The 57,671-nt window shown below is 42.0% G+C and carries 60 protein-coding genes, 1 pseudogene and 1 riboswitch (2 of these 62 cut by a window edge); of the genes and pseudogenes, 21 read left to right on the forward strand and 40 right to left on the reverse strand.

What is annotated here, in order from left to right:
• From ACTHRG_RS11235 to ACTHRG_RS11315, 17 genes are all read right to left on the reverse strand, one after another.
• Positions 1-499: the start of a 5'-deoxyadenosine deaminase gene (locus ACTHRG_RS11235; protein WP_076256408.1), read on the reverse strand. The gene continues 839 nt to the left of window position 1, outside the view; only the first 499 of its 1,338 coding nucleotides appear in the window; the start codon lies at positions 497-499; its stop codon lies off the left edge, out of view.
• Positions 496-1,668, reverse strand: a complete 1,173-nt coding sequence (locus ACTHRG_RS11240; RefSeq protein WP_076256406.1) for a M20 family metallopeptidase — start codon at positions 1,666-1,668, stop codon at positions 496-498. Before ACTHRG_RS11240 ends, ACTHRG_RS11235 begins: the two co-directional genes overlap by 4 nt.
• Positions 1,668-2,291: a DUF1989 domain-containing protein gene (locus tag ACTHRG_RS11245; RefSeq protein WP_076256404.1), complete on the reverse strand. Its 624-nt coding sequence runs from the start codon at positions 2,289-2,291 to the stop codon at positions 1,668-1,670. The genes ACTHRG_RS11240 and ACTHRG_RS11245 overlap by 1 nt, the downstream gene beginning before the upstream one ends.
• 20 nt (positions 2,292-2,311) lie before the next feature.
• Positions 2,312-2,995 carry a cyclase family protein gene (locus ACTHRG_RS11250; RefSeq protein ID WP_076256402.1) on the reverse strand — a complete coding sequence of 228 codons (684 nt, stop codon included), beginning with the start codon at positions 2,993-2,995 and terminating at the stop codon, positions 2,312-2,314.
• A 59-nt stretch (positions 2,996-3,054) separates the two neighbouring features.
• Positions 3,055-4,866 carry an adenine deaminase gene (locus ACTHRG_RS11255; protein ID WP_440231200.1) on the reverse strand — a complete coding sequence of 604 codons (1,812 nt, stop codon included), beginning with the start codon at positions 4,864-4,866 and terminating at the stop codon, positions 3,055-3,057.
• Positions 4,867-4,869: 3 nt separating this feature from the next.
• The gene (locus tag ACTHRG_RS11260) at positions 4,870-5,148 is read right to left on the reverse strand and encodes a EutN/CcmL family microcompartment protein (protein ID WP_048010084.1); all 279 of its coding nucleotides are present in this window, start codon (positions 5,146-5,148) and stop codon (positions 4,870-4,872) included.
• A 13-nt stretch (positions 5,149-5,161) separates the two neighbouring features.
• Complete coding sequence (locus tag ACTHRG_RS11265; RefSeq protein ID WP_286147727.1) at positions 5,162-5,869, reverse strand: hypothetical protein; 708 nt, start codon at positions 5,867-5,869, stop codon at positions 5,162-5,164.
• Between the two features lie 26 nt (positions 5,870-5,895).
• Positions 5,896-6,180 (reverse strand): BMC domain-containing protein, encoded by a 285-nt coding sequence (locus ACTHRG_RS11270; RefSeq protein ID WP_009334686.1) that lies wholly within the window; start codon positions 6,178-6,180, stop codon positions 5,896-5,898.
• Between the two features lie 23 nt (positions 6,181-6,203).
• Complete coding sequence (locus tag ACTHRG_RS11275; protein WP_076256396.1) at positions 6,204-6,617, reverse strand: BMC domain-containing protein; 414 nt, start codon at positions 6,615-6,617, stop codon at positions 6,204-6,206.
• Between the two features lie 89 nt (positions 6,618-6,706).
• The gene (locus tag ACTHRG_RS11280) at positions 6,707-7,666 is read right to left on the reverse strand and encodes a hypothetical protein (RefSeq protein ID WP_076256394.1); all 960 of its coding nucleotides are present in this window, start codon (positions 7,664-7,666) and stop codon (positions 6,707-6,709) included.
• A gap of 32 nt (positions 7,667-7,698) precedes the next feature.
• Entirely contained in the window at positions 7,699-7,962 is a 264-nt protein-coding gene (locus ACTHRG_RS11285; protein WP_076256391.1) for a BMC domain-containing protein, read from the reverse strand.
• Positions 7,963-7,987: 25 nt separating this feature from the next.
• On the reverse strand, positions 7,988-9,325 hold the full coding sequence (locus ACTHRG_RS11290) for a UbiD family decarboxylase (protein WP_076256389.1): 1,338 nt from the start codon (positions 9,323-9,325) through the stop codon (positions 7,988-7,990).
• Positions 9,322-9,909, reverse strand: coding sequence for a UbiX family flavin prenyltransferase (locus tag ACTHRG_RS11295; protein WP_420485106.1), 588 nt, complete (start codon positions 9,907-9,909; stop codon positions 9,322-9,324). Before ACTHRG_RS11295 ends, ACTHRG_RS11290 begins: the two co-directional genes overlap by 4 nt.
• Positions 9,902-10,492: a cysteine hydrolase family protein gene (locus ACTHRG_RS11300; RefSeq protein ID WP_076256384.1), complete on the reverse strand. Its 591-nt coding sequence runs from the start codon at positions 10,490-10,492 to the stop codon at positions 9,902-9,904. Before ACTHRG_RS11300 ends, ACTHRG_RS11295 begins: the two co-directional genes overlap by 8 nt.
• Before the next feature lie 28 nt (positions 10,493-10,520).
• Positions 10,521-11,981, reverse strand: a complete 1,461-nt coding sequence (gene allB / locus ACTHRG_RS11305) for an allantoinase AllB (RefSeq protein ID WP_076256382.1) — start codon at positions 11,979-11,981, stop codon at positions 10,521-10,523.
• 70 nt (positions 11,982-12,051) lie between these two features.
• Positions 12,052-13,380, reverse strand: coding sequence for a nucleobase:cation symporter-2 family protein (locus tag ACTHRG_RS11310; RefSeq protein WP_076256379.1), 1,329 nt, complete (start codon positions 13,378-13,380; stop codon positions 12,052-12,054).
• 252 nt (positions 13,381-13,632) lie between these two features.
• Entirely contained in the window at positions 13,633-13,983 is a 351-nt protein-coding gene (locus ACTHRG_RS11315) for a Na-translocating system protein MpsC family protein (protein WP_076256378.1), read from the reverse strand.
• Between the two features lie 162 nt (positions 13,984-14,145).
• A riboswitch (purine riboswitch) is annotated at positions 14,146-14,243 on the forward strand.
• A gap of 181 nt (positions 14,244-14,424) precedes the next feature.
• On the opposite strand from ACTHRG_RS11315, the gene ACTHRG_RS11320 reads away from it, so the two are divergent.
• The 8 genes from ACTHRG_RS11320 (at position 14,425) to ade (ending at position 23,050) form a co-directional block, all read left to right on the forward strand.
• A complete protein-coding gene (locus ACTHRG_RS11320) occupies positions 14,425-14,913 on the forward strand; it encodes a (2Fe-2S)-binding protein (RefSeq protein WP_076256376.1) in 489 nt (162 codons plus the stop codon).
• A 3-nt stretch (positions 14,914-14,916) separates the two neighbouring features.
• Positions 14,917-15,513, forward strand: coding sequence for a nucleotidyltransferase family protein (locus tag ACTHRG_RS11325; protein ID WP_076256372.1), 597 nt, complete (start codon positions 14,917-14,919; stop codon positions 15,511-15,513).
• A 4-nt stretch (positions 15,514-15,517) separates the two neighbouring features.
• Positions 15,518-16,393 (forward strand): FAD binding domain-containing protein, encoded by an 876-nt coding sequence (locus tag ACTHRG_RS11330; RefSeq protein ID WP_440231201.1) that lies wholly within the window; start codon positions 15,518-15,520, stop codon positions 16,391-16,393.
• A complete protein-coding gene (locus ACTHRG_RS11335; RefSeq protein ID WP_076256368.1) occupies positions 16,390-18,678 on the forward strand; it encodes a xanthine dehydrogenase family protein molybdopterin-binding subunit in 2,289 nt (762 codons plus the stop codon). The genes ACTHRG_RS11330 and ACTHRG_RS11335 overlap by 4 nt, the downstream gene beginning before the upstream one ends.
• 8 nt (positions 18,679-18,686) lie before the next feature.
• Positions 18,687-19,520, forward strand: coding sequence for an XdhC family protein (locus ACTHRG_RS11340; RefSeq protein ID WP_076256366.1), 834 nt, complete (start codon positions 18,687-18,689; stop codon positions 19,518-19,520).
• Positions 19,499-19,813, forward strand: coding sequence for an XdhC family protein (locus ACTHRG_RS11345; protein WP_076256364.1), 315 nt, complete (start codon positions 19,499-19,501; stop codon positions 19,811-19,813). Before ACTHRG_RS11340 ends, ACTHRG_RS11345 begins: the two co-directional genes overlap by 22 nt.
• Before the next feature lie 88 nt (positions 19,814-19,901).
• Positions 19,902-21,269, forward strand: coding sequence for an NCS2 family permease (locus ACTHRG_RS11350; protein ID WP_076256363.1), 1,368 nt, complete (start codon positions 19,902-19,904; stop codon positions 21,267-21,269).
• Between the two features lie 38 nt (positions 21,270-21,307).
• Positions 21,308-23,050 (forward strand): adenine deaminase, encoded by a 1,743-nt coding sequence (ade, locus tag ACTHRG_RS11355; RefSeq protein ID WP_440231202.1) that lies wholly within the window; start codon positions 21,308-21,310, stop codon positions 23,048-23,050.
• Positions 23,051-23,076: 26 nt separating this feature from the next.
• Here ade and ACTHRG_RS11360 read toward each other — a convergent pair whose 3' ends face one another.
• The 3 genes from ACTHRG_RS11360 to ACTHRG_RS11370 all read right to left on the reverse strand — a co-directional run bounded on the left by ACTHRG_RS11360 (position 23,077) and on the right by ACTHRG_RS11370 (position 26,824).
• Positions 23,077-24,798, reverse strand: coding sequence for a glycosyl hydrolase family 18 protein (locus ACTHRG_RS11360; protein WP_076256359.1), 1,722 nt, complete (start codon positions 24,796-24,798; stop codon positions 23,077-23,079).
• A gap of 129 nt (positions 24,799-24,927) precedes the next feature.
• Complete coding sequence (locus ACTHRG_RS11365; protein WP_076256357.1) at positions 24,928-26,370, reverse strand: phospholipase D family protein; 1,443 nt, start codon at positions 26,368-26,370, stop codon at positions 24,928-24,930.
• Between the two features lie 130 nt (positions 26,371-26,500).
• Positions 26,501-26,824 (reverse strand): DUF3243 domain-containing protein, encoded by a 324-nt coding sequence (locus tag ACTHRG_RS11370; protein ID WP_076256355.1) that lies wholly within the window; start codon positions 26,822-26,824, stop codon positions 26,501-26,503.
• Between the two features lie 194 nt (positions 26,825-27,018).
• Here ACTHRG_RS11370 and plsY point away from each other — a divergent pair, with 194 nt between their 5' ends.
• The 5 genes from plsY (at position 27,019) to ACTHRG_RS11395 (ending at position 31,033) form a co-directional block, all read left to right on the forward strand.
• Positions 27,019-27,603, forward strand: coding sequence for a glycerol-3-phosphate 1-O-acyltransferase PlsY (plsY, locus tag ACTHRG_RS11375; RefSeq protein ID WP_076256353.1), 585 nt, complete (start codon positions 27,019-27,021; stop codon positions 27,601-27,603).
• A gap of 159 nt (positions 27,604-27,762) precedes the next feature.
• The gene (locus ACTHRG_RS11380; protein ID WP_076256351.1) at positions 27,763-28,479 is read left to right on the forward strand and encodes a sensor histidine kinase; all 717 of its coding nucleotides are present in this window, start codon (positions 27,763-27,765) and stop codon (positions 28,477-28,479) included.
• 114 nt (positions 28,480-28,593) lie between these two features.
• Positions 28,594-29,754: a CapA family protein gene (locus ACTHRG_RS11385; RefSeq protein ID WP_440231203.1), complete on the forward strand. Its 1,161-nt coding sequence runs from the start codon at positions 28,594-28,596 to the stop codon at positions 29,752-29,754.
• 66 nt (positions 29,755-29,820) lie between these two features.
• The gene (locus ACTHRG_RS11390; protein WP_076256350.1) at positions 29,821-30,633 is read left to right on the forward strand and encodes a CPBP family intramembrane glutamic endopeptidase; all 813 of its coding nucleotides are present in this window, start codon (positions 29,821-29,823) and stop codon (positions 30,631-30,633) included.
• A 106-nt stretch (positions 30,634-30,739) separates the two neighbouring features.
• Positions 30,740-31,033, forward strand: a complete 294-nt coding sequence (locus tag ACTHRG_RS11395) for a HesB/YadR/YfhF family protein (RefSeq protein WP_076256348.1) — start codon at positions 30,740-30,742, stop codon at positions 31,031-31,033.
• 94 nt (positions 31,034-31,127) lie between these two features.
• On the opposite strand, the gene ACTHRG_RS11400 is transcribed toward ACTHRG_RS11395, so the two are convergent.
• The 9 genes from ACTHRG_RS11400 to acnA form a co-directional block, all read right to left on the reverse strand.
• Entirely contained in the window at positions 31,128-31,427 is a 300-nt protein-coding gene (locus ACTHRG_RS11400; protein ID WP_076256346.1) for a hypothetical protein, read from the reverse strand.
• A gap of 67 nt (positions 31,428-31,494) precedes the next feature.
• Entirely contained in the window at positions 31,495-31,932 is a 438-nt protein-coding gene (locus ACTHRG_RS11405) for an acyl-CoA thioesterase (protein ID WP_076256344.1), read from the reverse strand.
• 2 nt (positions 31,933-31,934) lie between these two features.
• On the reverse strand, positions 31,935-34,247 hold the full coding sequence (locus ACTHRG_RS11410) for an AAA family ATPase (protein WP_076256341.1): 2,313 nt from the start codon (positions 34,245-34,247) through the stop codon (positions 31,935-31,937).
• A gap of 126 nt (positions 34,248-34,373) precedes the next feature.
• Positions 34,374-34,625 (reverse strand): small acid-soluble spore protein Tlp, encoded by a 252-nt coding sequence (tlp, locus tag ACTHRG_RS11415; RefSeq protein WP_076256340.1) that lies wholly within the window; start codon positions 34,623-34,625, stop codon positions 34,374-34,376.
• A 156-nt stretch (positions 34,626-34,781) separates the two neighbouring features.
• Positions 34,782-34,925, reverse strand: coding sequence for an acid-soluble spore protein N (locus ACTHRG_RS11420; protein ID WP_035332449.1), 144 nt, complete (start codon positions 34,923-34,925; stop codon positions 34,782-34,784).
• A gap of 61 nt (positions 34,926-34,986) precedes the next feature.
• Positions 34,987-35,118 carry an FbpB family small basic protein gene (locus ACTHRG_RS11425; protein WP_175609044.1) on the reverse strand — a complete coding sequence of 44 codons (132 nt, stop codon included), beginning with the start codon at positions 35,116-35,118 and terminating at the stop codon, positions 34,987-34,989.
• Between the two features lie 212 nt (positions 35,119-35,330).
• Positions 35,331-35,852, reverse strand: a complete 522-nt coding sequence (locus tag ACTHRG_RS11430; protein ID WP_076256338.1) for a peroxiredoxin family protein — start codon at positions 35,850-35,852, stop codon at positions 35,331-35,333.
• A gap of 55 nt (positions 35,853-35,907) precedes the next feature.
• Entirely contained in the window at positions 35,908-36,324 is a 417-nt protein-coding gene (locus ACTHRG_RS11435) for a hypothetical protein (RefSeq protein WP_076256336.1), read from the reverse strand.
• A 99-nt stretch (positions 36,325-36,423) separates the two neighbouring features.
• Positions 36,424-39,132, reverse strand: coding sequence for an aconitate hydratase AcnA (gene acnA, locus ACTHRG_RS11440; RefSeq protein WP_076256334.1), 2,709 nt, complete (start codon positions 39,130-39,132; stop codon positions 36,424-36,426).
• A gap of 353 nt (positions 39,133-39,485) precedes the next feature.
• On the opposite strand from acnA, the gene sspO reads away from it, so the two are divergent.
• Positions 39,486-39,635 (forward strand): small acid-soluble spore protein O, encoded by a 150-nt coding sequence (gene sspO / locus ACTHRG_RS11445; protein WP_061790826.1) that lies wholly within the window; start codon positions 39,486-39,488, stop codon positions 39,633-39,635.
• A gap of 358 nt (positions 39,636-39,993) precedes the next feature.
• Here the strand turns inward: sspO and ACTHRG_RS11450 are convergent, their stop codons facing one another.
• Positions 39,994-40,251: a hypothetical protein gene (locus ACTHRG_RS11450; RefSeq protein WP_076256332.1), complete on the reverse strand. Its 258-nt coding sequence runs from the start codon at positions 40,249-40,251 to the stop codon at positions 39,994-39,996.
• Between the two features lie 262 nt (positions 40,252-40,513).
• On the opposite strand from ACTHRG_RS11450, the gene ACTHRG_RS11455 reads away from it, so the two are divergent.
• Entirely contained in the window at positions 40,514-40,660 is a 147-nt protein-coding gene (locus ACTHRG_RS11455) for a small acid-soluble spore protein P (RefSeq protein WP_076256329.1), read from the forward strand.
• Positions 40,661-40,704: 44 nt separating this feature from the next.
• Here ACTHRG_RS11455 and selA read toward each other — a convergent pair whose 3' ends face one another.
• Positions 40,705-42,102 (reverse strand): L-seryl-tRNA(Sec) selenium transferase, encoded by a 1,398-nt coding sequence (gene selA, locus ACTHRG_RS11460; RefSeq protein ID WP_076256328.1) that lies wholly within the window; start codon positions 42,100-42,102, stop codon positions 40,705-40,707.
• Between the two features lie 92 nt (positions 42,103-42,194).
• Here selA and ACTHRG_RS11465 point away from each other — a divergent pair, with 92 nt between their 5' ends.
• The gene (locus ACTHRG_RS11465) at positions 42,195-42,596 is read left to right on the forward strand and encodes an Hsp20/alpha crystallin family protein (protein ID WP_440231204.1); all 402 of its coding nucleotides are present in this window, start codon (positions 42,195-42,197) and stop codon (positions 42,594-42,596) included.
• 86 nt (positions 42,597-42,682) lie between these two features.
• Here ACTHRG_RS11465 and ACTHRG_RS11470 read toward each other — a convergent pair.
• Positions 42,683-42,865, reverse strand: a pseudogene (locus ACTHRG_RS11470) (Rdx family protein); the annotation flags it as partial.
• A gap of 330 nt (positions 42,866-43,195) precedes the next feature.
• On the opposite strand from ACTHRG_RS11470, the gene ACTHRG_RS11475 reads away from it, so the two are divergent.
• Positions 43,196-43,939 carry an arylamine N-acetyltransferase family protein gene (locus ACTHRG_RS11475; RefSeq protein WP_440231205.1) on the forward strand — a complete coding sequence of 248 codons (744 nt, stop codon included), beginning with the start codon at positions 43,196-43,198 and terminating at the stop codon, positions 43,937-43,939.
• A gap of 34 nt (positions 43,940-43,973) precedes the next feature.
• Here the strand turns inward: ACTHRG_RS11475 and ACTHRG_RS11480 are convergent, their stop codons facing one another.
• Both ACTHRG_RS11480 and ACTHRG_RS11485 read right to left on the reverse strand, forming a co-directional pair.
• A complete protein-coding gene (locus tag ACTHRG_RS11480; protein ID WP_440231206.1) occupies positions 43,974-44,918 on the reverse strand; it encodes an L-threonine 3-dehydrogenase in 945 nt (314 codons plus the stop codon).
• A gap of 56 nt (positions 44,919-44,974) precedes the next feature.
• Positions 44,975-46,165, reverse strand: coding sequence for a glycine C-acetyltransferase (locus ACTHRG_RS11485; protein WP_440231207.1), 1,191 nt, complete (start codon positions 46,163-46,165; stop codon positions 44,975-44,977).
• A 353-nt stretch (positions 46,166-46,518) separates the two neighbouring features.
• On the opposite strand from ACTHRG_RS11485, the gene arcA reads away from it, so the two are divergent.
• The 4 genes from arcA (at position 46,519) to ACTHRG_RS11505 (ending at position 52,391) form a co-directional block, all read left to right on the forward strand.
• The gene (arcA, locus tag ACTHRG_RS11490) at positions 46,519-47,754 is read left to right on the forward strand and encodes an arginine deiminase (RefSeq protein ID WP_440231208.1); all 1,236 of its coding nucleotides are present in this window, start codon (positions 46,519-46,521) and stop codon (positions 47,752-47,754) included.
• Between the two features lie 292 nt (positions 47,755-48,046).
• Positions 48,047-49,504 (forward strand): catalase KatA, encoded by a 1,458-nt coding sequence (gene katA, locus ACTHRG_RS11495; RefSeq protein ID WP_440231209.1) that lies wholly within the window; start codon positions 48,047-48,049, stop codon positions 49,502-49,504.
• 208 nt (positions 49,505-49,712) lie between these two features.
• The gene (locus ACTHRG_RS11500; protein WP_440231210.1) at positions 49,713-51,266 is read left to right on the forward strand and encodes an ABC-F family ATP-binding cassette domain-containing protein; all 1,554 of its coding nucleotides are present in this window, start codon (positions 49,713-49,715) and stop codon (positions 51,264-51,266) included.
• 270 nt (positions 51,267-51,536) lie between these two features.
• Complete coding sequence (locus ACTHRG_RS11505; protein WP_440231211.1) at positions 51,537-52,391, forward strand: DegV family protein; 855 nt, start codon at positions 51,537-51,539, stop codon at positions 52,389-52,391.
• Positions 52,392-52,423: 32 nt separating this feature from the next.
• On the opposite strand, the gene ACTHRG_RS11510 is transcribed toward ACTHRG_RS11505, so the two are convergent.
• The 6 genes from ACTHRG_RS11510 to lpdA form a co-directional block, all read right to left on the reverse strand.
• Positions 52,424-53,578, reverse strand: coding sequence for a homogentisate 1,2-dioxygenase (locus tag ACTHRG_RS11510; protein WP_440231212.1), 1,155 nt, complete (start codon positions 53,576-53,578; stop codon positions 52,424-52,426).
• Between the two features lie 9 nt (positions 53,579-53,587).
• Entirely contained in the window at positions 53,588-54,511 is a 924-nt protein-coding gene (locus ACTHRG_RS11515) for a fumarylacetoacetate hydrolase family protein (RefSeq protein ID WP_440231213.1), read from the reverse strand.
• 4 nt (positions 54,512-54,515) lie between these two features.
• The gene (locus ACTHRG_RS11520) at positions 54,516-55,136 is read right to left on the reverse strand and encodes a flavin reductase family protein (RefSeq protein ID WP_076256311.1); all 621 of its coding nucleotides are present in this window, start codon (positions 55,134-55,136) and stop codon (positions 54,516-54,518) included.
• Between the two features lie 5 nt (positions 55,137-55,141).
• On the reverse strand, positions 55,142-56,236 hold the full coding sequence (hisC, locus tag ACTHRG_RS11525) for a histidinol-phosphate transaminase (RefSeq protein ID WP_440231214.1): 1,095 nt from the start codon (positions 56,234-56,236) through the stop codon (positions 55,142-55,144).
• A gap of 67 nt (positions 56,237-56,303) precedes the next feature.
• Positions 56,304-57,419, reverse strand: a complete 1,116-nt coding sequence (gene hppD, locus ACTHRG_RS11530) for a 4-hydroxyphenylpyruvate dioxygenase (protein WP_440231215.1) — start codon at positions 57,417-57,419, stop codon at positions 56,304-56,306.
• A gap of 113 nt (positions 57,420-57,532) precedes the next feature.
• Positions 57,533-57,671, reverse strand: the 3' portion of a protein-coding gene (gene lpdA / locus ACTHRG_RS11535) for a dihydrolipoyl dehydrogenase (protein WP_440231216.1). The gene runs 1,304 nt beyond the window's last position; 139 of the gene's 1,443 nt are visible here — the last part of the coding sequence; its start codon lies off the right edge, out of view; the stop codon is at positions 57,533-57,535.

Consider the following 57,671-nt stretch of genomic DNA (forward strand, 5'->3'; position numbering starts at 1 on the left):
GGATGGATTTGGAAGTATTTTCTCTTAACGGAACAGGGACCTCATCCCCTTTATCCATCATGACCTTTCCGGCAAGTGCCCGTATGCCGCTTTCGGCAATGGCCTGAAAGGCATATTCAGTATGATTAACGGTTTCCATGTCCACTACAGTTGTTGTTCCGCTCTGGAGCAATTCGCCAATTCCGAGCATAGCAGAATAATAGATGGACTCTTCATCATGCGAAGCCTCAAGCGGCCAGATCTTCTGCTTCAGCCAATCAAGAAGCTCCAAATCATCAGCCTGCCCGCGGAATAATGTCTGGCACAGATGGATATGTGTCTGAATAAATCCCGGAATGACCGTCTTTCCGCTGGCATCGATTACTTTATCCGCTTTATGTGTTAAATTCTGTCCAATTTCGGCAATGCGGTCATCTACAATATATAAGTCTCCGAAAATGATTTCTTCAGCTGCATTCATTGTAATAATTTCAGCGTTTTTTATCAGAATACTGCTCATTTTCTTTCTCCCCCTTGCATCGGACTGACTTCTGACGGCTCCAGGTTTCCATATGACATAATAAGCTGTCTGTAAAATTGAATGGAGCGCTGATATGCCGCCAGACTAACCCACTCATTTGGCTGATGCGCCAGCTTTTCATCACCTGGGCCGTAAATCAAGGTAGGAATTTCACTCCTTGGATTAAGTACGGCACCATCTGTATAGTAGGACACCCCGTAATGGTCCGCTTCCGATTCGCCCTTTACCATCTGCGCAATTTGAATAATGTCCCGAGCTGGATCAGTTAAAATAGATGGACGGTCAAGAAGAGTTTCAACATTGTATTTATAAATATCGCCCTGATCCAATAGAACATCCAGTTTGGATTTTAGCTTTTTTATAAAATGGGAATGAGATTGAGGGGGAACTGTTCTAATATCTGCTCTGATGCTGCATTTATCCGGAATGACATTGGTCTGCACTCCGCCTTCAATCATGGTAACAGCCAGGCTGCTTTGTCCGAGGGGCTTCTTTTCTGTCTTCCATTCAATTTTCATTTCATCCAATACCCGGATAATTTTCAGCATATGATCGACTGCATTGATTCCCTGTTCCGGCATGGAACCGTGAGAGGTTTTTCCATAAGCTGTAATCTCAAGCCAAAGGGCTCCCTTATGTCCAATCACAATTTTTTCATTTGTCGGTTCGGCAATGACAAGTGCATCAATTTTTCGGCCATCATTTTCTTTTAAAAAAGTCCTGGCACCGCAGCTGTCGACTTCTTCCCCCGCTGTTGCCAAAAAGGTAACATCTGCTGGAGGAACAGTATTTGAAAGATACAGCTCCTCCAAAGCCAGGAACATTGCTGCAAGGCCGCTTTTCATATCAGAAGCTCCTCTGCCATAAATCCGGCCATTTGCGATTTCCCCTGAAAAAGGGGAGTAAACCCATTCTCCTGTTCCAGGTGAAACTGTATCCATATGACCGCATAAGAATAGCTGTTTACCGCTTTTTCCTGGAAGCGTAACTTCAAAATTGCTTCGAGTTTCATCAAGTATGGTCACTTTAAACGGCAGACCATTTTGCTTGCATCTGTTAATAAAAGCTTCAGTCACTAAATGTTCGTTTCCGGGCGGATTGGAGCTGTCAATTTGGAGCAGATGCTGAAGGAACTGAATATCATCCATTAATCTGCCTCCATAATTTGCATTTTAATAGGGGTCACTTTAAACCCATTAACAGGCGCCATGTCCTGGGAACACGTTGTACAGGCAATGACAACATCGCACAGTGCTTTCAGCCTTATGTAATCGCCAGGCTTGGAAAGGGGTTCTGCAATGACATAATCCCCGGCATCATCAAGGACATTATTCATAAAGATATTAATGGGATCCGGAATAACCGGGGGATGAATATTATACTTTTTCAATGCATTCGCAATATTATCATGGCAATTAGGGTGGTCCTCTTTATCGAAATCAACTTTGTAGCGGTAATAATCACATGCCGGAAAGAAGAAATCATGTTTTCCAACAGTATCTTCCATCAGCTGCATTAGAGGACGGCGGCGGTTGCTGTAAAGCCAGTCTCCCGTTTTAAGCCGTATACTGCTTAGTGAAGCCCGCATATGAACAGGTGAAACATGTTCTTCGGGATCTTCATAGTTAAAGCAGACAAAGTCCCCGACCTGTTTTCCTTCCATATCAATAATAATCAGATCTTCCCCTTTGTGAATCAGTGCGCTTCTTCCTTCATACGGCGGGATAATAATTTCGTCCCGGATCTTGCCTCTGTTAAAAACCTCTTTCATTTGATCACCATCCTTTGTTGTTATTCAATGAAAACTGCCACCGCACGAATCGGAGATCCCGTTCCTTTCCGAATTCTGAGAGGGAGTCCGAAATATAGAAATCGCATGCCTGCGATCTGGTCGAGATTGCAGAGATTTTCCGTATTGGTTATTCCGTATTCACGGCAAATAAGATGTCCGGAGTACTTTGGATCATCCGGATGGTCAATGGCCGGGGCATCAATGCCTATATTGACTGCACCTTTATCAGCCAGCCATTTTGCTGCCTGATAATCCAGGCCAGTATACGTGGTGAGCCATTTATCAGTACCATAAGACCGATTGTAATGGCCTGTATAGAGGAGGACAATATCTCCTTTTTCAATAAACTGCTGTGATTTCCTCAGCGCATCCTCGAGATCACGGTCTGTTATATATTGATGAGGCTGGATGTGGGATACATCAAGGCAAACTGCGGGCCCGTAAAAATACTCAAGCGGCATTTCATCGATGTATTGGCCGTCAGGATCATACTCATAAGTTGCATCACTATGAGTTGGACCATGTTCATTGATTAATAGATTATTAGTTGCAAACGTAAATCCAATTTGCTTTTCACTTTCTTCGTGGGAGATATTCGGGAAGATCATTGTTTTCTGATGAAGGGGAAAAACAGGCATCCCCTGATAAATTTCCTGCGTTAAATCGACAAGCTTAACTCCCATGCTATTCCTCCTTTACCTGCTGTATATATGAAAAGCGGCAGAGAACGCCGCTTTAATGATCAATTAATAATGGTCGGGATAACCTCAAACTTATCTACATCAATAAGCCCCATATCTGTAATTTTCCATTTCGGGCTTGTTACCAATGACCAGAATGATAAATGCATAAAGGGAACTTCCATACCGCAGCCCAGAACTTCTTTGGCAAGATGCGATAATTCGTCGACCTTTTCACTCATTTCTTTTCCAGTTAATTCATCTGTCATTAAACCGCCAATCCGGAGAGGAAGATCACCTACTACTTTGCTATCCTTTATCATGGCTATTCCGCCATCCATGGCAATGACACGGTTAACCGCCATGGCCATATCTACGTAGTTAGTTCCTGTTACAATAATATTATGTGTATCATGAGCAACGCTTTCTGCTATGGCTCCGCTTTTCAGATCAAAACCATGAAGAAACGTCTTGCCGATTTTTCCGGTTCTGCCGTGGCGTTCAACTACCAGCAGCGGCAGCACATCCTGCTTTAAGCACGGCTGCACAATACCGTCTTTGACATTCAACATATATTCGCTTCCGCCAGTTAAGTTCTGGAAAGGTATTGCTTCAATTGCCCTAACTTTTGCACGGCTGCCTGGAGCTTCAATGGTGAGTTCCTTCACTGTTACAGGCTTCCGCTTCACTGACTTTTTCACACTTTCCGGATATATGTAGGGAGCAATATCTATAGTTAATTCGCCTTTTTCAGCTGCTTTTTTCCCTGCCAGGTATACCTGATCAATTGTCATATTGTTCAGATCGCTGATCACGACGACATCTGCTCTTTTGCCTGGTGCAATTACCCCCACATCCTTAAAGCCAAAGTGGGTGGCAGGATTAATGGTCGCCATTTGGATGGCTTCCACTGGATCAATGCCAACTGCAATGGTTCTGCGGACGATATCATTCATATGTCCGTAATTTAACAGATCAGCAGGCACCATATCGTCCGATACAAGGATTGCACGGCGGGAATCCAGCCCATCCTCGGTTATGGCGCGAATACAGTCTGCCATATTTCTTTGGGAAGAGCCTTCACGCATGAACACACTTACGCCATTGCGCAGCTTTTCGACTGTTTCTTCTTTCGTTGTAGTTTCATGGCAGGACACATGGTTCCCTCCGCTGATAATATGGGCGGCAAGCTCTTTGCCAAACAATCCCGGTGCGTTCCCTTCAACGGTTTTCCCTATGCTGTTTGCATATGAAACTGCGGCAACAAGGTCGTCTATTAATTCCGGTGCATGCTCATACACGGGACCGATATTGCTGAAGCTTTGAATCTCCCCAATTCCCTGCACATATGGGTCTGCCAGGAGCTCTTTCATATCCTTTGATGTCACATCAAAGCCGGATGTTTCAAGACCGGGAGCATCAGGCACAGCACAAGGCACCGTGAATAATACCCGGTTTGGAAGTGTCTTAGCTTCTTCAATCATTGCCTGCATCCCGTGAACACCCAGGACGTTCCCTATTTCATGCGGATCACCAATCAGCGTGGTGGTACCTGTCGGAATGGAAAGCTTGGAGAATTCCGTACACGTCAGCATCGCACTCTCAAAATGCATATGAGAATCAATGAACCCTGGACAAACGAATTTCCCCTGAATGTTTTCCACTATCGTTTTTGGTCCAATTAAGTCTTTTGCGTCCCCTGCCATTAATATATATTCGCCTTTCATCGCAACGTCTGCTTCATAGATCTCACGGGTGATCACATTAATAAAGTATCCCCCTTTCAGAACTACATCGGCATATTGGCTCGAATCAAGCAACACATCAATAAGCTTGCGGTACTGCACTGCCTTTTTGATATTTTTTGCATCCATTTATTAACCCCCTGTTTCCATTCCTTCTACACTGTCAATAATTCCGATAATGGCAGCATCGATAGGTGCATCTTTATTCTGAACCGCTCTTGATGCCATGCTTCCAGTCACATAGATGACTTTCTCGCCAATGCCGGCACCAACAGTATCAACGGTTATAATGGGGTTCGGTAACATTGAGCCGTCCAATCCTATAGGCTGGGTAATTAATAGTTTTGTGCCCACCAGATTATCATCTTTTCTTGTGGCAGTTACACGGCCAACCACTATTCCCATTTGCATAAAGACCTACCCCTTAATGTAAAATAATTTCGATCTTAAGTTCCTTTGCTGTATCTTTTGCCAGGGGGGTTATGATAGCCCCTTTTGGAACAGTCAGCTGATCAAGATTGTTCAAATAGGCAAACCGGACTGTCTCCTCGGATATAACCGTTTTCTTCATTTGATGAACAGCAAAGTCTGTCCTATCATTGAAATCTATTAATCTGATGCCAAGCACCTTCAGCTCTGTCATCTGCCCATTAAGCTTTCTTTTTAAAAAGTCCGGACCTTTATCCATTCCTTTCAGTTTCCAATACTGGCTGAAAGGATCACCTCCAGCCTTCAAAGCCGTGACCCGTTTCCCTTTTAATAAACCCATTAGGATGATCTGCACCAATGGCCTTTGTTCGTTAAGATTCAATAGATCTGCTATTAAAGAAAAAGATAGAATTGGCAAAAGAATTTCATCAAAATGATCAAGAAGCTGATCATTAATCATTGAAGCAGAGATCCAATCGTCATTTCCGGTCAGAGAAACTAACTCCTCAAGCGGAAATTGGGCCAGCATTTCTTCTTCAGCAGCCATTCTAAGTGTAATATCTTCCTCTGTTAGCTTTTTCAAGTAAGAAAATCCCGGTTCCATTCCTATCAAATGAGAGGTTAATAGAGCCAGGACATGAGGTTTTCTGTCTCTGCAGTTTTCATTTCGCATATAAAGCGCCTGCAGAGTGTTTTTCGCCATAACACTCTGCTTTCTGCTCCTCATGCTTATTCACCGATATTTTTTGATAAAAGAGCTCTTTCAACTTCGCTGTGCGGTCTCGGAATGACATGTACCGAGATCAGTTCTCCAACTCTGCTGGCAGCTTCGGCTCCTGCATCGGTCGCAGCTTTAACCGCTCCAACATCTCCTCTGACCATAACTGTTACAAGACCAAATCCCACTTTTTCATATCCGCAGATCTCCACATTTGCTGCTTTAACCATTGCATCCGCTGCCTCTACTGCGCCGACTAGGCCTTTCGTCTCGATTAATCCCAATGCTTCACCCATTGTGTGTTTCCTCCTTAAGTTTATTAAACTGATGGTTTGTCATTATCATTTTCGTCAGGCTCATTTTGTATTTTAGCTTTCTTTTTTTCATGCGGCTTTTCTACGGATTTAACCTCTTTTTCAGCACCTGCTTCCGGTTGCATGTCTTTCAGTTTGAAATTCGGAAGCAGCTTCCCTGCCACTTCACTGTGTGCACGCGGGATGACATGAGCAGAAATTACTTTTCCTATTCTCTCTGCTGAACTCACACCGGCATCGACTGCAGACTTTACAGCCGCAACATCACCGTTAAAATGGATTGTGACGCCAAGGTAGCCATCCACTCCTATTACTTTTTCAATTCCTACAATTTCTACATCTGCTGCTTTTACAGCTGCATCTGCTGCAGAAACTGCTGTTGAATAACCAACGGTTTCAATCAAACCCAATGCTTGCAACTGAAGAATCCTCCTCCTATGAAATTGTCAGACCGGCTAAATTTTCAGGAATTATTGAGCTGATCTGTGACTGTGCTGCTGGCCAAGCCTTATTTAATCCTGTCGTATTCCTTACAAAGCAGATCCGTGATCCGGGATACCTCATCAAACTGACCGTGAAGAAGCACATAGTTCTTCTCTATCAAAAATTTGATGTGTTCGGCCGTATTTTTTTTCATGTGCCGGTCAAGGAGCAAAATGCTGGAATAATAGTCGATTCCTTCAATGACACCGACACCGCCAATTGACGAGTTTAGCCCCAATTGTTTTGTAAGCCAAGGACTGGGGGACTTTTCTATATGTGCTGTAATCGTTTTAAATTTTTTTTGGGAAAGTTTTTTAAAGAAGCTCTTTAAAGCGTTTAACAGTATTCCATCATCCTCTTCATAAAGCTCCAGCGAAAAGGATTGCCCGCTGTTTTTGTCCCAAGACAGGCAATATCTTAAAGAAGGAAACTCTCTTAAAAGGTCATTCAGTAAAAATAGCTGTCCCGGCGTACATTTCTCTGAAGTAACAACCCCGATTAAGGCTGTTTTTAATTCCCGCTGAAAGGAGCCTTCCAATGCGGGGTGAAGATCTGAGAACAGCCAGACTTTAACACCCTCCGGAGTTTGTCCGATAAGCTGGCTTTCTCTAGCATTTCGGCCGGGTTTTGTTTCAGCGGATTCAGCCCTGGCAGAAACCCGCTGCTTCCCTTGTACCAGGGACAGGGTCTGAAGCTGTGCAATTTTTTCTTTAGCGGAAGGCGTGGGTGAAGAAAGTGAAACTGTCTGCCTTCTAAAGTTTGGTTGTGGATTAGCAGCCTGGGGCGGGTCTGCATGCTTAACAGCTATTCTTTTATTCATTTTTTCTTTCTGATAATTTGGCCGGCTGATGCCCGGTATACCCGACTCCAATCCCGGCTGGCTTTGGTGCGGGGAAAAATTGGCAGCTCCCTTAATAGGATTTACTTTTTGCTTGCTGTAGGGCTTCATCACTTCTTCTACAACACTTTTAATAAAGTCAGACACACATTATGCACCTCCACTTATGGAACATCTTCTTATAGAATTTTGCGAAGTTCTGAATGAGGGCGGGGTATCACATTAGCCGAAACCAGTTCTCCTCCAGCCACTGTATGAGCAGTCTTCCCAACCTCGACAGCAGCTGTAACTGCCGCCACATCCCCTTCAATAATGACGGTGACAAGTCCGGATCCGACTCTCTTTAAATCAACTAAGCTGACATTTGCTGCTTTTGCCATTGAGTCCAGCGCTGCAATAGCTGCTGTCAAGCCTCTTGTTTCTATTAAGCCAATTGCCTTCATTTTTGACCTCCTCTACTGCAAAAGCTTAAAGATAGTCTTCGAGATTCACTTCAATGGGGATTGAAGTTCTTTTAAATAACTCTTCTTTTCCAAGCGGATAGGTTGCATCGATGCCCATCTTATCACTGACTCCTTTTAAATGATGAGAAGACTCGAGCGGTGAACCCTTCGCACCCTGTACGATAAAAATATCATCCCCCGCCTGCACTCTTGTCGCTATAGCCCACTCAACATCATCCGAATCAAAGATATCGACGTCATCATTCACAACAACCACATGCTTTAAATCCTTATCGCTTGCAAAAGCTGCAAGTGCCGCCTGTTTGCCGTCACCATCATGCTTCTTGTCAATTTGTATGACTGCATGATAGCGGGCGACACCGCCCATCGGGATATGTACAGCTTTGATATTTGGAACAACCTGCCTGACGGTGCTTAAAAGTGTAGCTTCCCTGACAAGCGCCATTGGCAGCCTTTCTTCATAACTTGATGGAAAAATAGTCTGTGAGATAGCGTTATTCCGGTAAGTAACGGCTGAAAATTCTACTATCGGCTGTGGCGTTCTGGTGCCATAATAACCGGCCAGTTCGCCGAACGGACCTTCCAGTTCTCTTTCAAATGGAAGCATCTTGCCTTCCAGAACAATTTCCGCTTCAGCCAGTACTTCCAAATCGACCGTTTTGCACTGAACCACATCCAGAGACTGGCCAAGCAGTGCACCTGCTACATCCAATTTGTCGGTATGATACAAATGCGTACTGATCTGAGAACTTAAGACAACAGCCGGAACCACCCCAAACATAACAGCCACTTCCATCGGTTCGCCGATGCTTTCATAATGGGCATATTGCTCCATCAGCTCCGGGGATGTTATGAGAATGTTCGTTCGATTGCCGCCAAGGTATTGCATCCTGCGAATCGAGGTATACCTTTTTCTGCCCGATAAGTCTTTAACCACCAATATTCCTGCTACATAATAAGCACCTGAGTCATCTGCATGATAGGTTGGGATAGGAAACAAATCTGCCAGATCGAATTCCCCGGTCACAAGATTCTCCTGAACAGGACCAGTTTGCCTTAAAGTTGTCGGAATAGGATTAACTATTGATTCGATGATTTTAGGTATAAGTTCAGATGGGGTGATCCCCATGCTGTCCGCCAAAAGTTCTCTGTCTCCTCCCAAACCGGCAGCCATGGAAGATTGATAGCCTTTGATTTTCTGAAATAAAAAAGGCTGTCTGCCATTTTTCGTATTTATCACTGCTCCCAGTTCATAGAGAGGGTCCACCTCTTTTTTCACCCGATGAAGAAGTCCCATGCTATCCCATCTATCCAGCAAAGCCCTCATTGTTACAGGGTTCATGCCTTTTCCCCCCATCTCTCCAAGAGCTCATGGTCGATATCCAGCATGTCCAATATCCTCGCCACCATAAAGTTGGCCAGCTCCCAAATTTCCGTCGGCTTATGATAAAAACCTGGAGATGCGGGCATTATGCAAGCCCCGCTCTCAGCAAGGAGAGTCATATTGCGCAGGTGAATCAAATTAAAAGGAGCTTCTCTCGGAACAATAATAAACTTTCGATTCTCCTTCAAAACAACACTGGCAGCCCTGCTTAGAAGTGTATCCCCGACTCCGTTCGCAATCGCACCCAATGTATTCATCGAACATGGCACAATCACCATTCCGTCTGTTTTAAAGGATCCGCTGGCAACCGCAGCGAAAAGATTCCGGTTGCTGTGGATAGCGGCATATTCCTTCAGCTCGTCCATCTTGACCCCGCATTCAAATTGCATTACTTTTTCTCCCATCTCCGTAGCAATTAAATGCGTTTCGATCTCTAATTGATGAAGAGCGCGGATCAGTGTATATGCATACAATGATCCGCTTGCTCCGGTTATGCCCACTAAAATTCGTTTTTTCCTTGGAACTGGAGAAGAGTTAGACAACGGATTCGTCTTGGGAGAATTTCTTTTTAGCCAGTTCTTTGTATTCTTCTGTTGATAATATATCTCCGAAAATGTCAATGTCTCTTAGACCAGATACGTGCATATCATCATCCTGTGAAGCGGTGGCATCTGAAACGCAAATCACATTATAGCCATGATACAAGGCATCAGAGGCGGTACTGCGTACACATACATTGGTCCAGACTCCAGTAAGGACGACCGTATCAATTTCTTCTTCTCTCAGGAAGAGATCAAAATCGGTATAGCTGAATGCACTATGCCGCCTCTTTTGGACCACATAGTCTCCTTTGCTCTCATCCGGCTGAAGCTCTGGAATGAATTCAGAACCCCAGGTTCCCTTTATGGCATGGACAGGTCTTACACGGAAATCACGGTCATTCTTTCTGTGAGCCTCCTGAACATGCACAACCTGGATATTGTGATCATGTGCGAATTCAATAAGCTCTTGAATTTTAGGAACAATTTTTTCGCCATTTTCACACCTTAATGCTGCTTTTTCGCCTATAAAGTCGTTTAACATATCAATAATGACTACACAGTGTTTTTTTCCCCTAAGTTCCAATCCGTTCTGCCTCCCTCGATATAAATAGTTATTGCTGTGCTACAGGATCTTTAGTTTTCACATTTACCGCTTCATATTTTTCAAACTTAAATGTTCTCTCAAGCCTCTGGATGCTTTGGCGTGGAACATACTCACCATATCCCGCTTCTCCGACAATCCCTTTGTCTTCTTCAAAGACTACGTTTCCGCGGATAATGGTCTGGACTGGCTTACCTTTTAGTTTCATGCCATGCAGCGGGTTGTATTTAGCCATTGATTCTGTTTTCTGCTCATCAATTACATATTCTTTTTCAAGATCAATAACCGTGAAATCTGCATCACTGCCAATTTCCATTGAGCCTTTCTTAGGATAAATGCCATAATGAATGGCGGCATTTCGGCTCGTTACTTCGACAAATCTTGATAGGGATAGACGGCCTTTATTTAACCCTTCACTGACAAGGATTGGCACCATCGTTTCTACCCCAGGAATGCCAGGGAAGGTGTTCCAGATCGTTGCACCAGGATAATCCTTTTCGGTGGCAATTTCATATGGAGCATGGTCAGTTCCGACAAAGTCGATTGTTCCATCAGCCAAAGCCTGCCAGTGGGATTCGTTATCCTCTTTTCCACGCAGTGGAGGAGCAATCTTTGCATAAGAGCCCCGCTCTGACATTGAATCCTTAGCATTAAGAACAAGGTAGTGAGGGCAGGTTTCAGCTGTAACCTTGACACCACGCTTCTTAGCAGCTTTAACCAGCTCGACGCCTTCCTTTGTGCTCATATGTACTACATGTACACGTGCGTCTGTAGCTTCCGCGAAGCTGAGAATCAGTTCAATGGCCACTTTCTCAGCGAGGCTCGAACGAGCTTCAGCCCATGCAGGTCCGTCAAGGCGGCCTTCTTTTTCAAGTTTCTTCGAATTGAATGTGCAGATATCGTAGTTTTCGGCATGAACACCAATCGGAAGACCGGTTTTTGCCACGTTTTTGAAAATCTCCAGCATTTCTGCGTCAGATACTTTAGGGAAGGTAGGCACAGAAGGAGTCATGTAAACTTTAAACGCAACAACTCCCTGATCGATCTGAGGGTAAATATTATCAATCCAGCCTTCACGTGCATCTTCACCTGTCATGCCGCCCCAGAAGCAGTAATCAATATAAGCCTGATCTCTGATTGGTCCGATTTTTTTATTGAAGCTATCCCCATCCCGAACAGACGGCTTGCTGCAGCACGGCATATCGATAATGGTTGTTAAGCCTCCGGCTGCTGCAGAACGGCTGCCGGTTGCAAAAGTCTCTCTGTGAGTAAAACCGGGATCCATAAAATGAGTATGCGGATCAATACAGCCTGGAACGACTAATTTCCCTTGAATATCAATGACCTTAGATGCATTGAGAAACGAAATGTCATTTGTGTAGCCGACAATCTTTCCCTCGTTTACTAGAATATTCGTTAAAACCTGACGATCTCCCTGCGGAATATTTGCATTTTTCAGAATTAAGTCCATTTACCCTGCTCCTATCTATTAATTTGATTTCTGCCTCAAAAAAAGAGGCAGATGGTTACAGTTGCTGCTATTAAATCATTTCAGCTGAGTGATCTCCTTTCAGCTGTTCGATTCTTTCACTTTCACTTATATTTAACTCTTTATAATTAAATACCAAATTTAATAAAATTGCTGTGATGCTTCCCAGTACAATTCCATTTTCAACCAGAAGCCGTGCACTTGTCGGCAAACTCTCAAAAATCTGCGGTACAACTGCCGAACCAAGTCCGATTCCTATTGAACAGGCAACAATCAGCAGGTTTTCATTTTTGCTGAAATCCACTGCAGAAAGCATTCTGATTCCTGATGAGATAACCATCCCAAACATTGGAATCATGGCTCCACCAAGAACAGCCATAGGAATAATCGTAGTCAGAGCAGCCACTTTAGGTAAAAGGCCTAAAGTCATTAATATGACACCAGCTGCGATAACAACATTTCTCGTTTTTACTTTAGTCAATGCTACCAGTCCCACATTCTGTGAAAAGGACGTATAAGGAAACGCGTTAAAAATGCCCCCTATAACAACAGCCAGTCCTTCTGCACGCAGCCCCTTTTTTATGTCTTTAGAGTCCAGCTTTCTCTCACAGACATCTCCGAGAGCGAGAAATACCCCAGTAGATTCAATCATGCTCACAATCGCTACTAAAGTCATCGTAAGGATGGCTGAGGCATTGAATGTGGGAAATCCGAAATAAAACGGCTGAACAACATGAAACCAGGAAGCCTGGCTGACTTCGGCAAAGCTGACGAGCCCCATAAAATAAGCTGTTATCGTCCCGGCCACCAATGACAGCAGGACAGAAATCGCTTTCATATAGCCTTTAAAAAACCTGTTCATTAAAATAATCAGCACCAGTGTAAATGCAGCCAGGAATAGATTTTCCGCACTTCCATAATCAGGTGAACCAAGCCCGCCTGCAGCATTATTCATGGCAACAGGAATCAGTGATACCCCGATAATAGCGACGACTGAACCGGTAACGACCGGCGGGAAAAACCTCATAATTTTACTCATAAATTGTGATAGGATCATGACGATAATGCCTGAAGCAATAATAGCCCCGTAAATGGCAGTAATGCCCTGCAAATTCCCGATGGCAATCATCGGGCCGACTGCTGTAAAAGTACATCCCAGAATGACAGGCAGCCTAATGCCAAAATGCTTCCCCCCTATAACTTGAAGCAATGTAGCAATCCCGCAGGTAAACAAATCAATCGATATTAAGTAAGCAAGCTGCTGGGCATTAAGCCCAATTGCCGGTCCCACAATCAGCGGTACAATGACAGCACCTGCATACATGGCTAGCACATGCTGAAATCCCAAAGTCCCTACCTTCCAAGGATTTAGCTTTTCCAAAGATTTTCCCCCCAGGTTTAATTCTTTGTTATGCCATAGCCTACTCCAGCATTTTAAAAAACGGCATCACCTCCCAAAAGAAATATTTGTATAAAAAAAACCGCAGCAATAGATAACATCAAAGTAAACCAGATGTTCTATTACTGCGGTCTCATTCAGCTTCCGTTAAACAAAAGACAAAGGAACCGCTCTTATATTCAGGTTTAAGAAAACTGCGTCATGCACAGCTCCCCCAAACATAATGTAAAACTGCTATTCTTCAAAATAAATAATGGTGCATGCTTCTTCAGTAACAGGATCATAATCTTTTAAAATCGTTTTGACTTTTAAATGAAGAGCATCTTCAATCAATCCTTTTAAATGCGATTTGAATTCAACAATCAATGCTGAATCAACCGAAATGGTCAGATGATGGAAGTTCCGGCTCAGCATCTGCAGTGCCTGAACACGCTTATGCTGGGCAAAGATGATGACTCTATCATCAAAAGTTTCAATACGCTGTTTTTTTACGCCTGTTCCATAGATCTCCTGGTTGACTCGATTATAGAGAAAAGCGAGATCTTTTTTGATTGTCTGAGATAATTTTGAGGTTAGTACAGTCATGTAATCCTCCTGTAATCACTATATTAAACAAGGCAATTTTATAAGTCAACATCTTTTTCAGAAAATTCTTACTTGACAAAATATTGACTTAACTATTACACTACAAATCAACTCCCCCTCTATTTCTATAATTGTCCCAATAAAACCTCCCTTCAGCACCATGAAAAATTAAATAGAATTTTTCGTATAACCTCAATAATCGGTTTGAGGGTTTCTACTGGGAACCGGAATTCCTATCTACGAAAGGTATATTTTCTGTGTACTTCATACAGGAACCTTTTGTGCAGGAATTTTTTTGTGCTTATTAGTCTATTTAGAAGAAGATGCATAATATCATAATTTAAATACCTCTGCTTGCTCGCCAGGCTTATATCCCTACAAACTGCTAACACTATCTTTTCATTGTCATTATAGTTTCAAAATCTATGAGGAGGCGAAGATTTGAAAAGTATTCAATTTATTGTTAATGGAAAGGAATGTACGGTCCTTTGCCCGCCTGCGAAACCGCTCCTTGATGTTTTGAGGGAAGATCTGGGTCTGACTGCCAGCAAGGAATGCTGCGGAAAGGGAGAATGCGGATCATGCTCTGTTTTAATCAATAATGAGGTTGTTTGTTCCTGTCTTATTCTCACTGGCCAGGCGGAAAACCAGGTGATCACTACTTGTGAAGGAGTCGGATTATCGCCAAATCTGGATGTGATTCAAGAATCATTTATTGCCGAAGGAGCAACACAATGCGGGTACTGTACTCCGGGAATCATCGTATCTGCAAAAGCATTCCTGGATGGAATTGACCATGTTCCATCCGTTGGGGAAATTAAAACCGCATTAGGAGGCAACCTCTGCCGCTGTACAGGCTATACCAAAATAATTAAGGCCGTTCAGACAGCTGCCAGCCAAAAAATATCCGAGCCGGAAACAATCCGATAATCCATGACACATACCGCCATTTTGCTTGCCGCGGGCCAGTCCAGCAGAATGGGTACTCTAAAAGGACTGCTGCCATGGAATGGAACGACATTATTCGAGCATCAGCTAAACACCCTCAGTAAATCGGTGTTCACTGATCTTGTAGTCGTATTGGGATGTAAAGCTGAAAAATTCCTTCCACTCGGAAAAAATCATTCTGCAAAAATGATAATAAATGAACATTTTCAAGATGGTAAATGCTCGTCCATCATTGCAGGGGTGAAAGCTGCAGACACGTTATCAGAAACGATTCTGATTACATCCGTGGACCAGCCGCTTCATTCTGACATCGTTGATAATCTCGCCGGGAATCTTACAAAAAGCGGCTGCCTGATTGCAGTCCCCAGCCACCAAGGCAAAAGAGGACACCCCATCCTCTTTTCCTCCCGATTAAGGAACGAGCTTTTATCGATAAAGGAAGAGAAAATGGGCTTGAGACATGTAATTCAGCAGCATGAGAAATTTCTCCTTGAGGTGCCAGTTGAAAATGAGCAAATTCATCTTAACCTGAATCATCAGGAAGATTATAAAAATGCTCTTAAAAAATATACCAGGAGGTAAGTCGATGCTTGTTTCAGAGATTGACATGATTACCCCTTCCTCTCTATCCGAATGTCTGCTGCTGCTATCAAAGGAGGGCAGAATCCATAGATTGATAGCCGGCGGTACAGATGCTGCAGTCCGGATGAAGGAAGGCAAATGGCGGCCGGAGGTTTGGATCAATATAAAAAACTTAAATGAACTGCGGTATATCGAGGAAAGTGATGATTATATCCATATTGGCCCATTGACCACACATACAGATATTATTCATTCTCCGCTTCTGCAAAGAAAAGCGGATGTACTTGTGGACGCAGCGCGTGAAGTCGGCGCCACTCAAATGCAGAATATGGGAACAATCGGCGGCAATATTGGAACTGCTTCCCCTGCAGGTGATACCCTGCCGGCTTTGTATGTTCTTGGAGCAAGGCTTGAACTCACTTCTATGTCAAATAAACGAATCCTTCCAATCGAAGAGTTTATCCTTGGTCCCGGCAGGACAGTTTTAAAAGAAAATGAAATGATCACAAAAATCCTCATAAAACCGCAAAAACCAAATGAAATAGGCATTTTCCAGAAGCTCGGCCCCCGGAAAGCACAATCTATTTCCATTGTGAATGTTGCTATTTCGCTCACAATGGACCAGGACCTGAAATGCAGGGAAGGTAAAATCGCCTTCGGGTCTGTGGCACCAACTATTATCCGGGCACGCAAGTGTGAATCTATGCTTCCCCTCGGACAGCTTAATGATGAATTAATCCGGAATATCGCCAAAATTGCCTGGAAAGAGGTCATGCCCATCACAGATGGAAGAGCAACTGCTACATATAGAAGGGATATGGCGAGCGCTTTATTGGAAAGAGGATTGTACCGTTTAATCAGGAGGTGGAATAACCAGTGAACACCAAATGGGTTGGAAAAAGGGTGAAAAGAATTGATGGCCCGGAAAAAGTAACCGGAGAATTAAAATATATGACCGATTACCATTTTGACAATATGGTTTGGGGCAAAGTGCTGCGGTCTGAATATCCGCACGCAAAAATAAATTCCATTGAAATTGAAGCAGCCAAAAATCTGCCTGGTGTTATATGTGTACTAACCCATAAAGATATTCCCGGATTTAATGGATTTGGGATTGTTGTTCCCGACCAGCCTGTTCTGTGTTCTGATGTCGTCCGGTGCACAGGGGACGCTGTAGCCCTGGTGGCCGCAGAAACACTAGAAATCGCCGAGCAGGCACTGAGTTTAATTAAAGTGGACTATGAGCCCCTTGAAGTTGTTGCAGATGCTGAATATGCCCTGACAGATTCTGCTCCTAAGCTTCACCCTGATGGCAATCTGCACAGCCATGTCAAAATTAATAACGGTAACATTGAGAAAGCCTTCGAGGAAGCTGACATCATTGTAGAGAATACCTTCTACTCTCCCCGGCAAATGCATGCTTTTATCGAAACAGAAGGCGGCTGGGGGGTAATGGATGACGAAGGCTTCCTCACGATTCGCTGCCCTGGCCAATATGCATACCGCGATCGAATGCAGATTGCAAGGTCCCTGGCTTATAACCCTGAAAGAATAAGAGTCATTTCAAGCCCAATTGGCGGTGCCTTCGGCGGGAAGGATGAGATCACGGTTCAAATATACCTTGCTCTCCTTGCGCTCCATACAAAGGGACGGCCTGTAAAAATCCATTTAAGCCGGGAAGAGTCTGTCATTGCTGGCATAAAAAGGCATCCTTTTAAAGTCCAGATGAAGACTGCTGCTAAAAAAGACGGGACACTTCTTGCCAATCAGGTAAAAGCCATAGGAGATACTGGTGCTTATGCATCACTTGGAGGGGCAGTTATTGCCCTTGCGATCGAACATTCATGCGGCCCTTATAAAATTCCCAATGTGGATCTCGAGGGCTTCTGTGTGTATACCAATAATGGCATTGCCGGTGCTTTCAGAGGCTTTGGCGTCAATCAGGTATGCATGGGAATTGAAACACATATGGACATGATTGCAGAAAAGCTGGGAATGGACCCTATCGAATTGCGCAAAAAAAATGTCTATCACCAGGGAGAAGTTTCAAGTGTCGGCCATATTGTCAAATCCAGTGTTGGCACCTATAAAACCCTGGAAACAGCAGAGAATTGCGATCTGTGGAAGAACCGTGAAAAGTATAAATCCGAAGTAAGTGAGCCATGGAAAAAACGGGGAGTTTCTGTAGCAACATCCTTTCATGGCATCGGAATGGGTATTGGCCTTCCTGACTATGGAGCCGCCTCTATTGAACTGCTGCCGGATGGAACATTCCTTGTAGGTGTGGGCTGCGAGGAGATCGGAGGAGGCAACAGCACCGCCTATGCCCAGATAGCCGCTGAAATGCTGAACTGTGATATCAGCAATATTAAAATCGTTCAAGGTGATACACAAAAAACCCTTGATGGCGGTACAGTAACTGCCTCCCGCTCCACCTATACCGGAGGAAGAGCTGTTGCGGCAGCAGCACCCAGGATGACTGAGCTTCTTATTCAAACTGCTGCTGAAATGTTGAATTTAGATTCATCTCAAATTGACTTAAGACCGAACCATATTTCAGCCCATGGAGAAATCATCCCTTATAAGTCTATCTATAAATACCTTTATGATCATCATCAGGCAACTAGAGTAGAAGGACACTTCTACCTGCCGAAAGAAAAAGAAGAAATCAAAGGTTCAGGCGGTGCTCCCCACCATTTATACGGTTATTTGACACATGTGGTGATGGTGGAAGTTGATACTTTAACAGGTGAAACGGAAGTTTTGCGGGTTGTATCCATCCCGGATGCGGGCAAAGTCATTAATCCGCAGGGGCTGGAGGGCCAGACTGAAGGCGGAGCCGTAATGGGCATCGGCTATACCCTGTATGAAGATGTACTGATCGAAAATGGATATCATAAAACGCGGAATTTCACTGATTATATCATTCCTACTATCCGCGAGACTCCTTTGATTGAGACCTTTCCGGTAGAAGAGCCCGAACAATCAGGGCCCTTTGGGGCGAAGGGAATTGGAGAAGTGGTGATGATTCCGATTATTGCTGCTATCATGTCAGCCATATATGATGCAACCGGAGCCAGAATCCGCCATCTGCCCGCTACTCCCGAAAGAGTGTTCAATGCATTAAAAGATCTCAAAAAACAAAAAGTCCAATCCTCAAGGTGATCCTATTGATGAGCCGCAATTTATTTGCCAGATTAGAAGAGTCAATCAAAAACCGGAAAGATACATTTCTGCTGACCATGACAGATTATCCGGATGAAAAACTCATTGGAACGAAAGCTTTATTATGGCCTGACGGAGATTTCTGCACCGAAGCCTCCCTTCTGCCGCTGGATGTGAGAGATTTATTAGCGGTACATTGCAATAAAATGGTCACTAAAAAACGATCCGGCACTGTGAGATTTATGTGGAAGGATCGTTTAGTTGAGTGTTTTGCTGAGTACTTCCCTTCTCCTCTCCATTTGATCGTCGCCGGTGCCGGCCATGTGTGTGAACCCGTGGCAGAAATGGGACGTATGCTCGGATTTTTCGTGACAGTAATAGACGATCGGAAAGAATATGCAAACAGGGAGCGCTTTCCAAATGCAGATGAAGTGGTTTGCCAATCCTATCTGGATTATTTCCAGCATGTCGACATTACAGATAAAACCTATATTCTCCTTCTCACCCGGGGACACAAGTACGACGTTCTCAGTTTGAGTGAACTTTTAAAAAGGGAAAGTCGGGCAGGATATATTGGCATGATCGGCAGCAGAAGACGTATTTCAGGTGTATTTGAAGAACTTCAGCAGGATTTTCCGGATGAAAGCTTTGAAAACTTATACACCCCTGTGGGTCTCGACATTGGTGCTGAAACTCCTGCAGAGATTGCAGTCAGCATCATGGCAGAAATTCTGAAAGTGAAAAATCAAAAATCCGGAGATTCCTTAAGTTCGCAAATTAAAAGATTTGCAAAAATGGGTTTCCATGAGGGGGCTGCCAAATGGACCAAATGCAGCTTATAAAGCGTACCCTCGATATCAGGAAAGGAGGTGAGAAAGCAGCACTCGCCACAATTATCCGCACGAAGGGCTCTACCCCGAGAAAAACCGGAAGCCGGATGATTGTGTTCCCCTGCGGAAGAATAGAAGGAACAATTGGCGGAGGCTGTGGTGAAGCAGAAGTAATTGAGAAGGCTTTCCAGGTCATACAAACAAATACCCCAAGTCAAAAGCGCGTAGATTTAACAAAAGGGCTGTTTTATGAAGATGGCGGAATATGCGGTGGAATTATGGATGTTTTTATTGAACCCATCTAACCAGGAAAATAGATCTCCCGCCTGTTCCATGGTCAAGTCAGTTCGTGTCTCTGGATGAACATTAACCATGAATAAGGAGTGACCTTTCATGTCGATGATTGAAAAGGATCTTGGGTCGGGCCTCCCGCCTGCCTCTAATGCGAACCTCTTAGAACGGCTCTTTAAGCTTTCCGCACGGAACACAAATGTAAAGACAGAAATTCTGGCAGGCATTACGTCGTTTATGACAATGAGCTATATCATCTTTGTCAACCCGATTATCTTAGCTGACGCTGGAATACCAAAAGAAGCCGCATTGGCTGCAACGATTTACGCAAGTGTCTTCTGTACCCTTCTAATGGCACTGTGGGCAAATTTCCCTGTAGCAGTAGCTCCAGGCATGGGGCTGAATGCATTTTTTGCGTATACAGTTGTTCTTGGTCAAGGTCTTTCCTGGCAAACAGCCCTTGGAGCTGTATTTATATCGGGTATAGTGTTTTTAATTTTGACAGTTACCGGGGTCCGGCAGAAGATCGTAGATGGTGTCCCGGATGTCTTAAAGTCAGCTATAGGTGTAGGGATTGGTTTATTTATTGCTTTCATCGGGTTAAAAAATGCAGAACTTGTAGTCGCAAATGACGCTACGTTTGTCGGCTTGGGAAGTATCACAAGCAAGGGGCCGCTTCTAGCTCTATTCGGATTAATTATTGCCGCCCTCCTGATGGCAAAGAAAGTAAAAGGCGCCCTGCTTATCAGTATATTGGGTACAAGTGCAGCAGCCATGATTATTGGCTTCATTGCCTACCCAAAAGCCGTAAGTGATATCGTGTCACTCAATCTCCCAAGCATGTCTGAGACGTTTCTGGCTATGGACATTATGGGAGCAGTAAAATATGGCATCATCTCAGTCATTTTCTCCTTTACGATTGTAGAATTATTTGACAATTTAGCTACCCTCATCGGATTATCAAGAAAAGCTGGCCTCACAGATGAAAATGGAAAAATTGAAAACCTGGATCGTGCCCTTCAGGCAGATGCAGTTGGAACGATGGCAAGTGCAGCCTTCGGAAGCACTGCCTTAAACGCTTATGTGGAAAACGCCACAGGGATCTCGGAAGGCGGACGCACTGGTTTAACTTCTTTAACCGTAGCTGCACTGTTTTTCCTGTCGCTCATTTTCGCTCCACTCATCTATTTCATACCGTCTGTCGCCACTGCACCTATTCTTATTCTGGTTGGCGCCTTAATGCTTAGTGAAATAAAACATATTAGCTTTGATGACTTTACTGATGTAATTCCTGTATTTTTAACGATTGTTCTCATGCCATTAACTTTCAGTATCGCCCAGGGACTGGCATTCGGCTTTATCTCTTACACAGTGCTTAAGCTTCTTACAGGCAAGCATCAGCAAATCCATTGGATCATGTATTTTGTCAGTGCTGCTTTTATTATTAATTTCATTATGGGCGGACATTAATCTCATGACAGTCATTTTTTAAAAAGCGAGGAGTCCGAATGAAGCTTACCCTTGAAACGTTACAAAAAAGAATTGATGTGGCGGCCAAAAGAACTCCTGCCGATCTGGTTATTAAAAACGGAAAAGTAATAAACGTATTTACACGTGAAATCATCGAGGAAGACATAGCGATTGCGGATGGATTCATAGCTGGATTAGGAAGCTATGAAGGCAAGGAAATTATTGATGCTGGGGGCAGCTATATCGCCCCCGGCTTTATTGATGGGCATGTTCATATTGAGTCGGCGATGGTTACTCCTGCTGAGTTCAGCAATGTTGTCCTCCCCCATGGAGTAACGACTGTGATTGCAGACCCTCATGAAATAGCCAATGTCAGCGGAAATGACGGCATTGACTTCATGCTGGAATCTTCAGATGGTATCCCGCTCGATGTATTTTTTATGCTTCCATCCTGCGTGCCTGCAACTCCATTTGAAAATGCCGGCGCTTCCCTCAGCTACACAGATCTCGAAAAATATTACAGTCACCCAAGAGTGCTGGGGCTCGGTGAAGTTATGGATTATCCCGCTGTTATGAACAATGATGATGGAATGCTGAAAAAACTGGAAGCAGCTTATAGTAAAGGAAAATGTATTGATGGGCATGCAGCAGGACTTAATTCGGATGAAATCAATATTTACATGGCAGCCGGCATAAGAACAGACCATGAATGCATCAATCCTGAAGAAGCACTGGACCGAATTCGCAAAGGGATGTATGTTATGCTGCGGGAAGGGTCTGCGGCAAGAGACTTATTGTCACTTCTCAAATCTGTCAGTGAACAAAACGCACGGCGCTGTTTATTCGTTACAGATGACAAGCATCTGGATGACCTGATCAATGAAGGCAGCATCGACTATAATGTCAGAATGGCCATTAAGGAAGGGATGGATCCTCTCCTAGCCATACAAATCGCTACTCTGAATGCAGCAGAATGCTTCGGCCTGAAAAATAAAGGGGCTATTGCTCCCGGGTATGAAGCCGACCTGATTTTTCTGAGTGATCTCAGGAATGTCAAGGTTGAGAAAGTTATGAAGACCGGAGTAATTGCTGCAGAAAACGGGGTCATGAAGAATTCAGTTCCAAACAGCATTGCACCTGCAGCACCCATCTTGAACAGTGTCAAAATCAGCAGCATGAGCTATGAAGATTTAAGCATTCCGATTGGGAATGGTGACTGCAATATCATTGGCATTATACCGAACAGCATTGTGACCAGGCACCTGGTGGAAAAGGCAGAATCAATTGATGGTAATTTCCAGCCAAATCCTCATAGAGACCTCTTAAAGCTGGCTGTTGTGGAGCGGCACAATTGCACAGGCAGCCTGGGACTTGGCATTGTGAAGGGAATAGGGATCACAAGAGGCGCGATTGCTTCAACAGTTGCCCACGATTCTCATAACATTGTCGCAGCAGGCACATCGGATGAGGATTTGCTGGCTGCCATTAAGCAGACCGCAGCCATGAAAGGCGGCCTGGCTGTAGTCCAGGATGGGAAGATTCTTGCCGAACTGCCTCTGCCTATTGCAGGGCTCATGACTGATCGGGATTCTTCATTTATCCATTCACGTTTATCCCAATTGAATCATGCACTTATGACAATCGGATGCAGCATGGAATTCAACCCGTTTTTGACGCTCTCATTTTTAGCGCTTCCGGTTATCCCTGAACTAAAATTAACTGATAAGGGTTTATTTTCTGTAAGATCTTTTAGCCACATTAAAGCTGAGGCAGAAAAATAAGGCCGGGATGTTCTCCGGCCTTTCTTTCATTTTTTAGCTGCTTCCTTATTAGTTAAAGTTAAGGCAGACCAGGCTGTTTCATCTGCAAAGTACCTGCTCCAGCTTGCAACACCGGCTAAATTATACTTCTTAGCTAATTCAGCCCGTTTGGATAGTGAAATTTCATCTTCAAGCCACACTCTGTATGTGATTTTATCTTTTTCTGAATAATGCTCCGCATAATTTTGCCCGCTTACCGGATCGTATACCGGAGTAATTTTATTTTGACTGAGCCATTCTTTCACTTTGCCCATCGAAAGGGCTTTGGAAGAAACATCCCCATTTGATTTTTGTTCCCATAATCTTGTATATAAAGGCACACCCAATATTAATTTCTCATTGGGCACAACCTCGAGCAAAAGTTTCAGGTTTTCCTCGACCCACGGGAGGCTTGCTACACTTCCCGCAACCTGTGAGCTGCCCCAATGCTCATCATAAGCCATGACTACCATATAATCTGCTATCCCGGCAAGCTTATCCCTTTCATAAAAGGCCGACCAATTACCGCTTGATGAAATGAAGGTGATATCCATCGACACTACTAAACCTGCGTCATGAAAGTATGGAGTGGCTTCCCTCACAAACTGTGTAATGAAAGGCCCGTCTGCAGGATTAACATTTTCAATATCAAGATTGATCCCGTTTAATTCATATAATTGACTGAAATGCAGAAGCTGGCGAATCATATTCTGTCTTGTTTCAAAAGAACCAAAAGCTTCATGTGTTAATTCAGGGTCAAATGCATTTGAAAACAAACCCCAAATTTGGTATCCCTGTTTTCTGGCCCATTTTGCATAATCCTTCGAACCCAGGTTCTTGATATTTCCTTTTCCGTCCGCAAGCTCAAACCATGTTGGTGAAATGACATTAACACCAGGCATTTTTGGGATGCTCGAAGTATTCGGGTTTTTAGTATATACAGCTTCCCAGGTCAGCTGAATTGGACCTTCCATTTTCGGAACTGTGTTTTTTGTTTCTTCAAGAGAAATAGCTATCTCCTTCCTCTCTCCCTTTTTTATGTATTTCTTTTTCAAAAAGCCGGCTGTACCGTCTTCTTTTCTTATAAAATAGTAGTCTTCTTTTTCCTGTTCTATAAATACATTCTCTTTCGGAGCCACGGATGCCGTATAGGGTGAATCCAGGCTTGCTTTCGTTCGCAGCCGGAGCAATTCTTCATGAATTTCTTTTTCCTGCACTTTACCAGCAACCATTGTCTCTCCATTCTTTTGAACCCAAACTGCATTTGTATCGGATAGAAGCGAATACGTTATTGGGTAGAAAACCAATAGGGGCTCAATCGCCAAATACCTGTCTCCTTCTATCTGTTTAACAGCTGAAAAGTCCAGTTTCACAGGCTTATCATTGACATAATAGGTCGACGATTCAGACGGCATCTGCGCTACTTTGTTTTTAGTGGCAATAATGATAGATTGTGAATGTTCATCAAAAATCATCGCTTCGTCAATAAACTCCTGCAGAAAAGTTAGTGGCAGGTAAATCGTTTCCCCTTCTATATAAGCATTTCCCGCCTGTTTGCCCATAAACAAAATCGGATGATCTCCTTTAAAGTAATCTGCCTTCTCCTTTGAAGCAAAAGGGTAAAAAATTAGAATTATGCTTGAGGTTATCAGTGTAAAAGCAAACAAAAGCCCCGCAAAAATAAGTTTTTTAGCGGAAGGCTTTTGTGGTCTTGTTTCAATTTCATACATTCCTTTTCCTCCCCCTGCATTCATCGTAACGAAATTATCAAAAAATGGGAAGAAAATTTACAATGTTTTCCTATTATTTCACCCCTCCTATATTAACGGAATTTATATAAGAAAGGTTTCATGTTTTTGTCAGTATGTTGTAAAGTGAGTAAGCTTCTGCAGTCTGTAAGTAATATATTTAACCCCCGGCATTTTCTCATTGGATGAATAGTTCTTTGTATAAATGGCACCGTTATTATTCCAAAGCTTATTAAAATACCTGTCAACATCCCTCATAACCTGGGATTGGGCTGGGGCACTGATTTTTATATTTGTCTCCAGGTTTAAATCATCCAGATTTCTTCTTGTAAAATTAGCTGAACCAGCTATGATCAAACTTTTTTCTTTGCCGGTTACATACATGATTTTTGGATGGTATTGTTCAAATCCAGTATTATACCATCTGATTTTTATGTTTTCATGGCCTAGCTTGTCCAATTCAGCTGCAACAGGTATATTAGGCAGCCCAATTTTTTCAGATCCGAAAGCGTTCTGGTTGGGATCCAGGATCATTTGTACTATAACTCCCCGGTCGGCTGCTTCTTTAAGTGCGTCAACCACTTTTCGGTCAGCAAGATAAAACATGCCCAGCCAGATGGTTTCCCCTTTCTTGACTTTATTGATTTCTTGAAGGATATGTTTATAAATCTTGCCTTCAGTCAGCACCTGGGCCTTAAGCGGGCCGGTTTTATTGCTCTTTTCAGGTTTGAAATCTGCCAATTTGCCGGATGCTGAATAATCGACCACTGCCTGCTCGGTTTTGACGAGATCAGCTAAGATTGGCCCTTTTACTTCAAATGCTATATTGGAATGAAACCCGCTGGCATTGTGAGGGTTTCCTGAAGTTACAATTCCTGTTTTTTCCGTCACAAAAACCTTCCTGTGATTTGCTTTTATGTTCATTAGATCAAGATAGGACCTGAATGTCACTTTTGGAGCGTTTTCTGCAAGCGGATTGGGCAGCCAGCCTTCACCAGCCTGGCCAAACCATTGTATAAATACACGCCAAAATGCCGAATAAATGGGATTTGAATCCCTTAAAGGAACTAGTGAAGTATAAACCACGTTTATGCCATTCTCTTTAAGTTCCCGGAATTCCGGAACTTCATGCGATCCATAGGTGCTGTTAATCCGATCTGTGATCACAGTAATATCCATATTCGGGCGGCTGAGCTTTTTTTCAATCAGCTTATCAGTTATTTTACCGCTAATATCCGGATATTTTTTATCCCCATCGTTAAATCCATTAAATAAAAACATATCCATCACTATAAAATCCTCTGACTCGTCAATTGCTTCTAAAATACGCTGAAAGATCTGCTGTTCACTTTCTCTTTTGCCATTTTCTTTCTCATAGGTTAAATCGTAAAGGAACTGAACATCCTCTGCAGAATATACTTCCCCTTCGAATGAAAGACCCTTTGGCAATGATTTATTGGATTGATAGATAATGGTTGCTGCCAATACCAGCACAAGGCTCAATATGGGTATCCATACCTTTTTTATTTTTACTTTTCCCAGAACCTTTTTCACCAAGACTCCCCCTGCTCCTTAGACTGCGATAACTATATATAGACCATTTTTGACTATTGTAAACTCATCTATGCGCCTTCAGGCAAAATAAAAGACGAAGGCCGGGTGCCTTCGCCATTTATCTATATTATTAGCCAACAAGCTTTACAAGCATATGAGACAGCTTATGCTTTTCTTCTTCTGTTCCTACCTTCCACAATTCCTGAAGTAGCTTTTCTTCACGGTTTCTCGGTTCTTCTTTGGAAGCCAGATAATCTCCAACCTTTTGAGCAGTATTAGCAAGCTGCTCCTCATCCATGCCCATTTTCTGTCCCATGGAAACCTTACCGCTTAAATAATCTTTAAATCCGTCAAAGCTTGAAAGTATTTCATCTTTCTTTTCGCTCCCCATATTATCTAGCTTTCCCTCTACATTGGCTGCTTGTCCATTTACGCTATTCATATTTTGTTCCATGCTGAATCTCTCCTTTAATTGGATTTGATTGCTGTGACAGTCTACTAATACCCGGTGTCAAACATATCAAACACAAGCCAGAGAGTTTGAAGCCCCCGGTGAAATAAATTGGACTTCTTTTTAATTGCACATGGTATGCTGCTTTGCTCACATGGTACAATATACTAACATAGAAAGTATGAAGGAGAGTTCTTATGATTTATGGAATTATCATTATTTTAGCTTATTTACTTGGCTCCATTCCTTCTGGTTTAATTGTAGGAAAACTTTTTTATGGAGTGGATATTCGAGAGCATGGCAGCGGAAATCTAGGCGGTACCAATACTTTTCGGACACTTGGAGTTAAGGCCGGCATGATCGTGACCATAGCTGATATCCTAAAAGGCACCCTTGCTGCATCACTTCCCTTGTTCTTTGGATCGGATATGCATCACCTTATAGCCGGAATTTTTGCTGTTATTGGACATATGTACCCTCTGTTTGCCGGTTTTCGCGGAGGAAAAGCGGTGGCAACCTCAGGCGGAGTGCTATTAGCCTATGTACCGTTCATGTTTCTTATCATATTGGGTGTTTTCTTCTTAAGCCTTTACATAACCAAGTATGTGTCATTATCCTCTATTCTGGCAGCAGCAGCATCCATCATTTACGCTCTTATACTAGGTGACATACCCCTGATTATAGTTGTTTCTATCCTGGGATTCTTTGTTATTTACAGGCATAGGGCAAACATTAAACGAATCAGGGACAAAACCGAACCCAAAATAAAATGGCTTGGCTGAAATCCAGCCGTCAATGCAAAACAGCAGACCTTTTATCTGCTGTTTTTTACTTTGCGAAAAAATTTTTATACATAAAAAAACATAAATTGATATCTTTCGCCATACATTAGTTTAGGCTTAACTTTTGCCGAAAACGCTAATGTTAGGATGAACAATGAGATGGAAAAGGAAAAAAACAGATATATAAAAAAAGCAGAAAGAGAAATCTGCGAAAGCGGCAGTCAGCTGGCAGCAGCATTAGCCCATGAAATAAGAAATCCGCTGACAACAGTGAAAGGGTTTATGCAGCTCTTGATGCCCCATTTAGTTGAAATCGGCAAAGAACAGTACGCCCAAATTGCCATTGATGAGATTAATAGGGCAAATGATATGATTTATGAATTTCTAAATGCATCGAAACCTGGATTAAACAAGAAAACCGAAGTAGACTTAAACACATTGATTCAGGAAATGAAGATTTCATTCGAAAATCAGGCAAATATAAAAAAAATAAACCTTTCAGTTAACCTATGTCCTGGAGAGCCCACCATCTATGGTGATTCTAATAAGATAAAGCAAGTACTGATCAATTTAATTAAAAATGCACTTGAGGCATGTGAAGACGCTCATGCAGGAGAAGGAAAGGTTTGCCTGACTGCCAAATCAAACAGCCGTAAAGCCCAAATCATTATTGAGGACAATGGACCGGGCATGACAGAAGAAACGATTAACAGATTATTTGTTCCATTTTATACAACGAAAGAAAAAGGGACTGGCATTGGTCTGTCAATATGCCGGAAAATAATTGAGGAACATAATGGCAGAATTATAGTCCAATCCACTCTTTCACAAGGCAGTGTTTTTACAATTGAACTTCCTATGGCTTCGAACCAATAAAAGGCATTAAATATGATGGAAAAATTGCAGAAAATGATGAAAAATGCAAAAGTTCATATTAAAATTAGACTATTAATATATTTTATGATGCTTTATATTAAGGGGATAATTTTGATGAAAAACAGCAAAGCCTTCCTGTTATCTGCATTTTTCTGTACCACATTAGTAATTTGCCCGTGTCTCTTAATCTATAAAATGCACACTGAATATAAGGCTGAGGCAGCCGAAGCCAAATCTTTTCAATTGCATGCTGAAAACAGGGAAACTGCCGAGGGTAATAAAATCCTTATTGAAAGGGTGACCTTGGGAGCTATTGGAGACATCCTTATACATGATTGGGTATATAATGATGCAAAAACAAAAACAGCCTATGATTTCAAACCGATGTTTGAACATGCAAAATCGCTATTAAGTACACCCGGTCTCTTACTTGCCAATCAGGAGACTATTCTGGGCGGCCCTGAAATAGGAATTTCCAGTTACCCAATGTTCAACAGCCCTCAGGAAGTGGGGAATGCTCTCATTGATGCAGGCGTTGATATTGTTTCAACTGCCAATAACCATTCACTCGATAAGGGAGTCAAGGGCTTGGAAGCATCTCTGGATTATATGGACCAAATTGGATTGCCGCATGTGGGAACAAACAGAACACCAAGTGAGCAGCAAACCTTGAAAATACTCGGCAAAAACGGAATTAAAGTTGCCTATCTTTCTTATACATACGGCACAAACGGAATTCCCGTTCCGTCAGGGAAAGATTACTTCGTAAATCTCATTGATGAAACCGCAATGAAAAAAGAAATTAAACGGGCTAAAGAAGGAGCTGACGTCGTTGTGATGAGTATGCATTGGGGAGATGAATACGAGCTTCAGCCAACAGAGGAGCAAAAGAGATTAGCTGAGACTCTCGTAAATGAAGGTGTTGACATTATCTTCGGCCACCATCCGCATGTTCTTCAGCCTATGGAGTGGATTGACAGAAAAGACGGCGGCCGGTCATTGGTCGTATACTCGCTTGGCAATTTCTTATCCGGACAGATGCGCGATTATAAGGATATAGGCGGACTTGCAACCGTGGAGGTTACAAAATATATTGATCAAAATGGGGTGGATATCAAACTTTCCGATCCTGGCTTCGTCCCGACCTACGTCAGCAATAAACAGCTGAAAAATTACCGGATCGTGCCGCTCGAGGATGCTGCAAGCTTTGGTTTACCCCATGCAAAGTCCAAATTTGCCGAAATTATGAAACATATGATGGGAAATGTTCAGTGAAGCGCTTTATAGCGCTTTTTTTGTGTAAAAAATGGTAAAATATCTTGTATGCAGGGAGGTTCGATTATGAAAACCGCTTACGTTAATAAGTCTCTTCCTTTTTTGCAGCTAAGTGTATTCACCGCTGGCGTATTGCTTTTTCAATTGAAGCTTTTCGCTTTAGCTTTCATACTTTCGTTTGGACTTATCATTTTTTTATTGCTCCTCTCAAAGCAGGAGCGTGTTTTTTCCTGGACCATTGCCGGTTATTTAACAGGCAGCCTTTTGTTTCTTTATGGCGATAAGCTGCTTGATGCACTGCCTCTTCCATACTATATCTTAATGATAATAAATAGGCTTCTTTTGGCGATCCCGATCCTGATTCTGGTCTATATTTCAATAAAGTTTAATAAAACGGCTATCCCCTTTCTGCAAAAACCGGATTGGAATTCCCTCATATTTTTCCCATTTATATGGAGCGGTTTCCATTCAATAAAAATAAAACATTTTCTTATGATTGCTATCCTAATTAATTTTGCCGGATTTGCTTATTCTATTTTTTCAGCAGATAACTCGTTTTCAAGGGACTTTTTGATATTCCTGATTGGCTTCTCAATTGTAAATGGACTAATGGAAGAGCTTTTATGGAGAGGAATCATCTTATCCAGAATGGCTGAACTGTCAGGTGAAAAGGCAGCAGTTCTTTTTTCCGGGCTGGCATTTGGATTTTCTCATATGATGCTTGGCTACTCATTTATTTTGTGTCTTCTGTTTGCTGTCGGCGGGATATTTTACGCGGCCGTCACAGTGAAATCCCAAAGCATCTTTCCTGCTTTCATATGGCATATGGCCATGAACGTATTTATGATATTAAGCGGTTTAATATCTTTTCCGGGCTAGTTGAATGCTGACATGGCATCAAAAAAGAAATGAAACAGACATTTTATTCGCACACAGGGAAAAACTAGCCTATAATATGACTATCACCCAGGAGGAGGAATTTCAAATGAACATACATATCGAAGATCAGGCTGCCCAATGGTATCAGGAGGAAATGCTCTTAAATAAGGGTGACTATGTCCGCTTTTTTGCAAGGTATGGAGGCTGCAGCACTGTGCAGCAGGGATTTTCATTAGGGGTCTCGAATGAACAGCCACACGACGCTGGAGTGCAGACCGAAAAAAACGGAATTACTTACTTTATCGAAGAAAAGGACTTATGGTATTTTGATAATCACGATTTAGTCGTGACATTTAATGAAAAAGCACAGGAGCCTGAATTCAAATATAACAATGAGTAAAAGAAGCAGACACCGCCTGCTTCTTTTTTTTAGGTAGTTAAGAATAATTCTTAAGCTGGATAACTGTCTAGCTCCCAGGCGCCTTCCGCCTTTCTCATTCCAGCTGTTCCAACTGCTCCAATAGCTTCTCTTTTTCAAGGATTTCCTTCTGCCTGGCCCCAATCAAATCAAAGTGTGAGTAGCCATCAGTCCGATAATCAATCCACTCTGGCTTAAGGCCATGCGATTCTCCCCAATCAATCAATTTCTTCAAATCTGAACAGCCGACCTTTGTGACCGTTTTACACCCAGGGAACCGCTCATCCAGCCAATAATGAGTTAAAAAAGCAATTTCTCCACGGTCTATTTTCCTCTTCCATTCTTGAAGATCTTTTCTTCGAAGGCCGAATGCCATTTCTATTCTCCATCCTTTAGTTTATCGCAGGTCAAGGCAGTAAGACTCCCACTGATTGAAGTTTCACTTATCTGACAGCACCTTCAGGAAGCTTTTTCGCTTGTTCATATGCTTCATGCCAATCAGGATATTTCTTTTTTATTGAAATTGGCCGGAAATTATCCTTCTTGACGCAAACATGCTTTGACAAGCCTGTTACGGCAAGCTCTCCTTCATCATTGAATATTTCATATCCGTAGCTGACGCGGAAACCGTCATACTCTTCGATCCAGGTTTTAATTGTGGCAGTCTGCCCGTAGCGCAATGGTTTTTTATAAGAAGCAAGAATATCCAGAACAGGAGAGATAATTCCATCCTTCTCCATTTCAGCATAGCTGAATCCAAGATCTTTAATGATCTGTGTCCGGCCAAGTTCCATCCATACCAGGTAATTGGCGTGGTATACTACTCCCATTTGATCTGTTTCTGCATACCTTACCTCTATTTCTTTTGTTGAGATGAGCATCCCTATTCCCCTTTACTAATTTTATTTAAAGCGATTTCGAAATCCGGCTTCTCCAAAATGCTTACCTGCTCAATATCCTCAGCAAGTGCTGAAACAATTCTCATGGCCTGTGCCTGAATGGCCTCATCAGCAAGATTGGCCGCAAAACGTCCATTCCCGTTTACTTCAATCTTTGATAAAGTGTGGTTAAGGTAATCCTTTGCTTCCTCCGTTAGAGTGTATTCATATTTTCCAGCATACGAAATAATAATTTCCAGGAGCTCTGCGGTTGAATAATCTTTGAAATGAAAGAACTTTTTGAATCGGGATTTCAACCCTGGGTTACTTGACATTAGCTTCTCCATTTCATTCGGGTAGCCTGCCAAAACAACGACAAGATTTTCATTATGCTTTGTCATTTCATCCACTAACGTATCAATGACTTCTTTGCCAAAATCTCCTGATGTCTGGGAAAGAAGTGAATATGCCTCATCAATGAATAGGACACCACCCAATGCCTCTCTTATCTTTTTCTTTGTCTTGATAGCAGTTTGGCCAACATAGCCCGCTACAAAATCAGCACGGCTCGCAACTATCAAATGTCCGCGTTTGAGAAATCCGCATTCCTTCAGCAATTCTGCATAAATCTTTGCTACAGTCGTTTTTCCTGTTCCCGGATTACCGGTAAATACTGAATGAAGCTGGATTGGTACAACCGGAAGACCTCTTTCACGACGCACCTGCTGCATTTTAACAAAGGACACTAAGTTTTGAACTTCTTTTTTAACTGTTTCAAGTCCGATCAGCCGGTCAAGCTGCTCCCGAGGATTCATCAGCTTTTCTTCTTCTTCACTTTCAAAATCTTCTTTTTCCAAAAGTGTATAAGACATGATGTTTTCATTACTTTTTGCTTGAGAGCCTTTTTTAAAAATCGCATCCAGAACAATGTTTCTTACAGTCCTGGCATTACCGAATGTATCATCAACCCGCTCTTTTTCAATACGTTTGCCCAGTTCCTGTTTTGCTCCTTCTGTTAGAACATAATCATTATCGGCTGACAGCTTCTCAGCAATCTGCAATAGCTCCCCATTCGAATAATCAGGCAGCGCAATAAAGTTTGACTCCGGGAAACGGCTGCGGAGACCAGGATTACTGTCCAGAAATTGTCTCATTTCTTCAGGATAACCGGCCATAATTACCGCAAACTTTCCTCCGTATTCAGTTCCGGTCATCAGTGATACAAGTGTATCAATGGCAGTTTGTCCATAATCGCTGCCAGTCTGACCCTCACGCTTTAAGCTGTAAGCCTCATCAATGAACAGTACACCGCCGATCGCCTTTTCAACTGCCGCTCTGACATTTTCTTCTGTTTGTCCGACAAATCCGCCAACCAGCTGTGACCGGTCCGCTTCGATTACTTCTTCCCGAGGCAAAACACCAAGGCTATGATAAATCTTCGCCAAAAGCCGTGCGATAGTTGTTTTTCCCGTACCTGGATTCCCGGTTAGTATCATATTAAGGCTGAGTTCATCCTTTGTCTGAAAACCAAGTGACTTGCGTTCGTTTTGATATTTTAAAAACCGGTAAAAGTCATGAACTCTGCTTTTGACCGAGTTAAGCCCAACCATGTCATTAAGTTCATTCAGTGGATCGGTTTGTACATCGGATTCCTCTTCCTCTGATTCAAATATCTCTTTCCAATCATTTTTAAGTCTGTTGATGGCACTTAAGTGGTTTTTCATATCTGTATAGTATGTTGAAGTATGGAAGACACCTGATATAGATTGTTCATATTCCTCAGAAGCCTTTAAAAGAAAAGCTGTCTCTTCAATAGCTTTATCAAGTATTTCAGTCAACTTCCGGTATTCCGCATCCTCATAGGCATGCTGCTTTTTCTGCAGGTCTTCTAACTCGTCATCCGCTTTGTTCATGAAGCTTCGGCAAATTTCAATAAATTGCTCAGCTGTTTTCTTTTTGGCTGCCCTGTTATCGGTTTCCCGAATCGGCGGGAAAGTCAGGGTTTCAAGAAGATTACTTTTATTTTTCCATTCGGATTTTCCTAATTGGGCTGCTGCCATTGTATTGCCAGTGTCCAGTTCAACTGCTTTCTGCAGCCATGCACTGGCAAGAGTATCATCAGTATTCTTATTGAACCGGGAGATAGCAGCCAGGGCCAATAATTCCGAAAGCAGACCTGGATTTGTCTTTTCATTCATATTCTTAATTACATTTAGCAGCTCTGCTTCATTTTTTATGTATCCGTATTGATCAAGCTCATTTATCCAATGGCCGACCTTAATATCATCTGATTTAGCCTGTCTATTCTGCTGTGTCATCTATCATCACTTCTTCTTCTTAGTTTCCTCAACTTATCTTACCATATTTCAATAATTATCTATAAGGATGCGCTCCTTATCTCCATAGGAAAAGACCTAATCATATTCGATTAGGTCTTGAAGGTATCAATAATTATTGTTCTCGATGCTATTGCCGTTTTGCTGTGCCTGATATTCATCCTTTATTTCTGAACGGAAAGAGTCAAGACTTTCCCGTCGGCGTTCATTTTTAGCTTCAATTCTGGCAAGATCTTCTGCATTGGCATACTTCATTGATTCTTCTGCTTCGTCCATATTCTCAATCGTATGAACGATCATGGATTGAAGCTTTTCAACGTTATCGCTGCGGTCATCCGGGTTAGGTCTGTTATGTGCCATGGTATGTTCCTCCCTTTGTTAGGTGTTGGTACAAATTTAGTTTGTGAAAGAACAAGAAAAATATTGGCGGAAAAGTGTGGGTTGCTTGCCTGATATACCAGAAATGTTCAGAAACAAAAGAACCTGCCCTATAAAAATGGCAGGTACTACTATCAATTATTCGCCTTTAGTCTGTATCACTTGAGCATGCTGTCCGGATTTGTCCTGCATCTTCTTGCCTTTGTTGCCGCCAAATCCGCGTGATTGTGTACCAATATGGTTCGGATTGAAATGATTAGGGTGTCTTTTTGGATTACTCATTATATCCCTCCTCATTTAAAGTTTGTGCATTTGAGAAGGGTTTCATGATTGGCAAGTAATTCTATTCAGCCTTGTTCAGACGTTTAAGCTCGAGGCGCTCTTCAATTTTTTCCATAGCATCATGATCTTTAAGCAGCTGGCGTTTATTTTCTAGTACTAATTCAGCAAAGGAGCGTTTTCTAGGCTTTCTCATAAATCTTTCACCTTCCTTTAATAACATTGTAACAATCATTATCTCCAGAAAACCGTTAAATTATTACAACTTTTCGAAAATTTAATCCGCATATACCCAGACTACGTGAAAAGAGTATATATTGTTCGGAATTATTAATAAAATATTTAATTTTTCCCTTTTTTTTACAGCATAAACCTATAAAAAAACATCTGCTTATGCAAATGTTTTTTTTACATTTCATCTATATACTGATTCATAAGCTCAACAGACATCGCACTTAAATATTTATTCCGAATAATTCCTTCTTCATCAATAAAAAATGTGGTTGGAATTGTTATTATTTGATAGGCATTAGAAGCTTTTTCATCCACATCAAGTAAAATCGGAAAGTTCACTTTCATTTCTTCAGCAAAACCTGCAACATCAGATTGAGGATCGATGTTCACCGCCAATATAGCAACATTATTTCCCTTCTGAGTATAGAATTTTTGAATATCAGGCATTTCAGCTTTACAAGGAGGACACCAGGTTGCCCAAAAGTTTAGCATGACTTTTTTGCCTTTGTAATCTGAGAGCTTGACTGTTTCCCCTTGCAGGTTTTTCAATTCGAAATCAGGGGCTTTCAAGCCTATTCCTAATCCTGTCTGATTAACGGGCTGACTTTTGACATCACCTTTTTCAAAAGCCTGCACTGCAAAAACCGCGGTAATAATGATTAATAACACAGAAGCTGCAAACATTTTTTTGAACATGCTGTTTTCCCTCCCGGCTATTCAAGCCTTTTTGCTTCCTTGATTGTATTTTAACCTAGAAAAGCAAAATTAATAAGGTTCTGAACAGCCAATAAGACAGCATAAATGTGACAGATCCGTAAACAATCCCATGAATCCATTTTTTAAGCGGATAGTTGTCTTTCTTAATTGCCAGTATTAAATAGATTAGAGCCAAAAAAGCCCCTAAAATAATTCCTTTTCTTCCTCCGGTAAAATATAAAAACGCGATCGGGCTGCTTAGAATATTTCCTGTTTGGAAAAGGATTGAACTGAACTTATAAGTAAAAAAGCCAATAAGAACGGAATTCAAGATGACATTCAGAAAAACTTTTTTATAATCCCCGCTGTCTCTTAAGACTTGTACAATAGTGAAATAAGAAACAATACCTGAAAGCAGGACTAAAACCCATTCGTATTTCACTAATAATGGTCCAATCATAAAAGCACCCAATGTCAGCCCTCCAAATTACAGATACATTCAAGATACCTCAACCCGTTTTTGTAAATAAATAAACCGCTATGTGAGCAAACACATAGCGGCGAGTCAAAATTAGTTAGCCAATTTATCACGAAGAACCATTTGCAGGATTCCGCCATGACGGTAGTAATCGATCTCAACTTCAGAGTCGAAACGGACAAGAACTTCGAATGTAGTCTGGTTGCCGTTTTCATCTGTAGCTGTAACCTTAACAAAGTCACGTGGTCTAACATTTTCATCGACTTGAACATCGATCGTTTCTTTTCCTGATAAGCCAAGAGTTTCTGCACTTTCGCCTTCCTTGAACTGAAGTGGAAGAACTCCCATTAGAACAAGGTTAGAACGGTGGATACGCTCATAGCTTTCAGCAATAACTGTTTTAATTCCAAGCAGGTTCGTACCTTTGGCAGCCCAATCACGGGAAGATCCCATTCCATAGTCTTTGCCGGCAAGAACAACAAGGCCAGTTCCATCTTCTTTATACTTCATGCAAGCATCATAGATAGATGTAACTTCACCAGTTGGCCAGTAAGTTGTGAATCCGCCTTCTGTGCCTGGCGCAATTTGGTTGCGGATACGGATGTTTGCAAATGTACCGCGCATCATTACCTCATGGTTACCGCGTCGAGATCCATAAGAGTTAAAGTCACGTGGTTCAACACCGTTCTCGCGAAGATATTTTCCTGCTGGCGTATCTTTGCCGATCGCACCTGCCGGAGAAATATGGTCAGTTGTTACAGAATCACCGAACTTGCCGACAACACGCAATCCTGATAAAGGTTTAACTTCATCAGCATTAGGAGTTAAGCCTTCGAAGAACGGAGGATTCTGGATATATGTTGAATTATCATCAAATGAATATAAAGGCTCATTGCTAGTTTGAATTTGATTCCAGCGAGCATTGTCGTCAAATACATGCTCATATTCTTTACGGAACAATTCAGGTGTAACAGTCTGTTTAACCACTTCATTAACTTCAGCAGTTGAAGGCCAGATATCATTAAAGAAGACATCATTGCCATTCTTGTCTTTTCCGATTGGCTCGTTTTGAAGATCAATATCTACCGTACCAGCTAGTGCATAAGCAACAACTAATGGCGGAGAAGCCAGGTAGTTAGCTTTTACAAGCGGATGGATACGTCCTTCAAAGTTACGGTTACCGGAAAGAACAGAAGTTACAAGAAGATCGCTTTCGGCTACAGCCTTTTCGATTTCTTCTCTTAATGGACCGGAGTTACCGATACATGTTGTACAGCCATAGCCAACAAGGTTGAATCCAAGCTGTTCCATGTATGGAAGAAGTCCTGAATCACGCAGGTATCCAGTAACAACCTTAGATCCCGGAGCCAAAGAAGTTTTTACGAACTTAGGAACTTCCATTCCAAGTTCAACTGCTTTTTTCGCCACTAAACCTGCACCAACTAAAACGTAAGGGTTTGAAGTATTTGTACAGCTAGTGATTGCTGCAATGGCAACAGCACCTGTTTTCATCTTAGTTGAATCGCCATTTGCAAATTCAACAGTGACTTCTTTGTTGATTTCTTTCTTATCCAAGCCAAAGCCCTGGTTGCCCTGTGGAGCAGTGATTGCGTCATTGAACTCTTTTTTCATTGCTGAAAGCGGAATTAAATCCTGCGGACGCTTAGGACCTGAAAGGTTCGCTTCAATTTCGGAAAGATTGATTTCAACTACATTTGTGTATACCGGCTCTAGAGATGGATCGAAGAACATTCCATTTTCTTTGCAGTATTTTTCAACAATCTTGATTTGCTCTTCAGGACGTCCAGTCAGGCGCATGTAATCAAGGGCTTCTGCATCAACAGGGAAGAAACCGCAAGTTGCACCGTATTCTGGAGCCATATTAGCAATTGTAGCGCGGTCAGCCAATGGAAGCTGTGTAACACCAGGGCCGAAGAATTCTACAAATTTGCCAACCACTCCCTGGCTACGCAGTACTTGTGTTACCTTTAATGCAAGGTCAGTAGCAGTAGTTCCGTTAGGAAGTTCGCCAGTAAGCTTAACCCCTACAACTTCAGGAACTGGGAAATATGAAGGCTGTCCCAGCATGCCTGCTTCAGCTTCAATACCTCCTACACCCCATCCAAGAACGCCGATACCGTTGATCATGGTTGTATGGGAGTCAGTACCTACAAGAGTATCAGGGAAAGTTTCATAATCGCCTTCCGTTGTCTCAAGCGCATGAACAACATTCGCAAGGAACTCAAGGTTTACCTGGTGAACAATACCTGTTGCAGGCGGAACTGCACGATAATTGTCAAATGCTTTTTGTGCCCAGCTCAAGAACTGGTAACGCTCTGCATTTCGTTCGAATTCGAGCTCCATGTTGGCTTCAAGTGAATCAGGTGTTCCATACTTATCTACCTGTACAGAGTGGTCAATAACCAGATCTACTGGCTTCTCAGGATTAATTTTATCAGGATCCCCACCCATGTCAGCCATTGCCTTACGCAATGAAGCAAGGTCAACTACTGCCGGAACTCCTGTGAAGTCCTGCAGAATTACACGTGATGGTTTGAAAGGAACATCTACTTCTTTTACTTCAGAAGTTCCCCATTTTGCCAGGTTTTCAACATGCTCTTTTGTAATTACACGGCCGTCATATTGACGAAGTACTGATTCCAATAATACCTTAATTGAATAAGGCAATTTAGAAACATTACCTACCCCAGCTTCTTCCAGAGCACCTAAATGATAGTAATGATAGCGCTTCCCGTCCAGATCAAAGGATTTGCGGGAATTGAACACATCGTTCTTTGCCAAATGTATTACCCCCTCTTTCAATAAACATCATATACCAAGTGTTAGGTAATTGTCGAAAAGTTTGAATTTTCATCCATCCTTACTTTTCTCACAATTCCTATATTAATACAACCTGCTATATAAGTAAATAACAAGAAAGTTATTGTTTTTGATAAGTTTTTCTTATCATAATTTCTCATTTACTCCATTAAGCCTTTTAAATGCCGTAATTGATAGTGTTTTTCAATTAGAGAAAAATACCCTGCCTTGCCTGGTTATTATTCTGCAAAAACGAAAAAGGGAATCCGCCAGTCCAAAAAACAACATAAATTGACATTATCCAAGGAAAAATAGTACCAGGGAGGTGAGTGACTATGGCTAAAAGAAAGTCTAATCATATTATTGAGGGTATGAACGCCGCAAAAGGCCAGGGCATGGGCGCAGGGTATAATGAGGAATATGCGAATGAACCATTAACAGAAGCGCAAAAGCAAAATAATAAAAAGCGCAAGAAGAATCAATAAAGTGAAACTTCAAACAGTGGGGAGTGCTTTTCTCCCCGCTGATTGTTAGTTGCGGCCCACAGGACAAGGAAGGCTTCGTAAGCATGAACATCGCACGACCAAATGCGTCAGCTTTTGGGAGGAAGTGGGTCACAAAGACGTTGCCACAGGACAAGGAAAGCTACGGCAGCGATACATCGCACGACCGAAAGCGGCAGCTTTTGGGAGGACGTGGCGTTCTTAGTCTTTGTCCTTCTTTCGGGCCTTTACGGGCAGTTTGACCCCACTTATCTTCCTTTGAGTCTTGAAGTGGGGGTCTTACTGCCCTTTAGACTGCGATAAATGATAATACCCGGCTGTACTGCAGCCGGGTAAATTCCTAGTACTGGTTTACATCATCAACCATGGATCTTAAATCCTGCTGGAATCTCTCCAGCTGTGCACGCTGATGGTCAGAAGCAACCTCCAGGGCATTTTCAATTTGAGCGTATGCTTCATTTACTTCCTGCTTTAGATGTTTTAGCTGATGTCCATAACTGGCAGAATCTCTTACAATTTCAGCGTAGAGCTCCTGTGCATCTTCCATTCCCTGCTGTGCAGCCTGAAATGCCTGCTGTTTATCTTTATGATATGGCATGCTTATTTCACTCCTAATAAAATTTGTACCATTAAATTGTGCAATAGCATCATAAAATATTCCGCGAAATCAATCAGGAGGAAATCTTGACATTCAGCCACATTTTGCAAGGCAATTTTTCAATGAAAAGAGACAAACTAACACATGAGATGAAGGTGAATATCACCTTGTATCTTTTCTACCCGTCAGCCATTAAGACGGCAGCCGGCATATCAGCTGTTTGGAGCGGAAGAAACATCCTATTATCCGAGGAGGGCTTCAATTGAACAAAAACAATGGCAAAGACATGCGCAGGAATGCACCTAAAGGACATAATAATGATGGACAGCCTGAACCATTAAGCGGCTCTAAGAAAGTAAAAAACCGTAACCACACCAGACAAAAACATAATTCACACCACGATATGTGAATGTAAAGAAGCAGCTGCCTCATCATCAGGCAGCTGCTTTTTCTTTAAACAGCAATTAAAGCATTTATTATGGTGTCCTCTTCTTCAGCTGTTACTGTCCTAAGATCAATCAGAATTTCTTCCTTTTGAATCCTGACTATTATGGAAGAATTAATCCTTAACTGGCGGCCGATATGATCTGCTGAATATTGACGGTGCTTTAAAACAGCAATCCAGGATGGAAGCTCTACCTCAGGCATCGTGCCTCCCCCAACCTGCCCTGTACTTTGTCTCATTGAGCATACATAATCGTTCCCGGCGGCTTGTAATCTGTTAAGAAATTGGGACGTCCTCACTTTGAGTTCATCACTGGTCATCAAAACATCATGGACCACAGGAATATTTTTCAGACCCTCTTCGCCTTTTAAGTAATCAATTAGCGTGCCTTCGAGAGCAGCAATGGTCATTTTATCTACCCGGAGAACCCGGGCAAGCTGATGTTTTTTCAGCTTTTCGATTAAATCCTTTCTTCCGGCAATAATTCCTGCCTGAGGACCGCCCAAAAGCTTATCTCCGCTGAAAGAAACGATATCTGCCCCCATTTTTAAAACATCGCTTACTGCTGGTTCATTTCCGATTCCTTTGCTTTTAAAATCAAAAAGTGCACCGCTTCCCAGATCTTCATAAAATAGGAGGTTTTTTTCTTTTGATAGGCGGGCAAGTTCCCCGGTGCCGACTTCTTTCGTAAATCCGATAATTTTAAAATTGCTCGTGTGCACCTTCATAATCATAGCTGTATCTTCATTTATCACTTTTTTATAATCTTCCAGGTGGGTTTTATTTGTTGTTCCCACTTCAACGAGCTTTGCCCCGCTCTCTTCCATTATGCTTGATACCCTGAAGGAGCCTCCGATTTCAACTAGCTGTCCACGGGAAACGATTACTTCTTTTTCTTCCGCAAGAGCTCTTAAAATGAAATAAACGGCAGCAGCGTTATTATTGACTGCCATGGCTGCTTCTGCACCTGTCAGTTCTTTGACCAGATTTTCCAGGTGACTATGCCTGGATCCCCGTTCGCCTTCACCCAGGTTATATTCCAAATTGGAATAGTTCATGGCAGCTTCAAGCACATGATCCGCTGCAGACTTGCTTAACCGTGCCCGGCCAAGATTAGTGTGAAGAATAGTGCCAGTAGCATTAATAACCCTTTTAAGTGTATATCCATACCGAACAGTGATAACCTCTTCTGCTTTTTGAAAAATTAGGTCCGTAAACTTCTCCGTACCGGGCTCCTCACCGGTCCAATTCCCGGCAAGAATAGTATTCCTTATATCAGAAATTACCTCTTTCAGCATGTTGGTTGTATGTATAAAGTCAAGTCCATACTGGTTCATTAAATTAGTAAAACGCCGGTCTTTTTGCAGTTCATGCACCGGCAAAATATTTCTGACTGTACTCTTCATAATATCCCTCCAGCATTTGCCCCGTTATTATATCATTTTTCACTAATTTGCATGAAATGAATACTATAGAATGAAACAAGGGGGTTTTGAAGTTGAACAAAAAGGAAGATTTCCATCCGTTTAATTTGAGTGAATTGGAAAAATGGATGGAGGATTATTACCTGGACCCGCTTTCTTCTTATTTGGATCAGATAACATTCCGCATCGACTTATACGATACGGAAGCGCAGATTATCGTTGAGGCGCTTTTAACGGGATGTGCATCAAAAGATGTAACCGTTTCCTTAAAAGAAGACAGCGTAATCATCAAAGCTGCTAAAACAGATGACACAGAAGCAACTCGAGACGGTCATCCATGCATGCGAAAAGTTAAACTGCCTTTCTCAGTTGTAAATAAAATGGTTAGTGCAGAGTTTGCAAATGAGATATTAGAGATTTTTATCAATAAAAATGTAGCGGGACCGGGATGCAATAGAGAGATAATCATCGATTGATAAACTGAGCTAGAGGTTGCCTTATACCCTTTGTTTACATAGATCAGCAAAAAACCTCCTCCGCCCGGAGAAGGTTTTTTACCGTTTTATTTTTGCATTTTTTCGATGATTTCTCTGGTTTTAGGAAAAACGCCTGTATCCAGCTTAGAATAAAGCTTTTCTCCATTAACTGTTACTTCAAAAGCTCCGCCCTTGCTTGGGACCAGCTCCATTTTTGAAATATCAGAACGAAAATGAGTAAATAGCTCTTCCGCGAAACTCGCGGCTTTAGGTGCGTAGTTTCACATCATGCAAAATTCAACTTTTACTTCATAAGTCATATTTTAACCCCCGTGTATAATTTGTTAAAGTGAAACTTCATTCAGTGGGGGGTGTTCGTTTCCCTCACTGATTGTTAGTTGAACCAATCCGGCCTTACGGGCAGTTTGACCCCCACTTATCCTCTTTTGATTCTTCTGAGTCTTGAAGTGGGGGTGTTACTGCCCGTTAGACTGCGATAAAATTAAATATAATGACATTCTAGTATAACTATTTTATTACTGCAAATCGAGTTGTTTTTCCTTCAAAATAGAAAGCAAAAAAATTTATGGAGTGATTTGATGGATGCACAAAAATACCTGCAGCGAATTAAAGTTTCGGCTGACCGTAATCTGGATCTTGAATATCTGACAGAACTGCAAAGCGGGCATATGCACAATATTCCATTTGAAAACCTGGATGTGACACGAAAAATCCCCATAAGGCTGGACACAGATTTGTTTTCTGAGAAAATTCTGGAACGGAGCCGGGGAGGCTTTTGCTATGAATTAAACGGTCTGTTTCAGCTTCTCCTGTCAGAACTGGGATTTCAATCACATCTTATTTCCTGCACCGTTAAAAAGCCTGATGGATGGGTCAGAGAAGATTCTCATGCAGCCATACTGGTTTATTTGCACCAACTTCCTTATTTGGTTGATGTAGGGTTTGGTGATTCCGTCAGGCAGCCTCTTCCTTTAACCGGTGAGGAAAAAACCGATGTCAGCGGAACATACAGGATAAAAGCAGCAGCTGGAAAAAAATTTGATCTTCAGCGGCTTGAAGATGACAAATGGAAAATTCTATACCGTTTTTCTGATAAGCCGGTGCAGCTTGGCGACTTTCATGATGCCTGTTTATTTAATCAGACCTCACCCGAATCCCATTTTACACATGGCGATCTGGCCACTATCGGTACAAAGAATGGCCGTATTACAATTTCAGGATTAACTGTCACCCATTCCGAAGAATCCGGGAAAAATAAATTCGAACTAACCGAGGAGGAAAAAAGAGAATTTCTTCTCGGGCAATTCAAAATAAAATTGTAAAAGGGACAGCCTAGCGGCGTCCCTTTTAATTTGATTATAATTTTGTTCTTAATTTATCAAGCATATCAGCAGTCATTTTTGCTAAATCATAATCTGCTTTGAATCCCCACTCTTCTTTTGCTGCAGAAGCATCAATCGAGTTTGGCCAGCTGTCTGCAATTCCCTGGCGCACAGGATCCACTTCATAGGAAATTTCAAACCCCGGGATATGCTTTCTGATTTCAGCCGCAATCTGTTCAGGTTCAAAACTCATCGCTGTTACATTAAAGGAGTTGCGGTGGATGAGTTTATCTGCATCAGCTTCCATTAAATCAACGATGGCATTCAGCGCATCCGGCATATACATCATATCCATATATGTGCCTTTGTCGATGTAGGATGTATAGCGGCCATTTTTAATGGCTTCATAATAGATCTCAACAGCGTAATCAGTCGTACCGCCCCCTGGAGGAGTTACATAGGAGATTAAACCAGGGAACCTCAAGCCTCGAGTATCCACACCAAATTTGTAATAGTAGTAATCTGACAGCAATTCGCCTGCAACCTTATTCACGCCATACATTGTAGTTGGGCGGTGAATAGTATCCTGTGGAGTGTTGTCTTTAGGCGTAGAAGGACCAAATGCACCAATAGAGCTTGGCGTAAAGAATTGTGCATTGCACTCTCTAGCTGTTTCAAGTGCATTCATAAGCCCGCCCATATTTAAATTCCATGCAAACACAGGGTTAGCCTCAGCTGTAGCTGATAATAGAGCAGCCATATGAATAACTGTATCTACATTGTATTTCTTTGCTGTATCCAGCATTGATTTTGCATCGGTAACGTCAACCATTTCAAATGGCCCTGAATTAGCCGCCTCAGAGTCATTTTTTCTGATGTCTGTTGCGATAACATTGTCCGTTCCATAAATTTCTCTTAATTTCAAGGTTAGTTCAGAGCCGATTTGGCCTAAAGCTCCAGTAATCATAATCCGTTTCATCTTATTCCTCCAACATTTCCTCTTTGCCTTAGTTTTGAAACTCTATATAGCCGAAATTAAATAATTCCCATTTCCTTGCCGACTTTTTCATAAATTGCAATTGCCTGATCCAGCATTTCTTTCGTATGTGCTGCAGATGGCATGTTTCTGACACGGCCGGTTCCCCTAGGGACAGTCGGGAAGACGATTGATTTTGCATAAACGCCTTCATCATTGAGCTTTTTGCTGAATTCCTGTGTTTTTACTTCATCTCCAACAATACAAGGAGTAATTGGTGTTTCGCTGTCGCCAATATCAAAGCCTAATTTTTGCAGCCCGTCTTTAAGGTAGTTGGCATTTTCCCATAGCTTTTCATTCAGTTCAGTGCTTTCCATAAGCAGCTCAATAGCTTTCGTGCTTGCTGCTACATCTGCAGGTGTTAAAGATGTAGAGAATAGGAATGGTCTGCTGCGAACTTTCAGCCAATCAATCAAGTCCTTTTTGCCGGCCACATATCCGCCAACAACACCAATCGCCTTTGAAAGTGTACCGATCTGGAAATCGATTTTGTCCGAAAGGCCGAAGTGCTTAACAGTGCCTGCTCCTTTTCCAAGAACTCCTGAACCGTGTGCATCATCCACATATGTGATCAGATCGAACTCTTCCGCGATTTCCACGATCTCAGGAAGCTTTGCGATATCCCCATCCATCGAGAAGACTCCGTCAGTAATAACCATGATCTTGTTGTACTGTCCTGATTCTTTCGCTTCCTTCGCTTTTGCTCTTAAATCTTCCATATCAGAATGATTTACGCGAATAATCTTGGCTTTGGATAAGCGGCAGCCATCTATGATGGAAGCATGGTTTAATTCATCAGACAAAATGGCATCATTTTTATCCATAACAGCAGAAATGGCTGCCATGTTACAATTAAATCCGGACTGGTATGCGATAGCTGCTTCTGTATGTTTGAACTCAGCCAGCTTTTCTTCAAGTTTTGTGTGAAGTTCAAGTGTTCCATTGATCGTGCGGACAGCACCTGCTCCAACCCCATATTTTTCAATAGCTTCAATTGCAGACTTTTTTAGTCTTTCATCAGTTGCCAAACCTAAATAGTTATTGGATGAAAGATTAATTAGTTCTCTGCCGCTGATTTTGATTATTGGACCATTTGGGCTTTCAAGTGGGTCGATTACGTTGTAAAGTCCTCTATCCTTTAAATCCTCCAGGTTTTCCTGTAAAAAGGCATCTAAAATTTTGCTGGTCATATCAGTATCCCCCAGTACATTTTTATTGAATGTCGCCAACTCATATACAACTGTATTTTTAGAGCGGACATTATTTCATTAAACAAACTTAGCTATGTAAAGGTTTTTTCACTTTATACTTTAACACAATTTTTCATTTTGTACACTTATGAAGGACAGATTTTCAATCAGAGATTCTTTGAGATTTCCTTATAAACAGTTTTCCCTATTATCACGAAAAAATTTACCTGCCTATTTAGCTTAATTGAATAAATATACACATAATTGATCTGTTTACTCTATGATTACACAGGGAACCAATCAAACATAGAACAATAGGTCAGGCCATTAAGCCTTTGGAGGTATTTATTATAATGAAACATCCGCTAAATGTAACTTCGGAAATAGGAGAATTAAAGACGGTCCTTCTGCATAGGCCGGGTAAGGAAATCGAAAATCTTACGCCTCAATATTTGAAAAGACTTTTATTCGATGACATTCCATTTCTGCCTGCCATTCAAAAAGAACATGATTATTTCGCCAATATTTTAAGCAACCGGGGAATTGAGGTCTTATATCTTGATAAATTGATGACAGAAGCTATACAGCAGGACGAGGCAAGACTGGCTTTTATTGAAAAGGTATTATGGGAAAGTCAATCAAATATCAACGGTTCCTACGATACAGTGAAAGAGTATCTTCTATCTCTTCCGCCTGATGAACTGGTTAAGAAAGTGATGGCTGGTGTCGTTAAATCGGATATTGATCAGGATAAGAAAATTCATCTTCATGAAATGATGCCGGATCATTATCCTTTTTATCTTGACCCTATGCCTAACCTCTATTTTACCCGGGATCCGGCTGCGGTTATCGGTGAAGGCATTACGATTAATCGAATGCATGAGCCTGCAAGGAGAAGGGAATCCATTTTTATGGACTGCATCATGAATCATCATCCTCGTTTTAATAAACATGAGATCCCTGCTTACTTTAAGCGTGATGATCTCTACTCTCTTGAAGGCGGAGATGAGCTGATTTTAAGTGATGAAGTGGTTGCCATTGGCGTCAGTGCAAGAACCTCTGCACAAGGAATTGAAAAACTTGCACGAGAGATATTCTCCCATCAGGATGCCATTAAAAAGGTTGTGGCAGTTGAAATCCCTAAAATTCGCGCATTCATGCACCTGGACACCGTTTTCACTATGATTGATCATGATAAATTCACCTACCATCCTGCTATTGAAGATAGAGATGGCAGTATGAAAATTTACATACTGGAACAGGAGAATAATTCTGATACTCTTAAGATTACAGAGAAAAACTCGCTCAAAGAAACATTGAAAGAAGTGCTTCATCTTAATGAATTAGTGTTAATCCCCTGCGGAGGCGGCTGCCCGATTGCATCGGCACGCGAACAATGGAACGATGGCTCCAATACACTCGCCATCGCTCCCGGTGTAGTTGTCACATACGACAGAAACTATGTTTCAAACGACATCCTCCGGCAAAATGGAGTTGAAGTTATTGAAATTCTCAGCTCGGAACTTTCAAGAGGACGCGGCGGCCCAAGATGCATGAGCATGCCGATCATAAGGGAAAATATTAGCTAAAAAATCGGGCGGTTCCGGAACCGCCCGATTTTTTTATGATTACTATTTTATTTCAGAGATCCTCCCCTTCTGTGTCCCTCCTTCGAAAAAACCAGTTCTGTCAGGAAAAAACGAAAATATAAATATACTAATGCCCTTTTCAAACAAGCAATTACAAGTATTTTGATAAGCTGTCGTTATTAATAATTTATATTTAATTATAATTATTATAAAAAAGTATTGATTTTACTTTGAGAAATGTTATCATTGCAAATATAAGCAAGTTATTAAACTTTTATGAGGTGATTATAGAATGACAAAAAAGAATAATCTCACGACAAGCTGGGGCGCGCCAGTTGGCGATAACCAAAATTCAATGACTGCCGGCTCAAGAGGGCCAACATTAATTCAGGATGTACACTTGCTGGAAAAGCTCGCCCATTTTAACAGAGAGCGTGTACCTGAGCGTGTTGTTCATGCAAAAGGTGCCGGTGCACATGGCTATTTTGAAGTTACAAATGACCTCACTAAATATACAAAAGCAGCTTTTCTATCTGAAGTAGGCAAAAGAACGCCTATATTCATCCGCTTTTCAACTGTAGCCGGCGAACTTGGTTCTGCAGATACAGTCCGTGACCCGCGCGGCTTTGCTGTTAAGTTCTATACAGAAGAAGGAAACTACGATCTTGTCGGAAACAATACGCCTGTATTCTTTATCCGGGATGCCATCAAGTTCCCTGACTTCATTCATACACAAAAGCGTGATCCTAAGACACATTTGAAAAATCCGACTGCCGTCTGGGACTTCTGGTCCTTATCTCCTGAGTCGCTGCACCAGGTAACCATCTTAATGTCTGACCGGGGAATTCCTGCAACACTAAGACATATGCATGGATTTGGAAGCCATACCTTCAAGTGGGTTAATGAAAAAGGCGAAGGCGTCTGGGTGAAATATCACTTTAAAACAGAGCAAGGCGTTCAAAACCTCAGTGTGGAGGCTGCAGCTAAAATGGCTGGCGAAAATCCGGATTACCATACAGAGGACTTATTCAATGCAATTGAGAATGGAGACTATCCTTCCTGGAAGCTTTGCGTGCAAATCATGCCGCTTGAGGATGCAAATACTTACCGTTTCGACCCATTCGATGTCACGAAGGTGTGGTCACAAAAAGACTACCCATTAATCGAAGTAGGACGTATGGTTCTCAATAGAAACCCGGAAAACTACTTTGCTGAAGTTGAGCAGGCTACCTTCTCTCCCGGAACTCTAGTGCCTGGCATTGATGTGTCACCTGATAAAATGCTCCAGGGCCGCCTGTTTGCCTACCATGATGCCCACCGTTACCGTGTAGGTGCAAACCATCAGATGCTGCCAATCAACCGCCCTAAAAACGAAGTGCAAAACTATCAGCGTGACGGTCAGATGCGATTCGATAACAATGGCGGAGGATCTGTTTATTACGAGCCGAACAGCTTTGGAGGACCAACTGAAGTACACGAGCACAAGCAGGCTTCATACCCTGTATCCGGTTTAGCTGAAAGCGTTGCGTATGACCATAATGACCACTACACACAAGCCGGTGATCTATACCGCTTAATGAGTGAAGAGGAACGCTCCCGTCTTGTAGCAAACATTGTTGCTGCCATGAAGCCTGTAGAAAAAGAAGAAATTAAACTTCGCCAAATTCAGCATTTCTTTAAAGCGGATCCTGATTATGGTACACGTATTGCTAAAGGCCTTGGCCTGGCAGTGCCGCAGGGAGTAAAATAAACCACTAAAAATAGTCAAAGGTGCCATAAGTTACTTGGCACCTTTTTTCGTGGTGAAGTGTTAGTATGATCCCCTATTTACGGATCCCCCACCATTACTGCCGCGGCTTCAATTTATCCAATAATCGAGCAGGAAATAACTTTAGATAGAAAAAAAAGTCTAAATCTAGTAAGATATCCACATGGAATAGTAGAGAAGGGGTAAAAAAATGAGTGTATTAAACGTACAAAATTTAAGTCACGGTTTCGGTGATCGTGCGATTTTTAATGATGTTTCTTTTCGCCTTTTAAAAGGTGAACACGTTGGACTGGTTGGGGCAAATGGTGAGGGTAAGTCTACTTTCATGAATATTGTAACCGGAAAGCTGCAGCCTGACGAAGGGAAAGTTGAGTGGTCACGAAAAGTTCGTGTTGGTTACTTAGATCAGCATGCTGTACTAAAAAAAGGCACTACAATGCGTGAGGCTTTGAGTACTGCTTTCCAATATCTTTTTGATGCTGAATCAGAGATCAATGAACTTTATGCAAAAATGGGTGATGAAGGTGCCGATATCGATGCATTACTTGCAGAAGTTGGAGAGCTTCAAGAAACGTTAGATAGTAATGATTTCTATCAAATTAATTCAAAAGTTGAAGAAGTTGCCCGTGGCCTGGGATTAGACGAAGTTGGACTGGATCGTGATATAGATGATCTTAGCGGTGGGCAGCGTACCAAAGTTTTGCTGGCTAAGCTTTTGCTGGAAAAGCCTGAAATCCTATTACTGGACGAGCCTACAAACTATTTGGATGAACAGCATATCGAATGGCTGAAGCGCTATTTACAGGAATATGAGAATGCATTTATTTTGATTTCACATGATATTCCATTCCTGAACAGTGTTGTTAACTTGATTTATCACATGGAAAACCAGGAGTTGAATCGCTATGTTGGTGACTATGATAACTTCTTAAAAGTATATGAAATGAAAAAGCAGCAGCTGGAGTCTGCATACAAGCGTCAGCAACAGGAAATTGCTGATTTAAAGGATTTCGTTGCACGCAACAAGGCAAGTGTTGCGACTCGTAATATGGCGATGTCCCGTCAAAAGAAGCTCGACAAAATGGAAATTATTGAATTGGGGAGAGAGAAGCCGAAACCGGAGTTTATTTTCAAAGAAGCTCGTGCAGCCAGCCGCTGGATTTTCACGACTGAAGATCTTGTTATTGGTTACAATGAACCACTTTCCCGCCCTCTGAATTTGAAAATGGAACGCGGACAAAAAATTGCATTCGTAGGTGCTAACGGTATTGGTAAGTCTACTCTTTTAAAAAGTATTCTTGGCTTGATTAATCCCATTTCGGGAAAAGTGGAACGCGGTGAGTATCAACACATCGGTTACTTCGAGCAGGAAGTTAAACAGTCAAACTACAACACTTGTATTGAAGAGATCTGGAGCGAGTTCCCAAGTATGAATCAGGCTGAAGTTCGTGCTGCTCTTGCAAAATGCGGGTTAACGACGAAACATATTGAAAGTAAAGTCGAAGTCCTTTCCGGTGGCGAAAAAGCCAAGGTTCGATTATGTAAAATTTTAAACACAGAAACGAATTTATTAATTCTGGATGAACCTACCAATCACTTGGATGTGGATGCAAAAGAAGAATTAAAACGTGCTTTAAAGGCATATCGCGGAAGTATCCTAATGGTATCCCACGAACCAGATTTCTATCGTGAAATTGCGACCGATATTTGGAATTGTGAGGATTGGACGACGAAAGTTTTTTAATAAAGATTAATGACTCCCCTGCCACGCAGGGGATTTTTTCTCCTTTCAGGCCCCCTTTTTATCAGGTTCAAACATTGTTCACAAAAGATTCTTATTTGCCTTCAAGTGCTCCATATAAACGTTCTAACATCATACTCAGGATACTTCCTATAAATGGATTACTAAAAAGCAATACAGGTAATGGCCTATTCATGTATAATGAGGGGAGTTTTCAATAATGGAAGCGGTTCAATTTATACCAAAATAATTGACAAAGGACTTAAAACATTCATGACAAAAAAGAAAATTGCCTGGATAACAGACAGCACAGCTTATGTTACTAAGGAGCTGCTGGAACATCCTGACGTTTATGTGGTTCCTCTAACCATTACATTCGGTGAGGAATCCTATGAAGATGGTATTGAATTAAATACAGATCAGCTGTATAGCCGGATTCGGAATGAAAAAGAAGTTCCAAAAACTTCGCAGCCCTCTGCCGGAAAATTTGCCGAACTATTTGAATCTTTGAAGCCGGAATATGATGCTGCAGTTGCAGTCCATGTATCCAGCAAGCTTAGCGGCACGCTAAATAGCTGTTTGACCGGAGCAGAGCTGGCTGAGTTCCCTGTTTTTGCAGTTGATTCTAAATGTATGTCTTTTGCCATTACATCATTGATCAATAAAGGATTAAAGCTTGCTGAAAATGATATGCCGGCTCATAAAATTGCTGATATCCTGCAAAATGAGACCGATAAATCCGATAATTATATATTGCTTGGAAGCCTTGAGCAATTTTATAAAGGCGGCAGAATGTCTGGCACACAATACCTGCTGGGAAGCATATTAAAAATAAAGCCAATTATCCGCATTAACCGGGACGGGGAGTTTGAACTGTTTGATAAAGTCCGTTCAGAAAAAAAAGCAAATAAAAGAATGATAGAATTGCTAGGGAATTCATATGAAACCCACACAATTCCCCAGGTTCAAATCATGCATGGGAATGTGCCTGCCAAAGCGGAGGAACTGGCCGAAGAAATACAGTCTCATTTTCCGCGGCTTGATATTTTCATTGGTGATATAAGTTCAACGATCGCTGCCCATGCCGGTGAGGGAACACTGGCCATTATATGGCAAAACGAAAGTTAAAAAAGCACTCTCCAAAAGGAAAGTGCTTTTTTCTATTCAACCCATGTGAACATGTAATTTTCATCTTCAATTAACTTAGCGTTTTTCACCAGTTTTAAAGGCTTGAATGTATCAATCATGACAGCAAGTTCGAGTGTTTCCTTTTTCCCGATGCTGGCTTCAGTTTTTCCCGGATGAGGCCCATGTGGAATACCGCTTGGATGAAGGGTGATCGATCCTTCTCTAATCCCCTTCCTGCTCATAAAATTGCCTTCCACATAGTACAGCAGTTCATCACTGTTTACATTGCTGTGATAGTAAGGAGCAGGGATGGCCTCTGGATGATAGTCATATAATCTGGGAACAAAGGAACACACAACAAAGTTATGTCCTTCAAATGTCTGATGGACCGGCGGAGGCTGATGCACCCTTCCGGTAATCGGTTCAAAATCTTCTATATTAAAGACCCACGGATAAAGATAGCCGTCCCAGCCCACTACATCAAGTGGGTGATGATTCAGAATATGAGAATGCAAGTATCCCCTGGTTTTGGAGATAACTTCATATTCTCCTTTTTGATCATATGTTTCCAGTGTCTCCGGTCCCCGAAGATCCCGTTCGCAAAATGGACTATGCTCAAGCAGCTGCCCATACTCATTCCGGTATCTTCTTGGTGTTGTAATCTGGCTGAAAGACTCCACAAGGAGCACTTTAGTCAGCTGCTCTTTATCCGGAATCACGCGGTAAATAGTGCCAATCGGAATAATGACATAGTCTCCCGGGCGATAGGATAAAGTTCCGAACATGGTCTCAACTTTTCCGGTTCCATAGTGAATGTAGAGCATCTCATCTCCATCGCCATTCCGGTAAAAGCTTTTCATCGGCTCAGTAATATTTAGGGTGCCTATTAAAAGGTCATCATTCCCGAGCAGATATTCCCTTGCTGAAAGTGCATCCCCTTTTTTTTCAATTTGATCTGTAAACAAATGCCGATGCTTTAAGCTCTCCTGATCTTCATACTCTGGAACATATTTTCCGATCAGTTCAGTTCTTGCTACTTCTGTCGGCATATAGTGATGATAAAGAATGGATTGGGTGCCGGAAAAACCTTTTGTCCCCATTACCTGTTCCCTGAATAGGGTTCCATCCGATTTTTTGAAGGTTGTATGGCGCTTGTGCGGGATTCTACCCATTTGACGATAAAACATATTTCCACCTCACTCATTTGCAATTCGATTTTTTAATATTCCGAGATTGCTAATCTCAAGCTCAACCTCATCTCCAGGTTTCAACCATCGGTGCACATCCGTGCCCAGCTCAAGAATGCAGCCGCTGCCAACAGTCCCGGAGCCTATCATTTCACCTGGACAGAGGGTTACACCTTCAGAAGCCCGCTCAATCATTTCGTAAAAGGAATAGTAGATATCCTGCATATTCCCTTCTGAAAGAAGAGTTCCGTTGACTTTTGCTGTCATCAGCAAATCATAGCCATTTTCAACACGCCAATTCTCAAGCTCATCCTTTGTAACAATATATGGCCCGACGGAAGTGGCAAAATCCTTCCCTTTGGCAGGGCCAAGTCCTACCTTCATTTCTTTTCGCTGAATATCTCTTGCGCTCCAGTCATTCAGGATGCAATACCCAAATATATAATCATCCGCTTCGGCAGCTTTAATATCCTTTCCTTCTTTGCCGATGATACAGGCAATTTCGAGCTCGTAATCAAGCCATTCGCAATGCTTTGGACGCGAAATTTCTTCATTTGGCCCCTTAATGCTCAGATGATTTGAAAAATAAAAGACGGGTATTTCGTACCATTCGGGTATCATATCAAGTCCGCGGTTATCTCTTGCCGTTTTCACGTGTTCTTCAAAAGCATAGAAATCCCGAAAGCTTTTGGGATTTGGCAGTGGAGCCATTAAGTTCACTTCGGATAAAGGATATACCCCTTTATCCGTGTTCTTCAGTTTTTTGCTGGAAGACAGGTATTCTATAAAAAACTCATGATTCTCAAGGAATGCCAGCATTGTTTTTGGCAGAACACCATTGGTCGCTTCATGCATATCAACAGCATACTCCTCATTCTTCAGCCAGCCCGCTCTTATAGATCCATCCGGTTTTTGAAAGGTTATGAATTTCATGGCATCACCTTGGGTCCGTTTTTCGGATCAATTCAAATACATCAGTCATTGGCCTCGTATAGATATGTCCTGCCATCCGGCCAACAGGCTTCAGCTTTTCGGAATTAATCCTTCCATTTTCGTAAAGCTCTTCAGCAACATGCACATGCTCCACTTTTCCAATCACCAGGCTTCCTGAACCGGGATGTTCTCCAAAATGAAGTACCTGATAGAGACTGCATTCCAAATGGACTTTTGATTCTTTAACCCGAGGCGGCTTAACAGCGGCACTGTTTTCTTTTTCGAGCCCTGCTGCATCAAGTTCGTCTGTACCAGCCGGATAATCCGCTGCACAAATATTCATCTTTTCGGTAAAGTCTTCACTGACAATGTTAATAACGAATTCCCTGGTGGCTTCAATATTAGCAAGCGTATCTTTCTTAGAGCCATCTGTCCCTTTTCGCATCGGTGAAAAGCAAATCAGCATCGGATCTGCACATATGGCAGTAAAAAAGCTGAATGGAGCTGCATTTACATTTCCATCTGTGTCCATAGTGGTTACAAACGCAATAGGACGCGGCAGAATTGAGCCAACCATCAGCTTATATGCGTCTTTCCACTCAAGACTCTGTGGATTTAATTCCATATGCCCTACACCGCCTTTTCATTCAGAAGTTTGTGTATTACAGCCAATGCCGCCTCGTTATCTTCTCTCGTTCCTAAAGTCATCCGAAAAGCATCAAAAAAGCCGTCAAGCTTCATTTTCCGGACCACTAAGCCATTTGCAATCAAGTTATCTGCAATAGGAAGCTGGCTGAAAATATATATAAAATTAGTTTGGGAAGGAAAATAGCCGACATGCAATTCAGTTAGTTTTTGGCACACAAATTTCATCTCTTCGGCATTTTTTTGTGCACAATCCTTTATAAAGTCCTGATCATTTAGTGCTGCAGAAGCCGCTGCCTGTGCCAGGTGGTTGACATTAAAAACATCTTTTACCTTATGAAGGTCATTCACGATCTCCGGATGCATGATTCCATAGCCGACACGGAGTCCTGCAAGACCATAGATTTTGGAGAAAGTCCTTAGGATGATTAAGTTAGTCTTCTGTTCAAGAAGCTGAATAGAGTCAGGATAATCCTCGGAATTCACATATTCATAGTATGCTTCATCAAGAATAATCAGGATGTTTGAAGGAACTTTATCAATGAATTGCAGCAGTTCTGTTTTTCCGACTATGGTTCCTGTAGGATTGTTCGGATTGCAGATAAACACCATTTTTGTTTTTTCGTTCACCTTCTCATACATGGCTCTTAAATTATGTTTTCCATTTTGCAGCGGCACTGTTAACGCACTGCCTCCTTCAATCAGGACGTTTGTTTCATATCGTGGAAATGTATTCTGAGCCATGACCGCTTCATCTCCAGCACTTATGTATGCTCTAGTCAATAATCGGATGATCTCTTCTGAACCATTGCTGACCAGAAAGTTATCTTCACTTATATTATAGAATCCGGCCAGCTTGCGTTTGAGCAGAGAAACAGTGCCATCCGGGTAAAAGTAAAGACTGTTCATCGCTTTGCTGATGCTGTTTTTGACTTCAGGTGAACAGCCATACACATTTTCATTATCAGACATTTTCCGGACCGCCATTAGATTGTACTTTTCTTTGATCTCTTCCGGCGAGCTGCCAAGCGGATAAGAAACTATCTTTTCTACGGCGCTCTTTGTCTGGATTCTAGCCATCTGGTCTGCCTCCTTCTTAAATTTATTAAAAAAGGGAGAAAGCATTTCTCCCTTTTAAGCTGAAAAGTTATAAATTCCCCCGTCTTTCCTGCTCACGTTCAATAGATTCAAAGAGTGCTTTAAAGTTGCCTTCACCAAACCCTCTGGCACCTTTACGCTGAATGATTTCAATGAATAGGGTCGGACGGTCTACGATTGGTTTGGTGAAAATTTGAAGCAAATAGCCTTCGTCATCGCGGTCAACGAGAATATTTAATTCCTTCAATTTGTCAATCTCTTCATCAATTTTTCCCACACGCTCAGAAAGCATTTCATAATAAGAATCTGGAGTGCTTAAGAACTCCACCCCATTTTTGCGGAGGATGCTGACAGTGCTGACAATATCTTCTGTTAGAATGGCCAGATGCTGTACTCCAGGCCCGTTGTAGTATTCAAGGTATTCTTCAATCTGGGATTTGCGCTTCCCTTCTGCAGGCTCGTTAATCGGGAACTTAATTCTGCCTCCATTATGCATAACCTTGGACATCAGAGCGGAATATTCTGTTGTAATGTCTTTATCTGTAAAGTGCTTCATTTCCTTGAAGCCCATTACATTAGCATAATAATTCACCCATTCCTCCATTCTCTCTACATTTCCAACCACATGGTCGACGCCGATAAAACCTGCATCCTCAAATGGTACTTCAGTTTGATAAGGCTCAAAGCCAGGCATGAATACCCCTTTATAATCATTCCGTTCAACAAGTGTATGAATGGTATCTCCATATGTACCAATTACTGCCTTTTTGACTGTGCCGTGCTCATCTTTTATCTCAGCTGGAGGCTGTATTTCGATTGCACCTCTTTCAACCGCTGCTTTGTAAGCCTTTTCAACATCATCAACAGCTAATGCTATATCTTTTACACCATCTCCATGCTTATTAATGAAATTTGAAACTCTGGAACTGTCATTTAACGTTCCTGTGATCACCAGGCGAATCTTTCTCTGCTGAAGGACATAAGAGACTGTTTCTCTATTGCCGGTTTCCAGACCGGAATAAGCAACTGGCTTAAAACCGAAAGCTGTGCAGAAATAATGGCAGGATTGTTTTGCATTTCCTGAATAGATTTCTAAATAATCTACCTCCTTCACAGGAAAGAAATCGTCTGCCTTTTGTTCTTTCAATAATTTTTCATCTTGCATGCTAACCCCTCCGTTTTAATATTAATAATATTTTGAATTTATCATATAGGAAACGTGTAAATGTTCTCAAGAGTTCAAGTTAAAGCTATAATGCACTTCTGCATTAAAGGAATTTACACTTTCACTTTTTGCGTTTTTTGCTTTGGGGGCGGTATGTGAACAGCCAAATTCTTTAAAGCTTCTACAGCTTCCAGCAAGCCTTCATTTACACTTGGATGCGGGTAGTTAGGGAAAATTAAATCTTCTTCCCTT

Origin of the sequence: Cytobacillus sp. SAFR-174, from assembly GCF_051964675.1 — a bacterium.
Classification (GTDB): Bacteria; Bacillota; Bacilli; order Bacillales; family Cytobacillaceae; genus Cytobacillus.

Excerpts from the sequence above, each read along its gene's own strand:
- ACTHRG_RS11240 (WP_076256406.1), bottom strand. The coding sequence starts at position 1,668 with ATGGATGATATTCAGTTCCTTCAGCATCTGCTCCAAATTGACAGCTCC.
- ACTHRG_RS11245 (WP_076256404.1), bottom strand. The coding sequence starts at position 2,291 with ATGAAAGAGGTTTTTAACAGAGGCAAGATCCGGGACGAAATTATTATC.
- ACTHRG_RS11250 (WP_076256402.1), bottom strand. The coding sequence starts at position 2,995 with ATGGGAGTTAAGCTTGTCGATTTAACGCAGGAAATTTATCAGGGGATG.
- ACTHRG_RS11255 (WP_440231200.1), bottom strand. The coding sequence starts at position 4,866 with ATGGATGCAAAAAATATCAAAAAGGCAGTGCAGTACCGCAAGCTTATT.
- ACTHRG_RS11260 (WP_048010084.1), bottom strand. The coding sequence starts at position 5,148 with ATGCAAATGGGAATAGTGGTTGGCCGTGTAACTGCCACAAGAAAAGAT.
- ACTHRG_RS11265 (WP_286147727.1), bottom strand. The coding sequence starts at position 5,869 with ATGGCGAAAAACACTCTGCAGGCGCTTTATATGCGAAATGAAAACTGC.
- ACTHRG_RS11270 (WP_009334686.1), bottom strand. The coding sequence starts at position 6,180 with ATGGGTGAAGCATTGGGATTAATCGAGACGAAAGGCCTAGTCGGCGCA.
- ACTHRG_RS11285 (WP_076256391.1), bottom strand. The coding sequence starts at position 7,962 with ATGAAGGCAATTGGCTTAATAGAAACAAGAGGCTTGACAGCAGCTATT.
- ACTHRG_RS11290 (WP_076256389.1), bottom strand. The coding sequence starts at position 9,325 with ATGAACCCTGTAACAATGAGGGCTTTGCTGGATAGATGGGATAGCATG.
- allB (WP_076256382.1), bottom strand. The coding sequence starts at position 11,981 with ATGGACTTAATTCTGAAAAATGCAAATATTCCGCAGGGAGATCGTCAG.
- ACTHRG_RS11315 (WP_076256378.1), bottom strand. The coding sequence starts at position 13,983 with ATGACTGTACTAACCTCAAAATTATCTCAGACAATCAAAAAAGATCTC.
- ACTHRG_RS11325 (WP_076256372.1), top strand. The coding sequence starts at position 14,917 with ATGACACATACCGCCATTTTGCTTGCCGCGGGCCAGTCCAGCAGAATG.
- ACTHRG_RS11330 (WP_440231201.1), top strand. The coding sequence starts at position 15,518 with ATGCTTGTTTCAGAGATTGACATGATTACCCCTTCCTCTCTATCCGAA.
- ACTHRG_RS11340 (WP_076256366.1), top strand. The coding sequence starts at position 18,687 with ATGAGCCGCAATTTATTTGCCAGATTAGAAGAGTCAATCAAAAACCGG.
- ACTHRG_RS11345 (WP_076256364.1), top strand. The coding sequence starts at position 19,499 with ATGGACCAAATGCAGCTTATAAAGCGTACCCTCGATATCAGGAAAGGA.
- ACTHRG_RS11350 (WP_076256363.1), top strand. The coding sequence starts at position 19,902 with ATGTCGATGATTGAAAAGGATCTTGGGTCGGGCCTCCCGCCTGCCTCT.
- ade (WP_440231202.1), top strand. The coding sequence starts at position 21,308 with ATGAAGCTTACCCTTGAAACGTTACAAAAAAGAATTGATGTGGCGGCC.
- ACTHRG_RS11360 (WP_076256359.1), bottom strand. The coding sequence starts at position 24,798 with ATGTATGAAATTGAAACAAGACCACAAAAGCCTTCCGCTAAAAAACTT.
- ACTHRG_RS11370 (WP_076256355.1), bottom strand. The coding sequence starts at position 26,824 with ATGGAACAAAATATGAATAGCGTAAATGGACAAGCAGCCAATGTAGAG.
- plsY (WP_076256353.1), top strand. The coding sequence starts at position 27,019 with ATGATTTATGGAATTATCATTATTTTAGCTTATTTACTTGGCTCCATT.
- ACTHRG_RS11380 (WP_076256351.1), top strand. The coding sequence starts at position 27,763 with ATGGAAAAGGAAAAAAACAGATATATAAAAAAAGCAGAAAGAGAAATC.
- ACTHRG_RS11385 (WP_440231203.1), top strand. The coding sequence starts at position 28,594 with ATGAAAAACAGCAAAGCCTTCCTGTTATCTGCATTTTTCTGTACCACA.
- ACTHRG_RS11390 (WP_076256350.1), top strand. The coding sequence starts at position 29,821 with ATGAAAACCGCTTACGTTAATAAGTCTCTTCCTTTTTTGCAGCTAAGT.
- ACTHRG_RS11395 (WP_076256348.1), top strand. The coding sequence starts at position 30,740 with ATGAACATACATATCGAAGATCAGGCTGCCCAATGGTATCAGGAGGAA.
- ACTHRG_RS11400 (WP_076256346.1), bottom strand. The coding sequence starts at position 31,427 with ATGGCATTCGGCCTTCGAAGAAAAGATCTTCAAGAATGGAAGAGGAAA.
- ACTHRG_RS11405 (WP_076256344.1), bottom strand. The coding sequence starts at position 31,932 with ATGCTCATCTCAACAAAAGAAATAGAGGTAAGGTATGCAGAAACAGAT.
- ACTHRG_RS11410 (WP_076256341.1), bottom strand. The coding sequence starts at position 34,247 with ATGACACAGCAGAATAGACAGGCTAAATCAGATGATATTAAGGTCGGC.
- tlp (WP_076256340.1), bottom strand. The coding sequence starts at position 34,625 with ATGGCACATAACAGACCTAACCCGGATGACCGCAGCGATAACGTTGAA.
- ACTHRG_RS11420 (WP_035332449.1), bottom strand. The coding sequence starts at position 34,925 with ATGAGTAATCCAAAAAGACACCCTAATCATTTCAATCCGAACCATATT.
- ACTHRG_RS11425 (WP_175609044.1), bottom strand. The coding sequence starts at position 35,118 with ATGAGAAAGCCTAGAAAACGCTCCTTTGCTGAATTAGTACTAGAAAAT.
- ACTHRG_RS11430 (WP_076256338.1), bottom strand. The coding sequence starts at position 35,852 with ATGTTCAAAAAAATGTTTGCAGCTTCTGTGTTATTAATCATTATTACC.
- sspO (WP_061790826.1), top strand. The coding sequence starts at position 39,486 with ATGGCTAAAAGAAAGTCTAATCATATTATTGAGGGTATGAACGCCGCA.
- ACTHRG_RS11450 (WP_076256332.1), bottom strand. The coding sequence starts at position 40,251 with ATGCCATATCATAAAGATAAACAGCAGGCATTTCAGGCTGCACAGCAG.
- selA (WP_076256328.1), bottom strand. The coding sequence starts at position 42,102 with ATGAAGAGTACAGTCAGAAATATTTTGCCGGTGCATGAACTGCAAAAA.
- ACTHRG_RS11475 (WP_440231205.1), top strand. The coding sequence starts at position 43,196 with ATGGATGCACAAAAATACCTGCAGCGAATTAAAGTTTCGGCTGACCGT.
- ACTHRG_RS11480 (WP_440231206.1), bottom strand. The coding sequence starts at position 44,918 with ATGAAACGGATTATGATTACTGGAGCTTTAGGCCAAATCGGCTCTGAA.
- ACTHRG_RS11485 (WP_440231207.1), bottom strand. The coding sequence starts at position 46,165 with ATGACCAGCAAAATTTTAGATGCCTTTTTACAGGAAAACCTGGAGGAT.
- arcA (WP_440231208.1), top strand. The coding sequence starts at position 46,519 with ATGAAACATCCGCTAAATGTAACTTCGGAAATAGGAGAATTAAAGACG.
- katA (WP_440231209.1), top strand. The coding sequence starts at position 48,047 with ATGACAAAAAAGAATAATCTCACGACAAGCTGGGGCGCGCCAGTTGGC.
- ACTHRG_RS11500 (WP_440231210.1), top strand. The coding sequence starts at position 49,713 with ATGAGTGTATTAAACGTACAAAATTTAAGTCACGGTTTCGGTGATCGT.
- ACTHRG_RS11505 (WP_440231211.1), top strand. The coding sequence starts at position 51,537 with ATGACAAAAAAGAAAATTGCCTGGATAACAGACAGCACAGCTTATGTT.
- ACTHRG_RS11510 (WP_440231212.1), bottom strand. The coding sequence starts at position 53,578 with ATGTTTTATCGTCAAATGGGTAGAATCCCGCACAAGCGCCATACAACC.
- ACTHRG_RS11515 (WP_440231213.1), bottom strand. The coding sequence starts at position 54,511 with ATGAAATTCATAACCTTTCAAAAACCGGATGGATCTATAAGAGCGGGC.
- ACTHRG_RS11520 (WP_076256311.1), bottom strand. The coding sequence starts at position 55,136 with ATGGAATTAAATCCACAGAGTCTTGAGTGGAAAGACGCATATAAGCTG.
- hisC (WP_440231214.1), bottom strand. The coding sequence starts at position 56,236 with ATGGCTAGAATCCAGACAAAGAGCGCCGTAGAAAAGATAGTTTCTTAT.
- hppD (WP_440231215.1), bottom strand. The coding sequence starts at position 57,419 with ATGCAAGATGAAAAATTATTGAAAGAACAAAAGGCAGACGATTTCTTT.